Annotated in this window: 50 protein-coding genes and 1 riboswitch; of the genes, 20 read left to right on the top strand and 30 right to left on the bottom strand. The window is 73.5% G+C overall.

The features are described 5' to 3' along the window. Nucleotides 1-70 precede the first annotated feature (70 nt). Nucleotides 71-652, bottom strand: a complete 582-nt coding sequence (gene ftsL / locus TR49_RS26310; RefSeq protein ID WP_042386088.1) for a cell division protein FtsL — start codon at nt 650-652, stop codon at nt 71-73. Nucleotides 653-746: 94 nt separating this feature from the next. Beyond that, complete coding sequence (gene rsmH, locus TR49_RS26305; protein WP_042386087.1) at nt 747-1,718, bottom strand: 16S rRNA (cytosine(1402)-N(4))-methyltransferase RsmH; 972 nt, start codon at nt 1,716-1,718, stop codon at nt 747-749. Between the two features lie 759 nt (nt 1,719-2,477). Here rsmH and TR49_RS26300 point away from each other — a divergent pair. The 3 genes from TR49_RS26300 to TR49_RS26290 are packed head-to-tail and all read left to right on the top strand — an operon-like array spanning nt 2,478 to nt 7,317. Then, entirely contained in the window at nt 2,478-3,410 is a 933-nt protein-coding gene (locus TR49_RS26300) for an AAA family ATPase (protein ID WP_042386132.1), read from the top strand. 3 nt (nt 3,411-3,413) lie between these two features. Further along, nucleotides 3,414-4,946, top strand: a complete 1,533-nt coding sequence (locus TR49_RS26295) for a DUF58 domain-containing protein (protein ID WP_063770170.1) — start codon at nt 3,414-3,416, stop codon at nt 4,944-4,946. Nucleotide 4,947: 1 nt separating this feature from the next. Next, nucleotides 4,948-7,317, top strand: coding sequence for a transglutaminase TgpA family protein (locus TR49_RS26290; protein ID WP_042386084.1), 2,370 nt, complete (start codon nt 4,948-4,950; stop codon nt 7,315-7,317). A 27-nt stretch (nt 7,318-7,344) separates the two neighbouring features. On the opposite strand, the gene TR49_RS26285 is transcribed toward TR49_RS26290, so the two are convergent. From TR49_RS26285 to TR49_RS26255, 7 genes are all read right to left on the bottom strand, one after another. Next, nucleotides 7,345-9,021: an RICIN domain-containing protein gene (locus TR49_RS26285; protein ID WP_042386081.1), complete on the bottom strand. Its 1,677-nt coding sequence runs from the start codon at nt 9,019-9,021 to the stop codon at nt 7,345-7,347. Between the two features lie 191 nt (nt 9,022-9,212). Then, nucleotides 9,213-9,608: an SCO2097 family morphological protein gene (locus tag TR49_RS26280; RefSeq protein ID WP_042374847.1), complete on the bottom strand. Its 396-nt coding sequence runs from the start codon at nt 9,606-9,608 to the stop codon at nt 9,213-9,215. Between the two features lie 160 nt (nt 9,609-9,768). Further along, nucleotides 9,769-11,031, bottom strand: a complete 1,263-nt coding sequence (gene dinB / locus TR49_RS26275) for a DNA polymerase IV (RefSeq protein ID WP_063770169.1) — start codon at nt 11,029-11,031, stop codon at nt 9,769-9,771. A gap of 222 nt (nt 11,032-11,253) precedes the next feature. After that, nucleotides 11,254-11,991, bottom strand: coding sequence for a methyltransferase domain-containing protein (locus tag TR49_RS26270; RefSeq protein WP_042386080.1), 738 nt, complete (start codon nt 11,989-11,991; stop codon nt 11,254-11,256). A 115-nt stretch (nt 11,992-12,106) separates the two neighbouring features. Continuing rightward, the gene (locus TR49_RS26265; RefSeq protein ID WP_042386078.1) at nt 12,107-15,559 is read right to left on the bottom strand and encodes a DNA polymerase III subunit alpha; all 3,453 of its coding nucleotides are present in this window, start codon (nt 15,557-15,559) and stop codon (nt 12,107-12,109) included. Nucleotides 15,560-15,623: 64 nt separating this feature from the next. Beyond that, a complete protein-coding gene (locus TR49_RS26260) occupies nt 15,624-16,178 on the bottom strand; it encodes an SAV_6107 family HEPN domain-containing protein (RefSeq protein ID WP_439654128.1) in 555 nt (184 codons plus the stop codon). A gap of 48 nt (nt 16,179-16,226) precedes the next feature. Continuing rightward, complete coding sequence (locus TR49_RS26255) at nt 16,227-16,532, bottom strand: DUF6504 family protein (RefSeq protein ID WP_042386075.1); 306 nt, start codon at nt 16,530-16,532, stop codon at nt 16,227-16,229. Between the two features lie 186 nt (nt 16,533-16,718). Here TR49_RS26255 and TR49_RS40350 point away from each other — a divergent pair, with 186 nt between their 5' ends. Then, nucleotides 16,719-18,284, top strand: a complete 1,566-nt coding sequence (locus TR49_RS40350; RefSeq protein ID WP_052434643.1) for a hypothetical protein — start codon at nt 16,719-16,721, stop codon at nt 18,282-18,284. Between the two features lie 52 nt (nt 18,285-18,336). Here TR49_RS40350 and TR49_RS26245 read toward each other — a convergent pair whose 3' ends face one another. Further along, on the bottom strand, nt 18,337-19,029 hold the full coding sequence (locus tag TR49_RS26245) for a class I SAM-dependent methyltransferase (RefSeq protein ID WP_042386072.1): 693 nt from the start codon (nt 19,027-19,029) through the stop codon (nt 18,337-18,339). Continuing rightward, on the bottom strand, nt 18,932-19,606 hold the full coding sequence (gene yczE, locus TR49_RS26240) for a membrane protein YczE (protein ID WP_063770168.1): 675 nt from the start codon (nt 19,604-19,606) through the stop codon (nt 18,932-18,934). The genes TR49_RS26245 and yczE overlap by 98 nt, the downstream gene beginning before the upstream one ends. A gap of 134 nt (nt 19,607-19,740) precedes the next feature. Here yczE and yczR point away from each other — a divergent pair, with 134 nt between their 5' ends. Both yczR and TR49_RS26230 read left to right on the top strand, forming a co-directional pair. Then, a complete protein-coding gene (yczR, locus tag TR49_RS26235; protein ID WP_042386070.1) occupies nt 19,741-21,222 on the top strand; it encodes a MocR-like transcription factor YczR in 1,482 nt (493 codons plus the stop codon). A 418-nt stretch (nt 21,223-21,640) separates the two neighbouring features. Then, nucleotides 21,641-22,246 carry a DUF4126 domain-containing protein gene (locus TR49_RS26230; RefSeq protein ID WP_042386068.1) on the top strand — a complete coding sequence of 202 codons (606 nt, stop codon included), beginning with the start codon at nt 21,641-21,643 and terminating at the stop codon, nt 22,244-22,246. Nucleotides 22,247-22,270: 24 nt separating this feature from the next. Here TR49_RS26230 and TR49_RS26225 read toward each other — a convergent pair whose 3' ends face one another. Beyond that, the gene (locus TR49_RS26225) at nt 22,271-23,773 is read right to left on the bottom strand and encodes an MFS transporter (protein ID WP_084725426.1); all 1,503 of its coding nucleotides are present in this window, start codon (nt 23,771-23,773) and stop codon (nt 22,271-22,273) included. A gap of 125 nt (nt 23,774-23,898) precedes the next feature. On the opposite strand from TR49_RS26225, the gene TR49_RS26220 reads away from it, so the two are divergent. Further along, entirely contained in the window at nt 23,899-24,471 is a 573-nt protein-coding gene (locus TR49_RS26220) for a TetR/AcrR family transcriptional regulator (RefSeq protein ID WP_042386067.1), read from the top strand. On the opposite strand, the gene TR49_RS26215 is transcribed toward TR49_RS26220, so the two are convergent. Next, nucleotides 24,458-24,670 carry a hypothetical protein gene (locus TR49_RS26215; protein WP_042386065.1) on the bottom strand — a complete coding sequence of 71 codons (213 nt, stop codon included), beginning with the start codon at nt 24,668-24,670 and terminating at the stop codon, nt 24,458-24,460. The two genes, TR49_RS26220 and TR49_RS26215, sit on opposite strands and share 14 nt — an antisense overlap. A 56-nt stretch (nt 24,671-24,726) precedes the next feature. Between TR49_RS26215 and TR49_RS26210 the strand changes: the two genes are divergently transcribed. Then, a complete protein-coding gene (locus tag TR49_RS26210; RefSeq protein WP_042386063.1) occupies nt 24,727-26,166 on the top strand; it encodes a phytoene desaturase family protein in 1,440 nt (479 codons plus the stop codon). Between the two features lie 14 nt (nt 26,167-26,180). Here the strand turns inward: TR49_RS26210 and TR49_RS26205 are convergent, their stop codons facing one another. Both TR49_RS26205 and metF read right to left on the bottom strand, forming a co-directional pair. Further along, nucleotides 26,181-27,044: a hypothetical protein gene (locus TR49_RS26205; RefSeq protein ID WP_152627459.1), complete on the bottom strand. Its 864-nt coding sequence runs from the start codon at nt 27,042-27,044 to the stop codon at nt 26,181-26,183. Nucleotides 27,045-27,101: 57 nt separating this feature from the next. Then, nucleotides 27,102-28,019: a methylenetetrahydrofolate reductase [NAD(P)H] gene (gene metF / locus TR49_RS26200; protein ID WP_042386056.1), complete on the bottom strand. Its 918-nt coding sequence runs from the start codon at nt 28,017-28,019 to the stop codon at nt 27,102-27,104. 168 nt (nt 28,020-28,187) lie between these two features. Between metF and TR49_RS26195 the strand changes: the two genes are divergently transcribed. After that, nucleotides 28,188-29,321, top strand: a complete 1,134-nt coding sequence (locus tag TR49_RS26195) for a polyprenyl synthetase family protein (RefSeq protein WP_042386053.1) — start codon at nt 28,188-28,190, stop codon at nt 29,319-29,321. Nucleotides 29,322-29,581: 260 nt separating this feature from the next. Here TR49_RS26195 and thiE read toward each other — a convergent pair whose 3' ends face one another. The 5 genes from thiE to TR49_RS26170 form a co-directional block, all read right to left on the bottom strand. Next, nucleotides 29,582-30,229, bottom strand: a complete 648-nt coding sequence (gene thiE / locus TR49_RS26190) for a thiamine phosphate synthase (protein WP_042386051.1) — start codon at nt 30,227-30,229, stop codon at nt 29,582-29,584. After that, nucleotides 30,226-30,591: an Rv2175c family DNA-binding protein gene (locus TR49_RS26185; RefSeq protein WP_042386048.1), complete on the bottom strand. Its 366-nt coding sequence runs from the start codon at nt 30,589-30,591 to the stop codon at nt 30,226-30,228. The genes thiE and TR49_RS26185 overlap by 4 nt, the downstream gene beginning before the upstream one ends. A gap of 83 nt (nt 30,592-30,674) precedes the next feature. Next, nucleotides 30,675-31,073, bottom strand: a complete 399-nt coding sequence (locus TR49_RS26180; RefSeq protein WP_042386045.1) for a RidA family protein — start codon at nt 31,071-31,073, stop codon at nt 30,675-30,677. Continuing rightward, nucleotides 31,070-31,834: an SDR family NAD(P)-dependent oxidoreductase gene (locus TR49_RS26175; RefSeq protein WP_201776227.1), complete on the bottom strand. Its 765-nt coding sequence runs from the start codon at nt 31,832-31,834 to the stop codon at nt 31,070-31,072. The genes TR49_RS26180 and TR49_RS26175 overlap by 4 nt, the downstream gene beginning before the upstream one ends. Next, nucleotides 31,831-33,015: an acyl-CoA dehydrogenase family protein gene (locus TR49_RS26170; RefSeq protein ID WP_042386043.1), complete on the bottom strand. Its 1,185-nt coding sequence runs from the start codon at nt 33,013-33,015 to the stop codon at nt 31,831-31,833. The genes TR49_RS26175 and TR49_RS26170 overlap by 4 nt, the downstream gene beginning before the upstream one ends. A gap of 157 nt (nt 33,016-33,172) precedes the next feature. Here TR49_RS26170 and TR49_RS26165 point away from each other — a divergent pair, with 157 nt between their 5' ends. Both TR49_RS26165 and TR49_RS26160 read left to right on the top strand, forming a co-directional pair. Next, nucleotides 33,173-34,789 carry an AMP-binding protein gene (locus TR49_RS26165; RefSeq protein WP_042386041.1) on the top strand — a complete coding sequence of 539 codons (1,617 nt, stop codon included), beginning with the start codon at nt 33,173-33,175 and terminating at the stop codon, nt 34,787-34,789. A gap of 23 nt (nt 34,790-34,812) precedes the next feature. Then, nucleotides 34,813-35,667 carry a PaaX family transcriptional regulator gene (locus TR49_RS26160; protein ID WP_042386039.1) on the top strand — a complete coding sequence of 285 codons (855 nt, stop codon included), beginning with the start codon at nt 34,813-34,815 and terminating at the stop codon, nt 35,665-35,667. A 229-nt stretch (nt 35,668-35,896) separates the two neighbouring features. Here the strand turns inward: TR49_RS26160 and TR49_RS26155 are convergent, their stop codons facing one another. Together TR49_RS26155 and TR49_RS26150 are read right to left on the bottom strand one after the other, a co-directional pair. Then, nucleotides 35,897-38,149, bottom strand: coding sequence for a bifunctional salicylyl-CoA 5-hydroxylase/oxidoreductase (locus TR49_RS26155; protein ID WP_042386037.1), 2,253 nt, complete (start codon nt 38,147-38,149; stop codon nt 35,897-35,899). A gap of 71 nt (nt 38,150-38,220) precedes the next feature. Then, a complete protein-coding gene (locus TR49_RS26150) occupies nt 38,221-39,051 on the bottom strand; it encodes an enoyl-CoA hydratase family protein (protein ID WP_042386035.1) in 831 nt (276 codons plus the stop codon). 128 nt (nt 39,052-39,179) lie between these two features. On the opposite strand from TR49_RS26150, the gene TR49_RS26145 reads away from it, so the two are divergent. Beyond that, on the top strand, nt 39,180-39,365 hold the full coding sequence (locus TR49_RS26145; protein WP_152627458.1) for a hypothetical protein: 186 nt from the start codon (nt 39,180-39,182) through the stop codon (nt 39,363-39,365). A gap of 19 nt (nt 39,366-39,384) precedes the next feature. On the opposite strand, the gene TR49_RS26140 is transcribed toward TR49_RS26145, so the two are convergent. Beyond that, nucleotides 39,385-40,566, bottom strand: a complete 1,182-nt coding sequence (locus tag TR49_RS26140; protein WP_236653532.1) for an NAD(P)/FAD-dependent oxidoreductase — start codon at nt 40,564-40,566, stop codon at nt 39,385-39,387. 40 nt (nt 40,567-40,606) lie between these two features. Next, nucleotides 40,607-40,718, top strand: a riboswitch (TPP riboswitch). On the opposite strand from TR49_RS26140, the gene thiO reads away from it, so the two are divergent. The 5 genes from thiO (at nt 40,712) to TR49_RS26115 (ending at nt 45,671) form a co-directional block, all read left to right on the top strand. Then, the gene (gene thiO, locus TR49_RS26135) at nt 40,712-41,920 is read left to right on the top strand and encodes a glycine oxidase ThiO (protein WP_042386030.1); all 1,209 of its coding nucleotides are present in this window, start codon (nt 40,712-40,714) and stop codon (nt 41,918-41,920) included. Its footprint overlaps the riboswitch before it by 7 nt. Next, the gene (gene thiS / locus TR49_RS26130) at nt 41,917-42,135 is read left to right on the top strand and encodes a sulfur carrier protein ThiS (protein WP_042386028.1); all 219 of its coding nucleotides are present in this window, start codon (nt 41,917-41,919) and stop codon (nt 42,133-42,135) included. The genes thiO and thiS overlap by 4 nt, the downstream gene beginning before the upstream one ends. Before the next feature lie 5 nt (nt 42,136-42,140). Continuing rightward, nucleotides 42,141-42,935, top strand: a complete 795-nt coding sequence (locus tag TR49_RS26125; RefSeq protein ID WP_042386027.1) for a thiazole synthase — start codon at nt 42,141-42,143, stop codon at nt 42,933-42,935. Between the two features lie 139 nt (nt 42,936-43,074). Then, entirely contained in the window at nt 43,075-45,051 is a 1,977-nt protein-coding gene (pknB, locus tag TR49_RS26120) for a Stk1 family PASTA domain-containing Ser/Thr kinase (protein WP_042386024.1), read from the top strand. Then, entirely contained in the window at nt 45,051-45,671 is a 621-nt protein-coding gene (locus TR49_RS26115) for a GNAT family N-acetyltransferase (protein WP_042386022.1), read from the top strand. The genes pknB and TR49_RS26115 overlap by 1 nt, the downstream gene beginning before the upstream one ends. On the opposite strand, the gene TR49_RS26110 is transcribed toward TR49_RS26115, so the two are convergent. Next, a complete protein-coding gene (locus TR49_RS26110) occupies nt 45,641-46,192 on the bottom strand; it encodes a GNAT family N-acetyltransferase (RefSeq protein ID WP_042386019.1) in 552 nt (183 codons plus the stop codon). The genes TR49_RS26115 and TR49_RS26110 overlap by 31 nt on opposite strands. Nucleotides 46,193-46,263: 71 nt before the next feature. Next, nucleotides 46,264-46,899: a sulfite oxidase-like oxidoreductase gene (locus TR49_RS26105; RefSeq protein WP_042386017.1), complete on the bottom strand. Its 636-nt coding sequence runs from the start codon at nt 46,897-46,899 to the stop codon at nt 46,264-46,266. 133 nt (nt 46,900-47,032) lie between these two features. On the opposite strand from TR49_RS26105, the gene bfr reads away from it, so the two are divergent. Beyond that, a complete protein-coding gene (gene bfr, locus TR49_RS26100; protein WP_042386015.1) occupies nt 47,033-47,512 on the top strand; it encodes a bacterioferritin in 480 nt (159 codons plus the stop codon). A 20-nt stretch (nt 47,513-47,532) separates the two neighbouring features. Here bfr and TR49_RS26095 read toward each other — a convergent pair whose 3' ends face one another. Next, a complete protein-coding gene (locus TR49_RS26095; protein ID WP_042386014.1) occupies nt 47,533-47,760 on the bottom strand; it encodes a (2Fe-2S)-binding protein in 228 nt (75 codons plus the stop codon). 132 nt (nt 47,761-47,892) lie between these two features. Then, complete coding sequence (locus TR49_RS26090) at nt 47,893-49,236, bottom strand: class II 3-deoxy-7-phosphoheptulonate synthase (RefSeq protein ID WP_042386011.1); 1,344 nt, start codon at nt 49,234-49,236, stop codon at nt 47,893-47,895. A gap of 289 nt (nt 49,237-49,525) precedes the next feature. Between TR49_RS26090 and TR49_RS26085 the strand changes: the two genes are divergently transcribed. Next, nucleotides 49,526-51,478: an anthranilate synthase family protein gene (locus TR49_RS26085; RefSeq protein ID WP_042386009.1), complete on the top strand. Its 1,953-nt coding sequence runs from the start codon at nt 49,526-49,528 to the stop codon at nt 51,476-51,478. A gap of 12 nt (nt 51,479-51,490) precedes the next feature. Here the strand turns inward: TR49_RS26085 and TR49_RS26080 are convergent, their stop codons facing one another. Next, nucleotides 51,491-51,964 (bottom strand): MarR family winged helix-turn-helix transcriptional regulator, encoded by a 474-nt coding sequence (locus TR49_RS26080; protein ID WP_042386007.1) that lies wholly within the window; start codon nt 51,962-51,964, stop codon nt 51,491-51,493. Between the two features lie 111 nt (nt 51,965-52,075). Here TR49_RS26080 and TR49_RS26075 point away from each other — a divergent pair, with 111 nt between their 5' ends. Beyond that, nucleotides 52,076-52,588, top strand: coding sequence for a YceI family protein (locus tag TR49_RS26075; RefSeq protein ID WP_042386004.1), 513 nt, complete (start codon nt 52,076-52,078; stop codon nt 52,586-52,588). Here TR49_RS26075 and TR49_RS26070 read toward each other — a convergent pair. Next, entirely contained in the window at nt 52,585-53,259 is a 675-nt protein-coding gene (locus TR49_RS26070) for a response regulator (RefSeq protein WP_042386003.1), read from the bottom strand. The genes TR49_RS26075 and TR49_RS26070 overlap by 4 nt on opposite strands. A gap of 60 nt (nt 53,260-53,319) precedes the next feature. Then, nucleotides 53,320-54,215: MacS family sensor histidine kinase (gene macS / locus TR49_RS26065; RefSeq protein ID WP_236653531.1), on the bottom strand; the 896-nt coding region annotated here is incomplete at its 5' end.

Raw genomic sequence — 54,215 nt, 5'->3', positions numbered from 1 at the left:
GGGCCGGCGCGGGGTGGCGCCGTTCCGGTCGGGGTCGCGGGGAGGCTGGGGCATGGGTTCGGTCGCTCCGTCAGTGGCCGGACGGGGTCGGGTGGGACGGCCGGCTTCCGGCCGTGCGGGCGGCGACGTGCGCGGTCGGGCCGCCCGCCGGGCTGCCGGCCGTGTGCGGCACGACCGCGTGGCCCGAGGCGGACGGCGAGGCCGACGGCGACGCGGAGGGTGACACGCCCCCGGACGGCGACGCGGAGGCCGTGGCCGGGAGGGCGGGCGTCGGCACCGGGCTCGGCGCGGCCGGGAGGCGGCTCGGGCTGCCGAGGATCCTGCCGTTGTCGGTGACGAAGGCCGGGTTGCCCGCCGGGACCATGCCGAGCTGGCGGGCCCGCGCGGCCAGCGCGTCCGGCGCGGACCAGCCGTCGATCTGCTGCTGCAGCCCCTGCTGCTCGTTCGTCAGGTCCGTCGTCTGCCGCTGCAGCTTCTGCTCCGTGAAGGAACCCTGACTCAGCGCCGTGTTCAGCATCAGCAGCGCGACCATGCCGCCCGCCAGCAGCACCATCACCAGTGCCGCGAACGGCCCGCGGCCGGCCCGCCTGCCGCCGCCCGGTCCCGGGCGGGCCGGGCGGCCCGAACGGTTGAAGCCCCTCCCGACAGCCACCTCGCGCTCCCCTCGATGCTCTGTCTTCAGATCCCACAGCTTCAGATCCCGCAGCTTCGGTTCCCGCAGCTTCGGATCCCGCAGCTTTCGGACCTCAGCGACCGGCCTGCTCGCGGATCCGCTCCGCGGCCCGCATCCGGACCGGCTTCGCACGGCGGTTCTCCGCGACCTCCTCCTCCGTGGGCAGCTCCGCGCCGCGGGTCAGCAGCTTGAACCGCGGCTGGTGCTCCTCCGGCACGATCGGCAGGCCCGGCGGCGCGGTCGAGGCCGCGCCCTCCGCGAGGTAGCCCTTGACGAGCTTGTCCTCGAGCGAGTGGTAGGAGAGCACGACGATCCGGCCGCCGACCGCCAGAGCGGAGAGCGCCGCAGGGATGGCCCGTTCCAGCACCGACAGCTCCCCGTTGACCTCGATCCGCAGGGCCTGGAAGGTGCGCTTGGCGGGGTTGCCGCCGGTCCTGCGCGTCGCCGCGGGGATCGCGTTGCGCACCAAGTCCACAAGACGCGCGCTGGTGGTGAACGGTTCCTTCTCCCGCTCCCGCAGGATGACCGAGGCGATCTTCCCGGCGAACCGCTCCTCGCCGTAGACCTTGAGGATGCGGGCGAGCTCGCCGTGCGAGTAGGTGTTCAGCACCTCCGCCGCGCTGATGCCCACGCTCTGGTCCATCCGCATGTCCAGCGGCGCGTCCTGCGCGTAGGCGAAGCCCCGGTCGGCCTCGTCCAGCTGCATGCTGGAGACGCCGAGGTCGAAGAGGATGCCCTGCACCGCGGGGATGCCGAGGCGCTCCAGCACCTCGGGGAGTTCGTCGTAGACCGCGTGGACCAGCGTCGCGCGGTCGCCGAAGGGCGCGAGCCGCTCACCGGCCAGCCGCAGCGCGGCCGGGTCGCGGTCGATCGCGACGAGCCGGGCCTCGGGGAACGCGCGCAGCAGCGCCTCGCTGTGGCCGCCGAGGCCGAGCGTGGTGTCGACGACGACGGAGCCTGGCTCGGCCAGCGCCGGGGCGAGCACCTCCAGGGTGCGCCGGAGCATCACCGGGACGTGCTTCGCGTTGTCCGCGGCGGAGCTCATCGGGGGCCTCTCTAACCTGTGGCCCGCACCGACTGGTCCCCGCCCGCTCGCCCGGTGGGCCTCGGCCCTCTGGCGCCGGGGAAGGGGCGTCAGCGGGCGGCCTCGCGCGGGGCCGAGCGGGTGGAGGCCGGAAGGTACGGGCCCTCGATCGCGCTGTCTGCGCTGTTGGATCTGTGGTGCTTGCGTCGGTGGAGCGATGGGACGGGAACGGAGCGTCGCATCTGACACTCCCTCGACGTCGCGTCACTCTACTCCACGGCACCCCCCGGTCAATCGAACGCCACGGCCTGCACCACGTCAGGGCGACCGGGGAAACTGCTGGTCAGCGCCGACGGCACGACGGCCGGGGGCGCGGGCGGCCTCCGGGCGCGCCCCTCTTCTCGTCCCCCTCCTCTTGTCCCCCTCCTAGCCGTCGGGCTCGCTCTTCGCTCGCGCGGCGGCGAAACGAGCCGCCCTGCCCGCGATTCTCATGATCTTTACGGCAAATCGGCCCTAGTCAGCCAGTCGAGTGACGCAAACGCGGTGCACAGGGAACAATGCCTTTCGAGCGGGCCCGCCGACGGGACTTGGCAGGCCCGACCAACGGGGATCCCGCGGCCGCAGGCCGCCGGGTGGACAGACGGGCCGAGGAGCTGCCGGGTGACGACCTACGACAACCGCTTCGACGATCTCAGCAGAGTCGACCGGAACGCGCCGGACGGACAGAACCCGTCGCGGTCCGTCGCTCCGGGCGCGGGCCTCGCCGAGCTCGACGCGGTCGTGGGGCGCGTCCGCGCCTCCGTGGAGAGCGTGCTCGAAGGCAAGCCCGAGGCGGTCCGGCTGGCCCTGACGGTGCTGCTCGCCGAGGGTCACCTGCTGATCGAGGACGTGCCGGGCGTCGGCAAGACCATGCTGGCCAAGGCGCTGGCCCGGTCCATCGACTGCACCGTTCGGCGCATCCAGTTCACCCCGGACCTGCTGCCCTCCGACATCACCGGCTCCGGCGTCTTCGACCAGAACCGCCGCGAGTTCGAGTTCAAGCCGGGCGCGATCTTCGCGCAGATCGTGGTGGGCGACGAGATCAACCGCGCCTCGCCGAAGACCCAGTCCGCACTGCTGGAGTCGATGGAGGAACGCCAGGTCACCGTCGACGGCGTCAGCTACCAGCTCCCCGCGCCGTTCATGGTCGTGGCGACGCAGAATCCGATCGAGATGGAGGGGACCTACCCCCTCCCCGAGGCGCAGCGCGACCGCTTCATGGCGCGGATCTCCATCGGCTACCCGAGCCCCGACGCCGAGCTGCAGATGCTGGACGTGCACGGCGGCGCCGACCCCCTCGCGCAGCTGCAGCCGGTCGCGCACACCGACGACGTGCTGAAGCTGATCGAGGTGGTCCGCAAGGTCCACGTCGTCGACGACCTGCGCCGCTACGCCGTCGCCCTGGTCTCCGCCACCCGCAACAGCTCCGAGCTGCGGCTCGGGGCCTCGCCCCGGGCGACGCTGCATCTGCTGCGCGCCGCCCGCGCGGCGGCCGCGCTGGACGGGCGCGAGTACGTCATCCCCGACGACCTGCAGCGGCTCGCCGTGCCGGTGCTCGCGCACCGCGTGCTGCCGACCGCCGAGACCCAGCTCGGCCGCCGCACGGCCGAGGACGTCGTGCGCGACATCGTCCGAAGCGTGCCGATCCCCCAGCTCGCCGCGAGGGGGCGCTGAACCGTGCCGTCGAGGCCCGCACAGCCGTACGAGAGCCGGGAACCGGGCACCGTACGGCTGGCCCTGCACGGACTGACCACCCGCGGCCGCTGCTTCCTGGCGGCCGGACTGACCGCGGTGCTCTGCGCCTACCTGCTCGGGCAGTTCGCCCTGCTCCAGGTGGGGCTGCTGCTGGCGGCGCTGCCGGTGGGCAGCGTGGCCATGCTGGTGCGCACCCGCTACCGGGTCGCCAGCGGACGCTCGCTCTCGCCCGGGCGCACCCCGGCCGGACAGGAGGCGCGGGTCAGCCTGCGTGTCGACAACGTCTCCCGGGTCCGCACCGGCCTGCTGATGCTGGAGGACCGGGTGCCGTATGTGCTCGGCCCCCGGCCGCGCTTCGTACTGGACCGGATCGAGCCGCGCGGCTTCCGCGAGGTCTCCTACCGGGTCCGCTCCGACCTGCGCGGACGCTACCCGCTGGGCCCGCTGCAGCTGCGGCTCGGCGACCCGTTCGGCCTGTGCGAGCTGACCCGTTCGTTCACCGCCTCCGACCTGCTCACCGTCGTGCCGCAGGTGCAGTCGCTGCCGACGGTCAAGGTGCTCGGCGAGTGGTCCGGCTTCGGCGACAGCCACGCCCGCGCCGTCGCGCTGGCCGGCGAGGACGACGTGGTGCCGCGCGAGTACCGGCACGGGGACGACCTGCGCCGGGTGCACTGGCGCTCCACCGCCAAGTACGGCGAGCTGATGGTGCGCCGCGAGGAGCAGCCGCTGCGCCACCACGCCACGGTGCTGCTGGACACCCGCGACCGCGGTCACCGCGGCTCGGGCCCGGCCTCCTCCTTCGAGTGGGCGGTCAGCGCCGCGGCGTCCGTGGCGCTGCACCTGCTCGACCGCGGCTACGAGGTGCGGCTGCTGACCGACACCGGGGAGCAGAGCACCGCCTCCGGCTCCCCGGCCTCCGCCGGGGCGGGCTACGCCGGCGGCGGGGCGACCGAGGCGGCCGGGCTGATGCTGGACCGGCTCGCAATGGTCGACCTCTCCGCGGGCACCGGCCTGTCCCGGGCCGAGGACGTGCTGCGTCTCGGCGGTGAGGGCCTGCTGGTCGCGATCCTGGGCGCGCTCGACGACGAGCAGTTGGCGGAGCTCTCCCGGCTGCGCCGCCGCACCGGCTCCGCGGTCGCGCTGCTGCTCGACACCGACAGCTGGACCCTGGTGCGCGGCAACGGCGGTGCCACGAACGGCGCCGCGGCCAACGGCCGTGCGCCCGACGGCGACAGCGAGGGGAACGGCGCGGGGAACGGCGTCGCCAACGGCGCCGACGGCCACCCGGCCGCCGACGAGGCCACCGGCCGCGAGCGGCACGAGCGCCTGCTGCGGCAGGCCGGATGGCGCGTCCTGCCGGCCCGCAGCGGCGACGCACTGCCGGAGCTGTGGCGGCTGCTGGCCCACAGCGGCGCGGCGTCGGGGCGGCCGACGACGGCGCCCACCGCCGCTCCCGAGGCGCCCGCCGCCACGGCGGCGCCGGCGCCGACAGCCACGACGGACGGGGGTTCGTGACATGAACGGGCGCACCAGGATCGCGGTCTCCGCCGTGACCGCGACCGTGCTCACCGCGCTGTGCCTGTGGCCGCTGGTCCAGCCGAGCAGCTGGATCGTGGGGGCCGCGTTCCTGCTGGCGCTGGTCGCCGCCGCCGGGGCGGGCGCAGGGCGGCTCGCGCTGCCGCGCCCGCTGACGGTGCTGGTGCAGCTGTTCGTCGCGTTCCTGCTGGTCACCTTCTCCTTCGCGGGCGACCAGGCGTGGGCGCGGTTCATCCCAGGACCGCAGGCCGTGCGGCAGTTGGGCTCGGAACTGAGCTCGGGCATGGACGACATGTCCCACTTCTCCTCACCCGCGCCGGCGACGGTCGGCCTGCGGCTGCTGCTCACGCTGACCGTGCTCGGCATCGGCCTGCTGGTCGACGTCGTCGCGGTGACCTACCAGCGCGTCGCGCTCGCCGGACTGCCCCTGCTCGCCCTGTACGCGGTGGGCACCGGCATCCACCCGAGCGGGCCGGTCTGGCTCTTCTTCCTGCTCTCCGCCTTCGGCTACCTGGCCCTGCTCACCGCCGAGGGCCGCGACCGCCTCGCCCGCTGGGGTCGGGTCTTCCACGGCAATCCGGGCTCCTACGACGGCACCAACCCGCTGACCTCCTCCGCGGTGCGGATCGCCACGCTGGCCGCGATCGGCGGGCTGCTGCTGCCGGTGTTCCTGCCTTCCGTCGGTTCCGGCGTCGTCACCGGGCTCGGCCACGGCGTCGGCCCCGGCGACGGCGGCGGCGTCATCACCGCCGTCAACCCGCTGGCCTCGCTGGCCCAGAGCCTGCAGCAGACCACCCCGGTGCCGGTGCTCAGCTACAGCACCAACTCCCCCGACCCGGGCGACCAGTACCTGCGCATCACCGACCTGGACCAGTTCAACGGCGTCTCCTGGACCACCAGCACGCACCGGGCCGTCTCGCTGCCGAAGACTCTCGGCGCCCCCGGCGAACTGAAGTCCGGCGTGTCGTCGACCGGTGTGACCACCCGGATCGTCACCCAGAACGGCTACGAGCAGCAGTGGCTGCCGATGCCCTATCCGGCCGTCGGCCTGTCCGTGCCGGGCGACTGGCGCTGGGAGCCCGAGGGCCGGACCGTGATCGGCGCCAACGGCCAGACCGCCTCCGGCCTCGCGTACCAGGTGAACAGCCTCGCGCTGACCCCGTCGCCGGACGTGCTGCGCCAGGCCCCGCCCGCACCGGGCGACATACGCCGCGTCTACACGGCGCTCCCCAAGAACCTTCCGGCCGTGGTGGCCTCGACCGCCAGGTCGGTGACGGCCTCCGCCACCAACGACTTCGACCGGGCCGTACTGCTCCAGGACTGGTTCTCCATCAGGGGCGGGTTCAGCTACAACACCGACGTCCCGGTGAGCGACAGCCCGAACGCGCTGGCCCAGTTCCTCGCCCGCAAGCAGGGATTCTGTGTCCACTTCGCGTCGGCGATGGCGGCCATGGCCCGCTCGCTCGGCATCCCGGCCCGGGTCGTGGTCGGCTTCACCCCGGGCACCCAGGGCACCGACGGCTCCTGGCTGGTGACCACGCACGACGCGCACGCCTGGCCGGAGCTGTACTTCTCCGGCGTTGGCTGGCTGCGCTTCGAGCCGACGCCGCGGCAGGGCATCGTCACCCCCGGTTACAGCACGCAGGTCACCGCTCCCAGCAACGCCCCGGCCCCGACGGCGGGTGCCACCTCGGGCGCACAGCCGACCGGCGGCGCCAAGAACCAGCACGGCTGCACCCTGGTCGCCCGGCACATGGGCGACTGCGGTCCGGAGGCCGCGCTCGGCGCCACCCCGCCGCCGTCGGAGCTGTCGCCGACCGCGCCACTGCTGCTGGCGGTGTGGTCGCTGGCCGGACTGCTGGTCGCGGCGCTGCTGGCGCCGATGCTCTGGCGCGGCCGCACCCGACGGACCCGGTTGCGCCGCGGACCGTCGGGGCTGACCGACCAGCAGGTGCTGGCGGCGTGGCGGGAGATGGTGGACACCGCCTGGGACCACGGCATCCCGCCGAACGAGGCGGAGACGCCGCGCCGCACCGCGGCCCGGATCAGCGAGCTCGGCGGGCTGGGCCCCGGCCCGAGCGCGGCGGCCGGCCGTCTGGCGCTGGCCACCGAGCAGGTCCTGTACGCGCCGGTGGTCTCCACGCCGCTGTCGCTGCGGCAGGACGTGCGGGAGGTCCGTGAGGGCCTGTCCGCCGCCTCGGACCGCCGCACCCGGGTGCGCGCGGTGGTGCTGCCGCCGTCCTCGTCCAGCCTGCTGCGGGCCCTGCCGCGCCGCGTCAGGGCGGCCGTGACGGGCTGGACCCGCGACAGGGCCGCAGCGCTGCGGCGCAGGCTGCGGCCCCGGTCGTGACGACCGTTCATCCGTGCGGATCTGCCTTTATCCGTGCAGGTAGACGATGCCCAGCTTGGTCAGCTGCCACTGCTGGGCGGCGGAGCCGGTGTCGGCCTGCAGGGTGGTGACGGGGTTGCCGGAGGAGTCGGTCAGGGCACTGGTGCCGAGGGTGATCACCATGTTGGTGGCCGCCGAGTCGGCGATCTTGTAGTAGCCGTTGCCGGCCGGCTCGAACACCCAGTGCTGGTTGGCGCCGCCGTTGCAGCCCCACTGCTGCAGCTTGGTGCCCGCGGCGGTCGAGGCGCCGTTGGCGTCCAGGCACATGTTCCGGTTGCCGCTGAAGTCGAGCTCGTAGCTGCCGCCGGACTTGATCTCGAAGACGAAGGACTGGTTCAGCCCGCCGTTCACGCCGTAGGTGATCGCCGGACGGCCGTTGGTGCTGTCGCCGTAGCTGCCGCCGCCGGAGAAGTCGAGCACCTGGCCGCTGGCCTTGTTGGTCAGCTGGTACCAGGCACCGTCCTCGGGCACGTCGCCGAAGGAGGCCACCCCCGGGGTGAGCGGCATGATCGTCGTGCCGTCCTGCTGGTCCAGGGTGCAGTAGGCCTCCTGCTGGTTCGGGTCGTCGTAGAAGTCCCCGAGACAGGCGCCTTCCGCCTTGTAGCCGGCGACGCGCGGGTGGTACGACTGCCGGACCTCGTCCGTGCAGAGCCCGAGCACGCCGATCGACTGGTCGCAGCCGTTGCGGGTCAGCTCGCTGACGTCGATCACGTCGCCGTTGATGTACTCGTACGGCGAGCTGGTCATCTCCGCGCAGACCTCGTGGCCGTAGGAGACGCGGCGCTGGTCGAGGAAGCGCACGCCCGGCACCGCCTCGGCTGCGGCCCGCTCGGTGTCGTCGAGCGTCGGGACCACCCAGTTGTGCGCCCAGGCGGCGTCCTCGGGGAAGCCGGGGCAACCCTGGGCGACCTTGTCCGCGTAGAGGTTGCTGCGGATGTCGGGGGTGATCGGGGTGAAGTACGAGTTCAGCACCAGCTGGTAGTCGGAGTCCGCGTAGCCGGCGGTCCGCATGGTCTGGCGGATGTCGGTGAGCGCCGCCTCGATCTTCGGCAGTACCGCCTTGGCGCGGGCGGAGACCGCCGCGCTGCCGATGGTGTCGCGGCAGCCCTGGGACTGCGGGATGGGGAAGTAGGCCGTCAGGCAGCTGACGACGATCCCGGTGAAGTCGAAGTCGTCGTTGGCGCCGATGGTCACCACGACCATCTTGACGTCGTAGTTGGCCGCGGTCTGCGCCAGCTGGACGTCCTGCTTGGCCTCGCCGTAGTCGCCGCTGCCGCCGCCGGTGACCTTGGCGAGGTTCGGGTCGGACGTCAGGTCGCCGGTCTGCGCGCCGGAACAGGCCAGGTCGATGGGGGTGACACCGCTGACCCCGGTGTCGAAGATGACCGACTCGCTGTGCCGGTGACAGAAGTTCTTGGGCCCGTCGGTGCCCGCCATGTAGGCGTCGCCCGTGTCGGTGCCCGCGCCTTCGCCGGAGATGGCGCTGTCGCCGAGGGAGACGATCGCGGCCGGCCGGGCGTCGAGCGGACCGGCCGCTGACGAGCCGGCCGCGGTCTGCGCGGTGGCCGCGGCCGCCGGCTGGACCGCGGTGGTGCCGAGGGCGCCCACGAGGGCGGAGACGGCGAGGGCTGCGAAGGCGGCCCTGGCCCGTACTGATCTGGTCACACAATGCTCCTGAGGGTGGACGGGGAGTGCCCGGATCGCCCATCAGGGTAGGTACTGACCGGTAAGTAAACAAGAGCCTTGCTCATGTTTTCTGGAGAGCCAACGCTGGGGACAGCAACGAGGGCGGGTCCCGGAAATCCGGGGCCCGCCCTCGCGAAGTCTCTGTCGGTTCGGAGTCTGTTCGGAAGTCTCTAGAAACCGCCGCGCTGCTGCTCCTGCCGGTGCTGCCAGCGCTGCTCCATCCGGTCCACCAGGCTGCCGCCGCGCTTTCGCCGCCGGACCGGAGCGCCCGTGCGCGGATCGACCACGGCCAGTCGCGGAATCCGGCGCCAGGCCGTGATCCCGAAGACGGCACCCGCCAGCATCAGCACGAAGCCACCGACGCTCACCCACTGCTGATGCAGGAAGAGGCCACCCATCAACAGGCCCACACCCACCACGAAGCCCGCTGCGGACGCGTAGACGGCCCGCCGTGTGCGCGTGCGCAGGCCACTGCCCTCGAGAGCCGAAGCGAACTTCGGATCTTCGGCGTACAGCGCTCGCTCCATCTGCTCAAGCAGACGCTGCTCGTGGTCCGAGAGCGGCACGTCGTCCTCCTCCTCTGGCCGCCTGAGGGCGGGGAGCCACCCTCGGGGCGCCCAACCCCGCCGCACTGCCTGTCCTACTGGATCTTTCAATGGCCAGTGATGCGTGTATGCCCCGGGCGCCCGGCCGTCATGCTTGTTGCCTTTACCCGAATCATACGGTTCACCCGGGGTTTTTGGACTGCCGAGGAGCATGTGCGGTAGCTCTCCCCGGACGACCCTGAACCCGTCGTTCCGACCGGTCAACGACGCCCGGGCCGGAGAAGTTTCCCGGCTCGACGGATTTGCCGATCAAGCTCGCCGGACGGACCGCCGCGGGCCCGAACTTCGCCTGCACCCGGTCCATCGTGCGCTCCAGCTCCGACCACCCCACCTCGCGCTCGCCCAGCGCCAACTGGGTCGGCCGCACGCCCCCGGCAAGGCCCTCGACCCGCAGCCCCACCAGCCGGATCCGCGCCCGCACCGGCACGAGCCCCGCGAACAGCGGGAGCGCGGCCGAGAAGATGTCGTGGGCCAGGTCCACCGGCTCCGGCAGCTTGCGCGAACGGGTGACGGTCCGCAGATCCGCGAAGCGGACCTTGACGGTGACGGTCCGCCCCGCGAGGCCCGCGGCGCGCAGCCGCGCGGCGTTCTGCTGGGCGAGCCCCAGCAGCGTCGTCCGGATCACCTCGTGCTCCGCGGAGACGTCCGCCGGAAAGGTCCGCTCCCCGCCGATGCTCTTCTCGACGTTCTGCGGCACCACCGGCCTGGCGTCCTCGCCGCGCGCGTAGTGCGCCAGCATGTCGCCCGCGGCGGCGCCGACGATGCGCCGCAGCGTGTCGCGGGGGGTGTCGGCGAGATCGCCGACGGTGAGCAGCCCGAAACGCGTGAGCGCGTCGGTCGTCTTCGGCCCGACCCCCGGGATCCGGCTCGCCGGAAGCGGCCGCAGGAACGCCTCGACCTCGCCCGGCGCCACGACCAGCAGCCCGTCCGGCTTCGCCGCGACGGACGCGAGCTTGGCGACCAGCTTGGTCGGCGCGACGCCGACGGACAGCGCGAGGTCCTGCTCCTCCCGCACCCGCCTCCGCAGCAGCTCCCCGAGCGCGCGGGGGCGCATGCCGACCCCGGCGAGGTCGAGGTACGCCTCGTCCATCGACACCGGCTCGACCCGCCGTGCGAAGGAGTGCAGCACGGCCATGACGTTCGCCGAGACGACGGCGTACTCGTCCATGTCCGGCGGCACCATCACCAACTCGGGACAGAGCCGCCGGGCCCGCACCGTGGGCATCCCACCGCTGACGCCGTGGGCACGGGCCTCGTAGCTCGCCGACATCACGACCCCCCGTGGCCCGGCTCCCCCGACCGCGACGGGCCTCCCCCGCAACTCCGGCCTGCGGCGCTGCTCGACGGCCGCGTAGAAGGCGTCCAGATCCGCGTGCACGATCACGGCAGGGCACCACCCAGGGGCGCGGGGCTGTACCGATCAGCGGCTCCGCCGCCCGGGCGCGACAAGCCCAGCCGCTTGCTCCCGCGGGCGGTTGCACCTCTCAGGGGCGCGGGGAACCGCCCGACAGGCCACCCACCCACGTGACAGGCCGAACGCGCAGGGCCATCCGCACGTCGGTGGTTGCTCGCGCAGTTCCCCGCACCCCTGGGTGGTGCGACTACCTCATGCCAGCTCGGCGAGCACGTGCAGCTGAGTCGCGACCGCGTGGAAGGACGGGTCCGCGGACGCGGCCTGCTCCAGGGCCAGGAGGGACTCCAGCGCGCCCGGCTCCGTGTCCACCAGGACGCCGGGGACCAGGTCGGCGAAGATGCGGACGCCGTGCACGGACAGGACCCGCAGGCCCGCGCCGTCGGCGAGGTCCTGGAGCTCCGCTCCGGTGAAGCGGCGCGGAGCGTCGGCCTTCTGGATGCCGGAGAGGGCTGCGCGGGCCTCCGCGAAGTGGCCGGAGAGGGCGCGGGCCAGGACCGCGCCGTTGCGGTTGGCGGCAAGGAGGCTGACCAGGCCGCCCGGTCGCAGCACGGCCGTGAGCTCGCGCAGCGACTCCGCGGGGTCGTCGACGAACTCCAGCACGCCGTGGCAGAGCACCGCATCCATGCTTCCCGCGTCGACCTGCTGCGCGAGGGTGTCGGTGTCGCCCTGCAGCGCGCGCACCTGGCCGGTGACGCCGGCCTCCGCCGCGCGCCGTTCCAGGGCGAACAGCGCGTCGGGGCTGGGGTCGACGACGGTGACCCGGTGACCGAGGCCCGCGACGGGGACGGCGAAGTTGCCGGTGCCGCCGCCCGTGTCGAGGACGTCGAGGACGTCACGGCCGAGCGCCTCGGCCTGCCGGTCCAGCGCCGCGCGCAGCACCTCCCACACCACGGCGGTCCGGAGGGCGCTGCGGGGACGGGTCGGGTACACGGGACGGCTCCTCGGGTCGACGGATCTGCCTGGCTGTCCGCCTGGTCGGGCCGACAGCCACACCTTATTGCCTCCCACCTCCGCACGGGCTCATCTGCCGGTCGCTCGCCTCCCCTCATCCCGGGCTCCCGGGGCTGGTGTGCCACAGCTTGCGGGGGGCGTCGGCCGCCGGGACGCCGGGCGGCTTGAGGTCGGCGTAGGGGGACATCCGGAACCCGCTCGGGTGGACCATCACGCGTCGCGCCGGGGCCTCCTCCGGTTCCGGCACGACGGCGAGCACCGCTCGCACCGCGTCGACGCCGTCCGTCCGCCACAGTTCGTGCAACGCCGTCAGCTCCCATGCGGCCGTCGCCGTCAGCGAGACGCCGCGCGGGCCGGTGCGGCGGACGACGCCGCGGACCAGCAGCAGCCAGGAGTGGAAGACCGTGGCGGCGTAGTGCGCCTGCGCGTCCTCGAACATGGCGAAGTCCAGCGGCCCGGTCGCGTCGTCCAGGGTCGCGAAGACGACGCGGACGCCGGTGCGCACCGGCGGGGTCTGCGTGGCGACCTTGACCCCGGCGATCAGGATCTCGCTGCGGTTGCGCTGCCGCAGCAGCTCGTTCGACCGCACGACGCCGAGCTCGTCGAGGAACGGCAGGTAGGGGCTGAGCAGGTGCGCGCTGTGGTCCAGCCCCAGCGCCTCGATCTCGCCGCGGATCAGGTCCGTGTCCGTCGGGACGGGCAACGACGTGGGCCCGGTCTCCCGCTCCTCTCCCGCCGCGTCCGCCAGCTCCAGCTGGGACGGCAGGGGCCGGCGCGGGCCCTTGGGCTTGGGGTCGGTGGCGGCGTGCAGCAGCAGGTCCCGTCGCGTCAGCAGGGGGTGCAGCGCGTCCAGCGCGCCCGCCAGCACCAGGTTCTCCAGCGTCGGCTGGTCGGGCTCCGCACGGCGGCGGAAGTCGGGCAGGCTCGTGTACGGCGCGCCCTCGCGCTCGCGCACGATGCGGTCGATCTCCGCCTCGCTGATGCCCTTGACGTCCGCGAGCCCGATCCGCAGCGCGTCCCGCCCGTCGGCCGTCCGCTCCAGCGTGTAGTCGGCGATCGAGTCGTTGACGCTGGGCGGCAGCACGGGGACGCCGAACTGACGGGCGTCGTCGAGGATCAGCCGCTTCGGGTACATGCCCGGGTCGTGGGTGAGCAGCCCGGCGTAGAAGGCGGCGGGGTGATGGGTCTTCAGCCACGCCGACTGGTAGGTGGGCAGCGCGAAGGCGCCCGCGTGGGCCTTGCAGAAGCCGAAGGAGGCGAACGCCTTCAGGATCTCCCAGACCCGTTCGACCACCGGCCGCGGATAGCCGCGCCGGTCGGCGGCGAGGCAGAACCAGTCGCCGATCTCCTGCTGGCCCTTGATGCTGCCGAGCACGCGCCGCGCCTGGTCGGCGCGGGCGAAGCCGCAGCCGGTCATCTGCGCGACGATCCGGATGACCTGCTCGTGGAAGACGACGACGCCCTCGGTCTCGGCGAGGATCTCCCGCAGGTCCTCGTGGACGAAGACCGGATCGGCCCAGCCGTGGCGGGCGTTGAGGAAGGGGGTGACCATGTCGCTCTTGACCGGGCCGGGCCGGAACAGCGAGATGTCGATGATCAGGTCGCCGAAGGTCTGCGGCGCGAACTTGCCGATCAGCTCCCGCTGGCCGGGCGACTCGATCTGGAAGCAGCCCAGCGTCCGGGTGGAGCGGATCAGCTCGAAGGTCTCCTCGTCGTCCAGCGGCACCGCGTCGAGGTCGATCCGCTCGCCGGCGACCCGCGCCGTCTCGCTGATGGCGTGCGCCATCGCGGACTGCATCCGCACGCCCAGCACGTCCAGTTTGAGCAGGCCGATGGCCTCGACGTCGTCCTTGTCGAACTGGCTCATCGGGTAGCCCTGGGCGCTGGTCTCGACCGGCGTGCGGTCACGCAGGCGGCGGTCGGAGAGCAGCACGCCGCTGGGGTGCAGGGCGATGTGGCGGGGCAGGCCGTCCAGCTTCTCGACGATGTCGAACAGGGCGGTGAAGACGCCCTCCTCCAGCCGGGAGTGCCGCAGTTCGGGCAGGTCCCGCATCGCGGCCCGCGCGTCGCGGGCGCGGATGTGCGGGAACGCCTTGGCGACGGCGTCGATCTCGGCGGGCGGCAGGCCGAGCGCCGCGCCCGCGTCGCGGACGGCGTGACGGACCCGGTAGGTCTCCAGCATCGCCACGCACAGCGTCCGGTCGGAGCCGAAGCGGTCCAGGATCAGGTCGTAGACCTCGGTGCGGCGGGCGGACTCGACGTCGACGTCGATGTCGGGCAGCGAGAGGCGCTTCTCGGACAGGAAACGCTCCATCAGCAGGCCGTGTTCGAGCGGCTCGACGCCGGAGATGCCGAGCAGGTGGTTGACCAGGCTGCCCGCGCCGGAGCCGCGCGCGGCGCAGCGGATGCCGGCGGCGCGGGTGAGGTCGACGACCTCGGCGACGGTGAGGAAGTAGGGCTGGTAGCCGAGGCGGTCGATCAGCGCGAGCTCCTCCTCCAGCCGTGTGGTGACCTCCCTGCTGGGCCGCCCGTAGCGCCAGGTGATGCCCGCCTCGCAGCGGGCGCGCAGCTCGCGGATGGCGCCGGCGCGGGTGGTGCCGAGCACGCTGGGCTCGGGCATGTGCATGGAACCGAGGCCGATGTCGTGGCCGAGGTCGTCGAGCAGGCAGCGCTCGGCGATCCGGCGGGTCTGCGCGAGCAGCTCGCGCGCCTCGGCGGCGGTGTCGCACAGGTCGTGGGCGAGGGCGGCCATCTCCGGACCGGACTTCAGGTGGCCCTCGGCGTTGACCCGGTCACGGGAGCTCAGCTCCAGCGGGACCAGGCGGCGGGCGGCGTCCAGCACGTCGGCGACGGGCGCGTCCTCGGGCGCGAGGTAGCGCACGGCGTTGGTCAGCACGGCCGGGACGCCCGTCTCGCGCGCCAGGCGCAGCAGCCGCTGGGCGACGCCGCGGGAGGCGGGGTGGCCGGGCGGGGCGAGGTGGTGCACCACCTCGATCACCACGGCCTCCCCGCACAGGGTGCGCCAGCGCAGCAGCTCCGCCTTCGCCTCGGCCATCCGCCCGGCGGCGGCCGCGCGCCCGACGGCGGAGCCGGGCCCGAGCAGCACGTAGAGCCGGTCGGCGGCGGCCGCGACCTGCTGCGCGGCCAGCACCGGGCGGGCCCGCCGCTCGACGTCCTCTCCGTGCGCGGCGCTGACCAGGCGGCACAGCGCCGCGTAACCGGCCCGCCCGCCCCGGGCCAGCACGACCGCGCGCGGCGGCCGCGCGGCATCGGCGGCGGCCCGGTCCAGGGTCCGGCCGGCGGATCCTGAGCCGTCCGCGCCGTGTTCGCAGGCGAGGTCTGCCCCGAGGACCGGCTGGATGCCGGCCGCGACACAGGCCTGCACGAAACGGACGGCGCCGTAGAGGCCGTCACGGTCGGTCAGGGCGAGCGCCGGCATGCCGAGAGAGGCGGCGTGCCCGGCGAGTGCCGCGGGCGTCGCGGTGCCGTAACGCAGCGAGTAGCTGGAGGCCGTGTGCAGGTGCACGAAGGAGTCCGTGGGGCTCATCTCGTGTGACTCCTCAAGGCGTTGTGGGCCCCTCCCGATCCCGCCGGCTACGTGTTCTGCCTGCTCACCCCGTGCGGGGCATCCCCTCCTCCCCGCTGCGCGCCTGCGGCACGGCCGCGCCGCGGGCGACCAGCCGCTGCACGATCCGCAGGAACAGCGCGGTGTTGCGGATCAGGTCGTCCGCGTCGCGGACGGTGGCGGCGGAGGCGATCCCCGCCTCGGCCGCGGCCCGCTTGGGTGCGCCGGCCGCGTAGTAGACCGCCCACTCCGCGAGCTCCGGCGCGACCTCGGGCAGGACCTCCCAGGCGCTGCGGATCCGCTTGCGCTTGCGCGCGTTCTCCTCCGGCCGCCCGCGCAGCGCGAGCACCGCGGCGGAGGCGCGCAGCGCCGCCAGATGAGCGGCCGCGTACCGCTCCAGCGGGCCCTCCAGCTCGCGCGCCTCGGCCAACCCGCGCTGCGCCTGCGCCAGCAGGTCCACGGCGGCGGGCGGCGCCCCGGCCCGCCGCAGCACCGGATGGATGTCCCCCGCCGGGCGGTAGGGCATGCCCGATCCGCCCACGGCACTCGGCAGCGGCAACTGCAGCACCTGGGCCTGCGGCTTGTCCGTGGTCTCCCTCATGACGTACGCCCTCCCGTTCCCGGTCACCGATCAGTGAGGTCAGTCCGTTCAGTCAGTCGTGCTCGTGAGGGTCCAGCGGTCGGCGCCGCGGTCGAAGGTGAGGTCGTAGACGCCGGGGGCGAAGCAGCGGCCGGGGCTGGCCTCGACCCGCCACACCTCCCGTTCCGTCCGGTCCAGCGCCTGCCCGGCGATCCGCGTCGCATGGGCCGAGCGGACCTCCTCCCACCAGGCGCCGCTCTCCTTCCAGTGCCCGAGCACCTCGCGCACCGCGTACACCTTGTCGTGCCAGAGGAAGTGCGTGGGCAAGCCCGTACCGCCGCGCACCTCGATCAGGTCCGCACGCCTCCTGCTCATCGCGTCCTCCTCCTCGCACCTTGTTCGAACTCTCGTTCGAACATCTCCAGAGTAACCCGACCGGCCCCTCGTTCGCCATGCTCCTCGGCACCACTGACAATCGGCCCCGTCGCGGGCTTCGGCGCCTGCTAGGATCGGCCGCCCTCAGAACGGAGGGCGTGTCGAACCAGGGGGGTCGAACACTCCGTGCGCCGTCTCAGCAGAACCCTCGTCGCCGCGGCCGTCGTCGCGCCGCTCACCGCCACCGCGCTGAGCAGCCCCGCGTCCGCCGCCGGCAGTTCCCTCACCGTGACCACCATCGGGCGCGAGGGCGCCAAGGTGGCCGCCACCGGCCAGCTGGAGAACCTGTCCACCTGGCAGACGTTCACCTTCACCAGCGGCCGGGCCGTGTCCCTGCCCGCCGGCCGCTATGCCGTGGTCGTCGACATCTGGAACCAGCAGGACCAGACCGACACCCTCGGCGCCCGGATCGTCACCGTCTCCGGCGCGGCGAGCACGGTGATCGACGCGCGCGCCGGCCACCCGCTCGCCGTCTCCCTCGACCACCCGCCCGCCGGCTCCTGGCACCGCGACGACGCCCGTCTCTGCGTGGCCGACTCGCCGGCGACCGCCGAGGCGGTGAACGACGCGGGCAGGATCTACGTGATCCCCACCGCCTCGTCCTCGCTGCAGTTCGCCTACGACTCGCAGTGGAGCCCGCAGCAGATGGGGCCGGGCGAGACGGCGACCGGTGACGTCTACGCCGTCAGCGGCATGACGACCGGGGTCCCGGCCGGCCCGACCTACCGCTACCAGCGCTCGACGCTGGCGAACGTCGCCGTCCAGGGCCGGAAGGGCCCGAACGGCTCCGACACCGCGATGTTCATGCTCCAGCCCCAGAGCACCACCACCGACTGCCAGACCGACCTGGCCGGCCCGACCGTCTACGAGACCACCCCGTACTCGATCACCGCGCATGTCAACGCCGGGAACTGGGGCGTGCGTTCGGACGAGTCCGCGGCCGCGGGGGACATCGGCTCCTTCGAGAGCAAGCGGCGGCTGGCCGCGGGCGGCTCCTACGTGCAGATCTTCGACCGGGCCACCTGGGGTCCGATCGGCAGCCAGCCCTCGACCTGGTACGGCCGGCTCGACTTCGGGCCGCAGATGTTCGCCGACCCGTCCACCCAGGGCGAGGAGGCCGCCGCCAAGTACAGCGGCTCCCTGTACAAGGGCGGCACGCTGGTCTCAGCCCACAGCTGGACCGACATGGGCCCGAACCCGGGCAGCTGGCAGCCGCACGTCGGCTCGGCGGGCTGGTACACGCTGAACCTCACCGCCCAGCGCTACTACCCCGGTTACACCTTCCCGGCCGGCATGCTCTCCACCGCGTCCACGGTGAGCGAGCACTACTACATCAACCCGGCCGCCAACGCCTACGCCCCGGCGTACCTGACGACCTTCGTCCCGGCCGGTCTGAACATGCGCGACCAGGCGGCACCGAGGAGCAGCACGGACGTCGCCCTCTGGCTCGACCACCAGGGCGGCGACCAGAGCATCGCCGACCACCGCGGCACCGTCCGCTCGGTCCAGGCGTGGGCCTCCTCCGACGGCGGGGTCACCTGGCACGCCGTCCAGGTCCGGCATGTCGGCGGCAACTGGACCGCCGTCGTGCCCGACCCCGCCTCCGGCGCGGTCTCGCTGCGCTCCACGGTGACCGACACCGACGGCAGCAGCGCGACCACCACGGTCTACCGCGCCTACGGGATCAGCTGACCTGTTCCCGCCGCCCGGGGAGGGCCGCCCTCACGGCCCTCCCCGCAGCGCGTCACGACGGCAGCGCCCTCGCCCAGACGTGGTCCGGGGTGAGGTAGGCGTCGAGCTCCAGGCCGGCCTCCGCGAGAGCGTGTTCGAACGCGGCGTCCGGGAGATGCCGGGTGCGGAAGAACTGGGTCCAGTGGGCGTCAGGGAAGACGTAGTCGACCTGGTTGGCGCGCAGACCCGGCTCGATCTCCTCGGAGGAGGTGATCGCCATCCGGCCGACGCCGTCGCGCATCACCTGCTCGCGCGGGATCACGTCGTAGAAGCCCTCCCCCTCGCGCTGGACCAGGACGACCCCGTCCGCGGCGACGTGCCGCAGGCAGGTGGCCAGCAGTGCGGCGCGGACGCCCAGGTCACCGGTGTTGACCAGGAAGGAGGCGAGCAGCACCACGTCGAAGCGCTCGCCGAGCGCCAGGTCCTCGATCGAGGAGAGCACGGTCCGCGCGCCGCGCACACGCTCCAGCATCTCCGGCGACTCGTCGACCGCGGTGACGACGAAGCCGCGCTCCACCAACGGGTGCGTCACCCGGCCCACGCCGCAGCCCAGTTCGAGGATGCTCGCGCCCGGCCGCGGCGCCGCCCGGGCGACGACGTCCGGCTCGTCACCCGCCGGCAGTCTCGTGTACAGCTCCACCGCGCACCCGTCCGGCGTGATCGCGCCCGGACCCGTCCCGCTGTGCCCCACTCGCGTCGTTCGCATGAGGAACAGTCAACATCGGCAGGAAGAACTGCACCAGGGGACCGATCGCCAGCGCGTACGCGACCGTCCCGACGCCGACCTGACCGCCCATCAGCCAGCCGACCACCAGCACGGTGAGCTCGATCATCGTGCGGATCAGGCGCAGCGAGCCGCCGGTGCGGCGGGCGAAGCCGGTCATCAGCCCGTCGCGCGGGCCGGGGCCGAAGCGGGCGCCGATGTAGAGGCCGCCCGCGAGGCCGTTGAGCACGACGCCGCCGGCCAGCATCGCGGCCCGCACGGGCAGGCCGTGCAGGGTGGGCAGCAGCGACAGGCCCGCGTCGACCGTGAGGCCGATGACGAAGACGTTGCTGATCGTGCCGAGCCCCGGCTTCTGCCGCAGCGGGATCCACAGCAGCAGCACCGCCGCGCCGATGATCATCGAGACGGTGCCGTAGGAGAGCGGCAGGTGCCGGTCGAGGCCCTGGTTGAGCACGTCCCACGGGGCGAGCCCGAGCGAGGCCCGGAGCATCATCGCCATGCTGAGGCCGTAGAGCGCGAGGCCCAGATAGAGCTGGACGAGACGGCGTGCGAGGACCACGGTGGCCCCTCCCTCCTCGGTGGTTCAAGCCGGTGACTTCGGTGGCTCTTGCCTTTCGGCGAGCGTTGGCCTCACTCTGGAGGAGATTGGACTGCTCTTCCATAGCCAATTCGCGAGAAGTGGACTGACCGAGGATGCCACCCTCCTCCCGTGCCGCCGTCGGCGCCACCCAGCTCGACCGCGCCCTCGGCGACTGGCAGCGCCCTGGCGCCGGTCCCGCCTACCGCACCCTCGCCGGCGGGCTGCGCACCCTCGTGCTGGACGGCCGGGTGCCGGTGGAGACCCGGCTGCCCGCCGAGCGCGAGCTGTCCGCGGCCCTCGGCGTGAGCCGGACCACCGTGGCCGCCGCCTACGAGCTGCTGCGCACCGAGGGCTTCCTGTCCAGCCGTCGCGGCGCGGGCAGTTGGACGGCGCTGCCGATCGGGCGGGCGATGCCCGTGGCCGGGATCTCGCCGCATGCGGCAGGCTCCGGCGACGTCATCGACCTCGGCATCGCAGCGATGGCGGCCCCCGAGCCGTGGCTGAGCCGGGCCATGGCCGCCGCCGTCGCCGAACTGCCCGCCTGGACCTCCACCCACGGCGACTTCCCCGCCGGGCTCACCGTCCTGCGGCAGGCCGTCGCGGACCGCTACACCGCCCGCGGCCTGCCGACCGGCCCCGAACAGATCATGATCACGACCGGCGCCTCCGGCGCGTTCTCGCTGCTGATGCGTCAGGTCCTGAACCCCGCGGAGCGGGCGGCCGTCGAGTCCCCGAGCTTCGCCAACGCGCTGCAGGCCCTGCGCTACGCGGGCGGCCGGGCCGTGCCGGTGCCGCTGCTGGACGACGGCTGGGACCTGGAGGCCTGGGCCCGGACCCTGCGCGACGCCGCGCCGCGCCTGGCCTATCTGATCCCCGACTTCCACAACCCCACCGGCCTGCTGATGTCCGAGGACGAGCGCCGGGCCCTGGTCGCCGCGGCCCGCTCCACGGGCACGCTGCTGGTCAGCGACGAGACCACTGTCGACCTCTGTCTGGACCCCGAACTGGCCGCGCGCATGCCCCGCCCGCTCGCCGCGTTCGACCACGGCGGCACCGTGGTGACGCTGGGCTCGGCGGGCAAGACCTTCTGGGGCGGCCTGCGGATCGGCTGGATCCGGGCCACGCCGGAGCTGATCCGCCGCCTGGCCGGGGACCGCGCCAGCCTCGACGTCTCCTCTCCGGTGGTCGAGCAGCTGGCGGTCCGTCACCTGCTCGCCCCCGACATGCTGCCGGAGGTCCTCGCCCACCAGCGCGACCGCGTCCGCACCCAGCGCGACGCGCTGGTCGAGGCCGTCCAGGAGTTCCTGCCCGGGTGGACCTTCCGGATCCCGCAGGGCGGTCTGTCGCTGTGGGTGCGCACGGCCGCCGGCGTGTCCGGCAGCGCGCTGGCCACCACCGCGGAGCGCCACGGCGTCTGGGTCGGCTCCGGCCCGCGCTTCGGCGTCGACGGGGTGCTGGAACGCTTCGTCCGGCTCCCCTACGCGTTGCCGCCGGAGGTCACCCGCGAGGCGGTGCGCCGCCTGGCCGCCGCAGCGGCGTCACTGACCGGCGCTCCCCCGGTCCCGACCCCGGCCCCCGAGGTCACCCTGCTCTGAGGAGCGAGCCTCCGGAAGGCGCCCTGCTCCGAAAAGCGGAACGGCGTCCGCCCGTGGCGAGCCCCCACTCGCCGCGCGCGAACGCCGTTCCCTCCCCCGTACCCTCCCCTTGCTTCCCCCGGGCCCCGTACTCCCCCGTACGTGCTCCCACCGGACCGGCACCTGCTCCGCCGCCCCGTGTCGGCGGTGCAGTGCCGGGCCCCGGGTGGTCCGGCGCCTTGCCGCCCCGTCCCTCCCGGTGCCCACTACTTTGCCGTCGTCGCAGGTCGGGAACCATCCGCCGGGGTACTCAACCCGTTCGGATCAGCACCTGAGTACGAGTACCTAGGGATCTTGGGACAATCCCCCGCGGCCCGCCGCGCCGTCCCGCGTACGCTGTGGTCCGCTCGACGACACGACCACACCTGGGGGAATCCACGTGAGCCTGCTTCCGCTCGTCTTCACCAGCGGCTGGGCCAGCGGCGTCAACGCCTACGCGGTCGTCCTGCTGATGGGACTGCTGGGCCGCTACGACGGCGTCGCCGCCGTGCCGCCGGCGCTGGAGCGGACCGACGTGCTGATCGCCGCCGGGGTGCTGTTCGTGATCGAGGCCGTCGCCGACAAGATCCCCTACGTCGACTCGCTGTGGGACCTCGTCCACACCGTGATCCGCCCGATCGCGGGCGGGGTCGTCGCCGCGCTGCTGGCCGGCCACGCCCACGGCTCGCTGCCCACGCTGGCCGCTGCCGCGGTCGGCGGCGGCACCGCGCTGGTCAGCCATCTGATCAAGGCGGGCCTGCGGATGGGCGTGAACACCTCCCCCGAGCCGTTCAGCAACATCGTGGTGAGCCTGGCCGAGGACCTCGGCGTCGCGGGCCTGGTGACGCTGGCCCTGTTCCACCCCGTGCCGGCCGCGGTCATCGCCGGGTGCCTGCTGGCGGGCGGCGTGGCGCTGGTGCTGTTCACGCTCTCCCGCATCCGCCGCTTCTGGCAGCGTCGCAAGGAGCGCCGCGCCGCCCGCGTCCTTCGGGCCGCTCAGGCCTGAGGGCCGCTCAGGCCTGAGGGCCGCTCAGGCCTGAGCGCGGGCCACCGAACGCTCGGGGCGCGGCGGCCGGACGAACAGGGCGAGCACCAGGAAGGCCCCGGCCGCGAGCGCCAGCGAGCACGTCATCGCCAGCGAGACGCCGTGCGCGAGGGTCGCGTGCAGGCCCGCCGCGCCGGGGAGCGTGGAGGGGTGGCTGGTGGCGTGCGTGAACGCGGTGATCCCGACGGCCGTTCCGAGCGAGCCGCCCGCCTGCTGCATGGTCTGCAGCGTGCCGGAGGCGGCGCCGGACTCCTCCGGCCGGACGGAGCTGAGGATCGTCAGGCTGAGCGGCACCATGGTGAAGCCCGCCCCGAGCCCGAAGAGCAGCAGTGAGGGCATCACGCCGCTCAGGTACGCGGTGTGCGGGTTCACCTGCGTCAGCAGCGCCATCCCGCTGATCAGCAGCACCGGCGCGGCCAGCAGGAACGGCCGGGTCCCCCACCTGGGCACCAGCCGCGGAGCCAGCCGGGCGCCGGCGAAGATCGGCACGGCCAGCGGCAGGAAGCCGAAGCCCGCCTTCATCGGCGACATGCCGAGCCCGGTCTGCAGGTACTGGGTGACGAAGAAGAACATCCCGAACATCGCGGCGGCGAGCAGCGCCATGGCCGCGTAGCCTCCGGCACGGACCTTGTCCGTCAGCAGCGACAGCGGCAGCAGCGGCTGCGCGACACGCCGCTCGACCAGCACGAACACCGTCAGCAGCACCGCGGCGGCGGCGAAGCAGAGCAGCGTCGGCGTGTCGGACCAGCCGACCGTCGCGGCCCGGATGAATCCGTAGACGAGTGAGACCATGCCGCCCGTCGCGGTCGCCGCACCGGCCAGGTCCAGCCGCCCGGGACGCCGCTCGGGCTCCTCGACGACGCGTGGCGCGAGCACGGTGACGAGCACGCCGAACGGCACGTTGATGAACATGACCCAGCGCCAGGAGAGCCAGGAGGTCAGCAGTCCGCCGACGATGAGGCCGACGGTCGCGCCGCTGGCCGACATCGCGGAGAAGAGCCCGATCGCGCGGGCCCGCTCGACGGGGTCGCGGAAGGTGCTGACGATCAGCGCGAGGGTGCTGGGCGCGGCAACGGCCGCGCCGACGCCCTGCGCGACCCGGGCGACCAGCAGTTCGGTGGGGCTCGTCGCCAGGCCCCCGGCCAGCGAGGCGAGGGTGAACAGCGCGATGCCCCAGGCCAGCAGGCGACGCCGGCCGAAGATGTCGCCGGCCCGGCCGCCGAGCAGCAGCAGGCCGCCGAAGGTCAGCGAGTAGATGTTCATGACCCAGCTCAGCCCGGCCGAGGAGAAGCCGAGCGCGTGCTGTATGCCCGGCAGCGCGATGGTGACGACGGTCGCGTCGAGGATCACCATCAGCTGGCAGGCCAGGATCACCGCGAGCGCGAGCTGGCGGCGTCGGTTGTTCGGTGGTGGAGCGCCACCTGGTGCTTGGGACACCGGTGTCTCGAGCCGGTTTGGAGCAGAGGAGGTGAGGGTGTTCTCGGACATGGCTCCGCCCTGGAGTGCATGGAGAATGGATGAGAAGATAGGCAGGGAACGCAAACGGAGGTATCCTCCGGTTCCAGGAACAACAATACGGAGACTGTCTCCGCTTAGCAAGGGGATATGGCGTCATGACGGCCGAGACGCAAGGACGGCCCATGCGGGCCGACGCGCGCCGCAACTACGAGAAGCTCGTCGCCGTCGCGACCGAGTCCTTCCTCGCCAACGGCCCGGACGCCTCACTGGACGACATCGCCAAGCGCGCGGGCGTCGGCCCCGGCACCCTCTACCGGCACTTCCCCAACCGGGAGGCCCTGCTCGACGCGGTCTGCGTGCGCTGGGCCGACTCCGTCGCCGCCGACGCGGCCCCGCTGCTGGAGGCGGCGGACCCGACCGAGGCGCTGAACGACTGGCTGGTACGTCTCGTCGACCACGTCAGCGCATTCAAGGGCCTCGCCTCGGCCCTGCTGCTCAGCACGGACCGCAAGCACGACACCGCCTGGGTGCTGCACCACACCTCGGAGGAGCTGGTCGAGCGCGCCAAGGCGGTCGGCGGCATCCGCGCCGACGTCACCACCTCCGAGCTGATGCAGCTGACCAGCGGCATCAGCTACGCCTGCGGCCACTCCAAGCAGGCGGGCAAGCCCACCAGCACGCCGGAGCGGCTGATCGGGCTGATCATGGACGGCGTCAGGACCCGCTGACGTCCTGGTCGGCGGGCATGCCCGGCGTGGCCGACGTGCCCGGCCGGCGCGACAGCGCGGCGACGGCGGCGGCCAGCGCGAGCGTCGCCTCCACCTGGGCGACCTGGACGTGGTACTCACGGTTGCCGCTCAGGCTGGAGGTCCGCGACTCCGCCAGGGCCCGGAACGCCAACTGCTCGTGGTACTCGAAGTCCGCCATGCGCCGATCATAAGGCCGCGCGGAGAGCGCCCCACCAGCGCCTACGATGGGTGCCCATGGCAAGGATCGTGGTCATCGGCGCAGGAATGGGCGGGCTCGCCGCCGCGGCACGGCTGGCGACGGTCGGCCACAAGGTGACCCTCTGCGAGGCCAAGCCGACCCACGGCGGGATGCTCGGGCGGTTCGAGCGCGACGGCTTCCGTTTCGACACCGGCCCGACCCTGCTCACCCTCCCCGCCGTCTACCGCGACCTGATGCTGAAGACCGGCCGCACCCGGCTGGAGGACGAGGTGGAGCTGCGCCCGGTCGACCCGGGCAGCGAGCACCTGCTGCCGGACGGCACCCGGGTCGCCCTCGCCAACGCCTCTCTCTCCCGTGTGGCGGCCGCCCTGGACGCCGCCCTCGGCGCGGGCGCGGGCGGGCGCTGGGGGGCGATGCTGGAGCGCGGCCGCGGCGTCTGGGAGACCACCCGCCGCCCGCTCCTGGAAGAGCCGCTCCCCGACGATCCGTCAGCCCTGCACCGCGACCCTTACGTTCCCGCCCGGCGCGGGCTCCTCGCCCGCCCGCCGCGCACCCTTGCCGACGTCGCCCGACGCGAACTGCGCGACGCGCGCCTGACATCCCTGCTGGACGAGTACGCGCTGCGCTTCGGCCTCGACCCCGAACGCGCGCCCGCCTCGCTGACCTCGCTGCCGTACATGGAGCAGAGCTTCGGCGTCTGGTACGTCACCGGCGGCCTGCGCGCCCTCGCCGACGCGGTGCTGCGGCGCTGCGAGGCCCGCCGCGTCGACCTCCGCTTCGGGACGCGGGTGGAGAAGGTCCTGGGCGAGGACCGGGTGACCGGCGTGCTGCTCGCGGACGGGAGCGTCCTCGACGCGGACGTCGTGGTCGACGACCGCGCCCCCGCCCCGACCGGCCCGGCCTCGGCCCCAGGCGCGCCTGGACGGTTCACCCTCCTGCTCGCGCTGCGCGGAGCCCGCCCGGAGGGCGTCGCGCACCGGACCGTCGTGCACGCGCCCGACCGCGCCGACGAGCTCGACGCGCTCTTCGGCCCCGCCCCACGCCTGTGCGAGCACCCCACGCTGCAACTGCTGCGTCCCGACGACGCCACACTGGCCCCGGCCGGGCACGAGGCGGCGGTCGTCACCGTCACCGTGCCGCCGCAGGGTCCGGTCGACTGGACCGACCCCGCCGGGGTGGCCGCCCACACCGACGCCGTGCTGGCCCACGTCGCCAAGGCCGCACCGGAGTTGGGCGAACGACTGCTGTGGACGCAGGCCCGCACCCCCGCCGACACCGCCGCCGAGACGGGCGCGCCCGGCGGCTCGGTCCCGCCGCCGTCCCTCGCGGGCGCGGGCGGCGCGTTCCTCGCCCCACCCAACGCGGGCGCGCCGGCCGGCCTCTACCGCGTCGGCGGCGGCGCCCACCCCGGCGGCGGGCTGGCCCGCGTCGGCATGTCGGCCGCAGTCACCGCCCAGCTGGTCGGCACGCCGTAGGCCCTGTCCGGCGGTCAGCCCTGCGGGGCGTGGTACTGCGGTTCCTGCGTGTAGTACGGCGTCTGGCCGTAGTCGTAGCCCTCGTAGCCCGGCTGGGGCTGCGGCTGCGGCTGCGGCTGCGGCTGCGGCTGGGCCGGAACGCCCGTGCCCGCGTCGTAGCTCCCGTACTGGGCGTACTCCGAGCCGTACGGCTGCTGCTCGTAGGACTCGTAGGCGGCGTACTGCTGCTGGTACTGCGGGTACTCCTGGTACTGCTGCGCATACGGGTCCGCGTAGGGCTCCTGCGTATAGGACTCCTGCGCGAAGGACTCCTGGTAGGGCTGCTCGGCGGTGTAGCCGTAGTACGCCGCCTCCTGCTGCTGCCCGTCCGTCGACAGGTAGTAGACGCTCTCGGTCTCGGCGGCGTAGTCGTCGGCCTGGAAGACCGCCGTCGCCTCCATCGCCTCGGCCTGCGGATCGAGCTGCGGGTCGAGCTGCGGGTCGAACTGCGCATCGGGCAGGGCCGCCGTCGGCTCCACCGGCTCGGGCTCCGTCGCCGGTCCCGTCCTGGCCCTGCGCGAGCGCCCCTTGGGCTCGGGGGCGGACGTCTCGCCGCCGAAGAGGCGACCGACCACCGGCACGCTCTCCGGTGCCATCAGCGACCAGTGCGTCGCGCCGTCGGCGTGCTTGACCGCCCGGGTGGCCAGCAGCTGGCCCGCGCCGAAGGCGACCACGCCCACGCCGATCAGCGGCAGCGACCGCTGCACCACTCCGGCGACCAGTACCAGGAACCCCACCAGCGCCAGCGCACGCCAGTGCAGCGGCGCGCGGCGCTGCAACAGCAACTCACCGAGCAGCCACAGGGCGACCACCGCGAACGCGGCGTACAGAAGCGTCACCTCGGGCACCACCTCTCGAACGGTGGAGCACACCGTACCGGGTGGAAGTGTCCGCTTTCAGCTCTGCGGGGTAAGACCGAGGTTCTGGTAGATCTCCGTCGTCACCGTGGAGAAGTTCATCGTCATGAAGTGCAGGCCCGGCGTGCCCTCGTCGAGCAGGCGGCGGCACATCCCGGTCGCGTACTCGATGCCGATCGCCCGCACCGCCGCCGGGTCGTCCTGGTGGGCGAGCATCCGGTCGCGCAGCTCCGGCGGGAACCAAGCCGTGGACAGCGTCGGAATGCGGTCGAGCGAGCGGATGCTGGTCACCGGCATGATCTCCGGGATGATCGGCACCTCGCACCCGGCGGCCGCGACGCGGTCGCGGAAGCGCAGGTAGAAGTCGACGTCGAAGAACATCTGGGTGATCGCGTAGTCCGCGCCCGCCCGGATCTTGTGCACGAAGTGCCGGATGTCCTCGTCCCAGTCCGTGGACCGCGGATGCCGCTCCGGGAAGGCCGCGACGCCGACGCAGAAGTCCCCGGACTCCTTGATCAGCTCGACCAGCTCCGAGGCGTAGTTCACGCCGTGCTCGTGCTGCACCCACTCGCCCAGCGGGTCGCCCGGCGGGTCGCCGCGCAGCGCCAGCACGTTGCGCACGCCCTGGTCGGCGTAGCAGCCGAGGATGTTGCGCAGCTCGGCCACGGTGTGGTCGACCGCCGTCAGGTGCGCGACGGGCGTGAGGGTCGTCTCGCCGGCGATCCGGCCGGTGATGTTGATCGTGCGGCCGCGGGTCGAGCCGCCCGCGCCGTAGGTGACGCAGACGAACGTCGGCGCGAGCGCCTCCAGCCGCCGGATCGCCTTCCACAGCCCCGCCTCCGCCTCGGGCGTGCGCGGGGGCATGAACTCGAAGGAGTACGACTTGGCCCCGGACGCCAGGAGGTCACGGATCGAGACGGCACGGTCCGGGCGGGTGCTGGGAGTTCCGAGAGCCATAGCCGAAGGTTATCCGCGATCCGGACGCTCGCTGAAACACCTGTCCGCCCTTTGGGACACGCGGCTGAGACCGGCCGGGTCACGGCGCGACCTCGCCGGGCCGCCCCGTCCTCGGGCGTCCCACCCGTCGCGTTACGCTGTTGGTCCCCGTACCAGTCGGAGTCCCCGGTGTCGCTCGCTCAGTCCGCCCCCGCGCCCGTCGTCGGCAACCCCGTCGACGCGGAGTGGTTGCGCCAGCGGGTCGACGCCGCCCTCGGCACCTTTCTGACCGGCCAGGAGCGGACCCTGCTGGCGATCTCGCCGCAGCTCGCCCCCTTGTGCGGCACCGTACGGGACTTCCTGCTCGACGAGCGGCCAACAGGCGGCAAGCGGCTGCGGGCCGCGTTCTGCTACTGGGGCTGGCGCGGGGCGGGCGGGGCGGCCGACGAGCCCGGCGCGGTGGCCGCGGCTGCAGCCCTGGAACTGCTCCAGGCGAGCGCGCTGGTCCACGACGACCTGATGGACCGCAGCGACACCCGACGCGGCCTGCCCTCCGTCCACCGCCGTTTCGAGACGCTGCACCGCGGCGCGGGCTGGCGCGGCGACGCCGAGCAGTTCGGCGGCGCGAGCGCGGTCCTGGTCGGCGACCTGCTGCTGGTCTGGTGCGACTCGCTCTTCGCCGAATCCGGTCTGCCGCGTGACGCGGTCCGCCGCGCCAAGCCGCTGCTGGACCTGATGCGCACCGAGGTGATGGCGGGTCAGTACCTCGACATGCTGGAGCCCGCGGCGAACTGGCCCGGTGGCGACGCCGGCGCGGTCGACCGGGCCCGGACGGTGATCGAGTACAAGTCCGCGAAGTACACGGTGCAGCGCCCGCTCCAGCTCGGTGGCCTGCTCGCGGACGCCTCCGCGGACCTGACCGAGGCCTACGGGGCCTTCGGCCTGCCGCTCGGGGAGGCCTTCCAGCTCCGCGACGACCTGCTCGGCGTCTACGGCGACCCCGCCGTCACGGGCAAGCCCGCCGGGGACGACCTGCGGGAGGGCAAGCGGACCCTGCTGGTCGCCGAGACCCTCGCCTCCTGCGGGGCCGCCGACGCGCGCCTCCTCAGCGACCTGCTCGGCTCGCCCGAGCTCGACGCGGACGGCGTCGAACGGCTCCGCGACGTGATCACCCGCAGCGGCGCGCCCCGGCGTATCGAGGAGCGCATCGCCGCGCTGCGGGAGGAGGCCCTCGCCGTCCTCGACGCGGCCCCGATCCGCGAGCCGATGGCACGCGGGATCCTCACCCGCCTCGCCGCCGCGGCGACCACCCGCCGCCACTGAGGCCACCGGCCAGGGTGCCCTCGGCGCCGCCGACGTTCCCTGCGGGCGGCACGCGCACGACCGGGCCGGGGCGTGCGGCCGGACGCTTCGCCGGGCAGCCGGGCCCCCGGCCACCGACCCGGCAGCGCAGGGCGATCACCCGGGGGCAGGCTCCGGCTCAACGACGGGGTTACCGGTCGCGCACGCCCGCGGCTGAGCCACCCGCCCGGGCGGCCAAGGCCCCCCGGGCGACCGCCTCGGCCGGGGGGCCTCCGCGCCGCTCAGCTCCGTTCGCGGATCCTGCGCGCCAGCGACTGCGCCGCCGCGTGCGGGTCCTTCGCCTGCGTCAGGGCGCGGACCACGACGATGCGCCGCGCGCCGGCGTCGAGCACCGTGTCCAGGTTCGACTCGTCGATGCCGCCGATCGCGAACCACGGCCGGTCCGTGGCCTGCTTCGCGGCGTACTCCACCAGCCCCAGCCCTGGGGCGTGACGTCCCGGCTTCGTCGGGGTGGGCCAGACCGGGCCGGTGCAGAAGTAGTCGACGCCCGGCTCGGTGAGGGCGACGTCCACCTCCGCCTCGGCGTGGCAGCTGCGGCCGATGACCACCTCGTCGCCGAGGATCGCGCGGGCGACCGGCACGGGCAGGTCGTCCTGGCCGAGGTGGAGGACGTCGGGGCGGGCACCGTAGGCGACATCCGCGCGGTCGTTGACCGACAGCAGGCGGCCGTGGCGGCGGCAGGCGTCGGCGAAGACCTCGAGCGCGGCGAGTTCCTGCTTCGCCTCCAGGCCCTTGTCACGGAGCTGGACGATGTCGACGCCGCCCGCCAGGACCGCGTCGAGGAACTCGGCGAGGTCACCCTGCTCGCGGCGGGCGTCGGTGCAGAGGTAGAGCCTGGCCTCCGCGAGCGCGCTGCGCGCGCCGCTCACAGGGCCATCGCCTGGGCGCGGCGCTTGACCTCCGTGCCGCGGTTCTCGTTCAGCGCCTGCGCGGGGGTGCCGGGCAGGCTCGGGTCATCGGTGAAGAGCCACGCCAGGGCCTCCTCCTTGCTGAACCCGGAGTCCTTGAGGACGGTCAGGGTGCCGACGACGCCCTTGACGGGCCCGTCCGGGCCGACGAAGGCGGTGGGGACCATCAGGACCTTGTTCTCGCCGCGGCGCACGGCCAGCAGCGGACCGTCGGTGACCATGTTGCGGACCTTGGTGACCTCGACACCCCACTTCTCGGCGATGTCGGGGAGGTACATCCAGTCCGGAACCAGGGCGTCGATCTTGGGATCAATCTCACTCACGTCAACAGACTGCCACTTCCGACGGTCAACGCGCACACCGTGCCACCGCTCCGACCCGCGCACCGCCGCGACCCGCGCGCCGCTCAGTCGAGCACGGCGATGCCCTCCAGCTCGACCAGTGCCGGCTCGTCCCAGAGCCGGACCACCCCGATCAGCGCCATCGCCGGGTAGTCGCGCCCCGCACGCGCCCGCCAGACGCGGCCGATGTCGGCGGCGTGGGCGCGGTAGTCCTCCGGGTCGGTGGCGTAGACGGTGAGCCGCGCGAGCTGCGCGGGCGTGCCGCCCGCCGCCGCCAGGGCCTCCAGCAGGTTGCCCAGCGCCCGGTCGAACTGCTCGACGACGTCCGCGCCGACGATCACGCCCTTCTCGTCGAGCGCGGTCTGCCCGGCCAGGAACACCAGCGTGCCGCCGGTCGCGGTGACGGCGTGGCTGAAGCCCTTCGGCTCGGCCAGCCCCGGCGGGTTGATCCGACGCAGCGTCATGACTGGACTCCTCCTCCGTCGACGGTGATCCCCTGACCGTTCAGGGCCTCGTTCTCCAGCAGCAGCCGCACCACGGCCGCCACCTCCTGCGGGCGGATCAGCCGCCCGATCGGCTGCATCCGCGCGAGCGCCTCGCGCGCCTGCTCCTCGCCGCGCCCGGTCCGCGCGGCGATCGCGGCCACCGTCGCGTCCGTCATCGGCGTGTCCACGTACCCGGGGCAGACGGCGTTCACCGTCACCCCGGTGCCCGCCAGCTCGGCGGCGGCCGAACGGACCAGGCCGAGCACGCCGTGCTTGGCCGCGGTGTACGCGGCGACGTAGGGCGCGCCCGTCTTCGCCGCGACCGAGGCGACCACGACGATCCGCCCCCATCCGGCCGCCCGCATCGGCGGCAGGGCGCGCCGGACGCAGCGGAACGGCGCGGTGAGGTTCAGCGCCAGCTGCGCCTCCCACAGCTCGTCGCTCGTCTCGGTCAGCTTCGCGGACGCGCCCGCCCCGGCGGCCGCGACCAGCACCTCGGCCGGACCCCACGCCGCCTCGACGCGCCCGAACAGCTCCTCCGCCGCGCCGGGGGCAGTGAGGTCGACGGGGACGGTCAGCGTCTCGCCAGGCAGGGTTTTCGCCGTGTGCTCCAGCGCCTCCGCGTCGCGGGCGGCGAGCACGACCCGGTGTCCGGCCGCGGACAGGTCGGCGGCCACGGCCTTGCCGATCCCCCGGCTGCCGCCGGTCACCACGCAGACGCGGCTCACCTCGCGGCTCACCGGTACAGCTCCCGGGCGATGATGCTCAGCTGCACCTCGGAGGCGCCCTCGTAGATGCGCGGCGCCCGCACCTCCCGGTAGAGCCGCTCCAGCAGATGCCCTCGCTGGAGCGCCCGCGCGCCGTGGAGCTGGACGGCGGAGTCGACGACGTACTGGGCCGCCTCCGTCGCGAACAGCTTCGCCATGGCCGCGCGGCCGGTCGGGCCGTGCAGGCCTGCCTCGCCCGTCCCCCCGTTCGCGTCGTAGGCGGCGGCCGCGGCGTAGACGAGCAGGCGGGCGGCCTCGGTCCGGGTGGCCATCTCGGCCAGTCGATGGCCGACGGACTGGAGCTCGCGCAGCGGCCCGCCGAACGCCTCACGGGCGGCCGCGTGCGCGACGGCGGCGTCCAGGGCGGCCTGGGCCATGCCGACCGCGAACGCGCCGACGCTGGGCCGGAACAGGTCCAGAGTGCGCATCGCCACCCGGAACCCGCCGCCGATCTCGCCGAGCACGTCCTGCGGGCCGACCGGGACGCCGTCAAAGCGCAGCCGCCCGATCGGGTGCGGGGAGATCATGTCGAGCGGCTCACCGGTCAGGCCGGGCCGGTCCGCGGGCACGAGGAAGGCGGTGACGCCGCGCGCGCCCCCGTCCGGCCCGGTGCGGGCGAAGACGGTGTACAGGTCGGCCTCGGGAGCGTTGGAGATCCAGCACTTCTCGCCGCTGAGCCGCCAGCCGCCGCTCCCGGCCGACCCGTCCGCCTCCGGATCCGGCTTCGCCTCCAGCGCCAGCGCCGCCGCGTCCGAGCCCGCGCCGGGCTCGGAGAGCGCGAAGGCCGCCACGGCCCGCCCCGAGGCCACCTCCGGCAGCCAGCGTGCGAGCTGCGCCTCACTGCCGCTCTGGACCACGGGGTAGAAGCCGAGCCCCTGGAGCGCCAGCGCCGTCTCCGCCTCCGTGCTGACCCGGGCCAGCGACTCGCGCAGCAGGCACAGGTCCAGCGCGGCGGCCGAGCGGCCGCCCCCCGGGAAGAGCCGCGCGAGCAGCCCGAGCTGGCCCATCTCCTCCAGCAGCGGCCGGTTGACCCGCTCCCCGAGGGCCGGATCGTCCTGGTGCGCCAGCGGCAGCAGCCGCTCCACCGCCTGCTCGCGGACCCGGGCGCAGAACCGTTGCTGCTCCTCGTCCAGCGCGAACGCCGTCGTCGCCATCGCGCGCTCCCTCCTCACCGCTTCTCCATGTCCCGGCTTCTCCATGTCCGGCCCCCCATTCATATCGCGGATGGTTGACTGTCGTCACCAACGCGCTAGCCTGCTCTACGGATCCACCGGTCCCTGCCCAGGTCGAGGTGAGGGGGTACCACCCGCCATGCACCTGCTCCCCTCCGCCCATGTCGACAGCTTCGCGCGCGACCATCTGCCGCCCGCGCCGACGTGGCCGGAACTCCGCTTCGACCTGCCCGAGCTCCGCTATCCGGACCGGCTCAACTGCGGCGCGGAACTCCTCGACGCGACCATCGCGCGCCTCGACGGCGACCGCCCGTGCCTGCGGCTGGAGGACGGCTCCGTCTGGTCCTACGAGCAGTTGCGCGCCCAGACCGACCGGATAGCCCGGGTCCTGGTCGAGGACCTCGGCGTCGTCCCCGGCAACCGGGTGCTGCTGCGCGGGACGACCACACCGTGGCTGGTCGCCTGCTGGCTGGCCGTCATGAAGGCGGGCGCGGTGGCCGTCACCGTGCTGGCCGCCCAGCGGCGCACCGAGCTGGCCACCATGGTCGGGATCGCCCAGGTCGGCCACGCCCTCTGCGACGCGCGGGCGCTCGAGGAGCTGGAGGCCGTCGAGGCACCCGGGCTCCGCATCACCCCGTACGGCGGCCGCAGCGACGCCGACCTGCTCGCCCTCGCGGCCGGCAAGTCCGACGCGCCCTTCCCCGCCGTCGACACCTCCGCCGACGACGTCGCCCTGATCGCCTTCACCTCGGGCACCACCGGCCGGCCCAAGGGCTGTATGCACTTCCACCGCGACGTGCTGGCCATCGCCGACACCTTCTCCGCCCACGTGCTGCGGCCCACCCCCGACGACGTCTTCACCGGCACCCCGCCGCTGGGCTTCACCTTCGGGCTCGGTGGCCTGGTGGTCTTCCCGCTGCGCGTCGGAGCCTCGGCGCTGCTGCTGGAGCAGCCCTCGCCCGCCTCGCTCCCGGCCGCGATCGAGCGCCACCGCGTCAGCGTGCTGTTCACCGCGCCCACGGCGTACCGGGTGCTGCTGGACCAGGCCGAAGAGGCCGACCTCTCCTCGCTGCGCCGCTGCGTCTCCGCCGGGGAGAACCTGCCCGCCGCCACCTGGGAGGCCTTCCACGCGCGCACCGGCCTGCCGCTGATCAACGGGATCGGCTCGACGGAGCTGCTGCACATCTTCGTCTCCGCCGCCGACGCCGACGCCCGCCCCGGCGTCACCGGCTTCCCCGTCCCCGGCTTCCGCGCCCGCGTCGTCGACCCGGCCACCGGTGCGGACGCCCCCGACGGCACGCCCGGCCTGCTCGCCGTCCAGGGCCCGACCGGCTGCCGCTACCTGGACGACCCGCGCCAGGCCGACTACGTCCACGACGGCTGGAACCTCACCGGCGACACCTACGTCCGCGACCCCGACGGGTGCTTCCGCTACCAGGCCCGCGCCGACGACATGATCATCTCCGCCGGTTACAACATCGCCGGCCCCGAGGTCGAGGAGGCGCTGCTGCGCCACCCCGAGGTCCGCGAGGCCGCGGTCATCGGCGTCCCGGACGAGACCCGTGGCCAGGTGGTCAAGGCCTTCGTGGTGCTGGCCGAGGGCGTTCCGGCGGACGAGGGCACGGCGAAGGCGCTCCAGGACTTCGTGAAGTCGACCATCAGCGCCTACAAGTACCCCCGGCAGGTGGAGTTCCGCGAGTCGCTGCCGCGCACGCCCACCGGCAAGCTCCAGCGGTTCCGGCTGCGCCACGAGTAGGCGGCGATCTTTAGAGTGACCGTATGACCACCGAGGCCCTCGAAGAAGACCAGTCCGCACGCGAGCACACCCCGGGTTCGCTGCTCGTCACCTTCTTCGGCGCGCACGGCCGCGACCTCGGCGGCTGGATCGCCGTCGGCGACCTGATCCGCCTGCTGGCCGCGGTCGGCGTGGAGGCCCAGCCCGTACGGTCGGCCGTCTCCCGGCTGAAACGACGCGGGTTCCTCGTCCCCGAGGCGCTCGGCGGCGTCGCCGGCTACACGCTCTCCGAGCCGGCGCGCGAACTCCTCACGGACGGCGACCGCCGCATCTACGCCCACCGGGCGCCCCGGCTGGCCGACGGCTGGGTGCTGGCCCTGTTCTCCGTCCCGGAGAGCGAACGCCACAAGCGCCACGTGCTGCGCAGCAGGCTGGCACGCCTGGGCTTCGGCACGGCCGCCCCCGGCGTCTGGATCGCCCCCGCGCACCTCTACGAGGAGACGCGCCACGTCCTGACCCGCCTCGAACTCACCGCGTACACGGACCTCTTCCGCGCGGAGCACCTCGCCTTCGACGCCACGGCGGAGTCCGTCCGGCGCTGGTGGGACCTCCCCGCGCTGGCCCGCTGCCACGAGGAGTTCCTGGAGGTCCACGAGCCCGTCCTGACGCGGTGGAACCGCGCGCGGGGCGCGGTCTCCCTCCCGGACGCCTTCGCCGACCACCTCCGCGCGGTCGACAGCTGGCGACGCCTCCCCTACCTCGACCCGGGCCTGCCCCCGGAGCTCCTCCCGGCCTCCTGGCCGGGCGGCCGTGCCGCGCGGGTCTTCCAGGAGCTGGACGCCCGCCTGGGCGCCGCCGCACGGGAGTTCGTTCGTACGACCGTCGGTGGCACCGCCTAGGGGCGCGGGGCCCCGTCGACGTGCGGCTCCGCCGCTTGGGCGCGAGCGGCTGGTTGTGCTCCCGCAGGAGATTGCACCACCCAGGGGCGCGGGGAACTGCGCGACAGGCCACCCGTGAGCGGATGGTCCGGGGCGCGCAGGGCCATCTGCACAGGGGGGGTTTCTCGCGCCCGCGCGGCGGCGCCGCAGATCGGCACGAGCCCCGCGCCCCTGGACCGTGCAAGCGGCCCTACTGCCTCCGGCCGGTCTGCGGGCGCCTGCTGCCCGCCCGGTACTGGACCGGCCACTCCACCCCCGGCCCCGACCAGGACTGCTCCGCTGCCGCGTGCAGCGTCCAGGCCGGGTCGTAGAGGTGCGGCCGGCCGAGGGCGACCAGGTCCGCGCGGCCGGCGAGCAGCAGGGAGTTGACGTCGTCCCAGGAGGAGACCGCGCCGACGGCGATGACCGGCACGCGCACGCGGTTGCGGATCGCGTCCGCGTACGGCGTCTGGTAGGAGCGGCCGAAGGCGGGCTGCTCGTAGGCGACGACCTGGCCCGTGGAGACGTCGATCGCGTCCGCGCCGTGGGCGGCGAACGCGGCGGCGATGACGACGGCCTCCTCCGTGTCGTTGCCGCCCTCCGCCCAGTCCGTCGCGGAGACGCGGACCGTCATCGGCCGGTCCTCCGGCCAGACCTCGCGCATCGCGTCGAAGACCTCCAGCGGCCAGCGCAGCCGCGCCTCCAGCGGACCGCCGTACTCGTCCTCGCGACGGTTCGTCAGCGGGGAGAGGAACGAGGAGAGCAGGTAGCCGTGGGCGCAGTGCAGCTCCAGCAGGTCGAAGCCGGCCTCCGCGCCCCGCCGGGCCGAGTCCGCGAACTGCCGCTTCAGCTCGGCCAGCTGCTCGTGCGTCAGCTCGGCCGGGACCTGGCCCACGCCCGGCCGGTACGCCAGCGGGGAGGGCCCCACCAGCGGCCACGCCTGCTCCGGCGCGAGGGGGTCGTCCATGCCCTCCCACATCAGCTTCGTCGCGCCCTTGCGCCCGGAGTGGCCCAGCTGGAGGCCGATCGCCGCGCCGCTGCGCCGGTGCACGAAGTCGGTGATCCGCGCCCACGCGTCCTGCTGCTCGTCGTTCCACAGGCCGGTGCAGCCGAGCGTGATGCGGCCCTCGGAGGCGACGCACACCATCTCCGTCATCACCAGACCCGCGCCGCCCAGCGCGCGCGAGCCGAGGTGCACCAGGTGGAAGTCGTCCGGCAGGCCGTCCTGTGCGGAGTACATGTCCATCGGGGAGACCACGACGCGGTTGCGCAGCGTCAGCCCGCGCAGCCGGAACGACGTGAACATCGGCGGCGTGCCCGCCCCGGCGACGGCATCGTTGAAGCGCGCCTCGGCGTCCGCGACGTAACCCGGGTCGCGCAGCCGCAGGTTGTCGTGGGTGATCCGGCGGCTGCGGGTGAGCAGGTTGAAGGCCAGCTGCCAGCCGGGCTGGTCCAGGTACTGCTCCAGGTTCTCGAACCACTCCAGGCTCGCCTGGGCCGCTCGCTGGGTCGAGGCGACGACAGGACGCCGCTCCTCCTCGTACGCGGCCAGGGCCTCGGGCACCGACGGCGCCCCGCGCAGCGCGCCGGCAAGAGCGACCGCGTCCTCCATCGCGAGCTTGGTGCCGGAGCCGATGGAGAAGTGCGCGGTGTGGGCCGCGTCGCCGAGCAGCACCGTGTTGCCGTCGGACCAGGTGGCGTTGCGGACGGTGGTGAAGGCGATCCAGCGTGAGTCGTTGCCCCGCAGCGCGTGGCCGCGCAGCGCGTCGGCGAAGAGCTTCTCGCAGGCGGCGACGGACTCGTGCTCGTCCATCCGGTCGAGCCCGGCGCGACGCCAGACGTCCTCGCGCATCTCGACGATGACGGTGCTGCCCGCGTCCGAGTACGGGTAGCCGTGCAGCTGCATGACGCCGTGCTCGGTGCGCAGCACGTGGAACTGGAAGGCGTCGAAGACCAGGTCGGTGCCGAGCCAGATGTAGCGGCAGCGGCGCTCGTCCAACTGGGGGCGGTAGACCTCGGCCGCGGCGGCGCGGGTGCGCGAACGGACACCGTCGGCGGCGACGACCAGGTCGTGCGTGCGGGCCAGCTCCGCGGCGGGCGGGGCCTCGGTGCGGAACCGCAGATCGACGCCGACGGACCGGCACCGCTCCTGGAGCAGCCCGAGCAGGCGCTGCCTGCTGGTCGCGGCGAAGCCGTGCCCGCCGGAGGTGAACACCTGGCCGCTGGGCAGGTGCACATCGATGTCGTCCCAGCGCGCGAAGCCTCCCGCGAGCTCGGTGTAGAGCTCCGGATCGGCCTCCTCGATCCCGCCGAGGGTCTCGTCGGAGAGCACGACCCCGAAGCCGAAGGTGTCCCCGGGCGCGTTGCGCTCCCAGACGGTGACCTCGTGCGCCGGCTGTTGCCGCTTGACCAGCGCCGCGAAGTACAGCCCGCCCGGCCCGCCGCCGATGACCGCGATCCGCACGACCGCCTCCCTCCTCGACCGACCGGCTTATACCGTGTCTCTCGCCATCGTAACGATCGCGCTATGCCGTGTCACCGGCCCTGCCACTTGGGCGGGCGCTTGCCGGTGAACGCGGCGTGGAACTCGGCGTAGTCCGCGCTCTTCATCAGCAGCGCCTGCGTCATCGCCTCCAGCTCGACCGAGGCGGCCAGGCTCATGTCCAGCTCCTGCGTCAGCAGCGCCTTGGTCTGCGCGAGCGCGAAGGCCGGCCCCTCGGCGAGCCGCTGCGCGAGGGCGCCGGCCTTCGCGTCCAGCTCCTCGTCCTCCACCAGCTCGCTGACCAGGCCGTACCGGTCGGCCGTGGCGGCGTCGAGGGTGTCGCCCAGCATCAACAGCTTGGTGGCGTGCCCCAGCCCGACGATGCGCGGCAGCAGGTACGCGGCGCCCATGTCGGCCCCCGCCAGTCCGACCTTGGTGAACAGGAACGCGAAGCGCGCGGAACGGGCCACCACCCGGAAGTCCGCAGCCAGCGCGAGCACGGACCCCGCTCCCGCGGCGATGCCGTGGATCGCGGCGACGATCGGGATCGGGCACTCCCGCATCGCCCGGACGACCTGCCCCGTCATCCGCGTGAAGTCGAGCAGCTGGTCCGGCCGCATCTCGAGGGTCGCGCCGATGATCTCGTTGACGTCCCCGCCGGAGCAGAAACCGCGGCCCTCGCCGCGCAGCAGCACCGCCCGGGTGTCCCCGCGCTGCGGCAGCTCAGCGAGGAGATCGCGCAGGTCGGCGTAGGACTCGAAGGTGAGGGCGTTCAGCTTGTCCGGCCGGTCGAGCGTGACCGTCAGCACGCCCGCGTCGTCACGGGTCAGCCGGAAGTGCCGCCACTCCTCGGTGAACGGCACGGATCCACGGAACGGACTCATTGCGGCGGCCTCCCCTGTTCGCGATCAGCGTCACGAACACGATATGCGCATCCCATGACACCTGGGAACGGGCCCCGCGCGGAGGTGTTGCATACTGCAGGGTGAAGTCGGACACGAAGGAGCTGGGCATGCGTTACGCGCTGATCGCCGTGGTCGTCGCCGCGACCTGCGTGCTGGAGTGGGTCGCGTCGCCCACGGTCATCGCCGCGCTGGCGGTCGTCATCCCGACGCTGCTGCTCGCGCCGGTGGCGGTCCTGGCGGCACGCCCCCTGGGCGACGAGGACGAGGCGCCAGGCAACCGACGGGTGGCATAACCCTTCGGAGCTCCGCGCCCTAGACGGTTGCCGCCTTGAGCGCCGTCGTCGGGTCCGCCGCCTTTGCGGGGTCGATCTGCTTCCCGGCTTCGATCAGCTTCCGCCCCTGCGCCAGATCGCGGGGCTTGTCCACGGTCAGGACCGCCTCAAGGCGGTCCTCCCGGACCCACAGCACCGTGTCGTCGCCGCGCGCGACCTGGCGGGCGGACGGGTCGATGATGCCGGCGACCTGCACCATGTGTCCGAACTGCTCCGACCAGAAGTACGGCACCGGGTCGTAGACCACCTCGCCGCCCAGGATGTCCGCCGCCACGACCCGCGCGCCCTGCAGCGCGTTGTCCCAGTGGTGCACGGTCAGGCGGCGGCCGTACCGCGCCGAAGGGAAGGACGCGCAGTCCCCCACCGCGTGGACCTCCGCGCTGCCAGCGCGGAGGCGGGCGTCCGCGGCGACCGCGCCGCGGTCGTCCAGGGGGATGCCGGAGCCCGCGAGCCAGGCATTGTCGGGGCGGGCGCCGATGCCGACGACGACGGCGTCCGCGGCGAGCTCGCGGCCGTCCGTCAGATGCACCGCGTGCGCGCCGATCTCGCTGACGGCCGACGCGGTGAGCAGCTCCACGCCCGCCTGCGCGTACCACGCGCGCGTGCGCTCGCCGAACTCCGCAGGCAGAGCGCCCGCCAGGGGCGAGGCCGCGGCCTCCACCACGGTGACCTCGCAGCCCAGCTGCCGGGCCACCGTCGCCGCCTCCGCGCCGATCCAGCCCGCGCCGACCACCACGACCCGGATGCCGGGCCGCAGCGCCGCCCGCAGGGCCAGGGCGTCGTCCTGGGTGCGCAGCAGGAACGCGGAGTCGGGCTGGCCGGGCAGGGAGACCGGGGCGGCGCCGGTGGCGAGGACCAGCTGCGTGTAGGGCAGGTCGCCGCCGTCCGTCTTCACCGTCCGGGCGTCGGCGTCGAGCGAGAGGGCCCGGCGGCCGAGCGCCAGCTCGATGCCGAGCTCGTCGAAGTCGATCTCGAAGCGGGAGTGCTCCGCGCGCCCCAGCAGCACGTCCTTGGAGAGCGGCGGGCGGTCGTAGGGCGGGTGCGCCTCGGCGCCCAGCAGCACCAGGGAACCGTCGTAGCCCTGCTGCCGCAGCGCCACCGCCGTCTGCACCCCCGCCGTCCCGGCGCCGACGACCACGACCCGGACCATCTCAACAGCCATCCGGCCACTGTATAGAGTGGGTCGAGAAGTAGCTCGAGCTACTTGCTCACGCGGGAGCCCGGAGCACCGGGCTGAGAGGGAGGCTGGGGCGCCTCCGACCGTCCGAACCTGATCCGGGTCATTCCGGCGAAGGGAGTGCAGAACCATGGCGTCCACCGATGCCCACGGACCGAAGGCCGCAGACCCCGTCCTCGTGCCCGACGTCCTGGTCGTGGGCGGCGGGATCATCGGCCTGGCGGTGGCCTGGCGGGCCGCGCAGCGCGGGCTGCGGGTGACCGTGCTGGACCCGGACCCGGGGCGCGGCGCGAACCACGTCGCCGCCGGGATGCTCGCGCCCGTGACGGAGCTGCAGTACGGCGAGGAGCCGCTGCTGCGCCTCGGGATCGCGTCGAACGAGCGCTACGCCGACTTCGCCGCCGAGCTGACCGAGGCGAGCGGCCAGGACGTCGGCTACCGCCGCTGCGGCACCCTCGCCGTCGCGCTCGACGCCGACGACCGGGCCGAGCTGCGCGAGGTGCACGCGTTCCAGCGCCGCCTGGGCCTTCAGACCGAGTGGCTGAACGGCCGGGAGTGCCGTCGGCTGGAGCCGATGCTGGCGCCGGACGTGCGCGGCGGGACGCTGGTCGGCGGCGACCACCAGGTCGACCCCCGTCGCCTGGGCACCGCCCTCGTCGAGGCCTGCCGCCGCAGCGGCGTGACGCTGCACCGCTCCCGCGCCGCCCGGCTGCTGACCGAGAACGGCCGTGCCGTCGGCGTCCGCGCCGAGGACGGCGTGACGCTGCGCGCGGGCGCGACGGTGGTCGCCGCCGGCAGCTGGAGCGGCGACCTGCCGGGGCTGCCGCCCGAGGCGCGACCGCCCGTCCGGCCGGTCAAGGGACAGGTGCTGCGGCTGCGGATGGAGACCGTGCAGGGCCCCCTGCCGACGCCGTTCCTCTCCCGCAACCTGCGCGCGGTGGTGCGCGGCTGCCACATCTACCTGGTCCCGCGCGAGAACGGCGAGCTGGTGGTCGGCGCGACCATGGAGGAGCAGGGCTTCGACACCACGGTGACCGCGGGCGGACTCTACGAGCTGCTGCGCGACGCCCGCGAGCTGCTGCCGGGCATCACCGAGCTGCCGCTGATCGAGACGAACGCGGGCCTGCGCCCCGGCACGCCGGACAACGCGCCGCTGCTCGGGCCGACCGCCCTGCCCGGCCTGGTCGCCGCGACCGGCCACCACCGCAACGGCGTGCTGCTGACGCCGGTGACCGGCGACGCGATCGCCGCCTTCCTGACCACCGGCCAGCTGCCGCCCGAGGCCGCGCCGTTCACCCCCGCACGATTCGCCCCCCAGCTCCCGGAGTTCACCCGATGACCGCCGCCGCCACGATCCGACTCACCGTCAACGGCGAGGCCCGCTCGCTGCCCGGCGGGGTGACCCTCACCGAGGTGGTCACCGAGCTGTCGGCCGCGCCGAGCGGCGTCGCGGCCGCCGTGAACGAGGCCGTGGTCCCGCGCAGCCAGTGGGACGCGACCGTGCTCTCCGACGCCGACCGCGTCGAGATCCTCACCGCCGTGCAGGGAGGCTGACCGCCATGGCTGACGACCTGCTCACCATCGCCGACCGCACCTTCTCCTCCCGGCTGATCATGGGGACCGGCGGCGCGCCCAGCCTGGAGGTGCTGGAACAGGCGCTGCGGACTTCCGGCACGGAGCTGACCACCGTCGCCATGCGCCGGATCAACCCGGCCGCGCGCGGCTCGGTGCTGGAGGTGCTGCAGCGCTGCGGCATCGGCGTGCTGCCCAACACCGCCGGCTGCTTCACCGCCGGGGAGGCCGTGCTGACGGCCCGGCTGAGCCGGGAGGCGCTCGGCACGAACTGGGTGAAGCTGGAGGTCATCGCCGACGAGCGCACCCTGCTGCCCGACCCGATCGAGCTGCTGGACGCCGCCGAGACCCTCGTCGACGACGGCTTCGTCGTGCTGCCCTACACCAACGACGACCCGGTGCTCGCGCGCAAGCTGGAGGACGTGGGCTGCGCCGCCGTCATGCCGCTGGGCTCGCCGATCGGCTCGGGGCTCGGCATCCGCAACCCGCACAACTTCCAGCTGATCGTCGAGCAGGCGAACGTCCCGGTGATCCTCGACGCCGGCGCGGGCACCGCCTCGGACGTGGCACTGGCCATGGAGCTGGGCTGTGCCGCAGTGATGCTCGCCACGGCGGTCACCCGGGCGCAGGAGCCGGCGCTGATGGCGGAGGCGATGCGCAAGGCCGTCGAGGCCGGGCGCCTCGCCCACCGGGCGGGCCGCATCCCCAAGCGCTTCCACGCCGAGGCGTCCTCCCCGATGGAGGGCCGCGCCTCGTTCGACCCGGAGGCGCCCGCGTTCTGACCTGCGGTCCGGCCATCGGTCCGGCCATCGGTCCGGCCGGTGTTCCGAAAGCCCGTGGTCTTTCCGCAAGTCGTTACACTTCTGCGACGGATGGCGCCACGGCGCAGGCGGACGTTCCGCCTCCCCCTAGACTCCTCACGTGGACGTCACGCTGCAGGACCCCCTCATCGGGCGCGTGCTCGACGGCCGGTACCGGGTCGAGCAGCGCGTCGCCGTGGGCGGCATGGCCACGGTCTACCGGGGCGTGGACACCCGGCTGGACCGGGTCGTCGCCCTCAAGGTGATGCACCCCGGATTCGCCGCGGACCCGGAGTTCGTCGAGCGTTTCATCCGTGAGGCCAAGGCCGTCGCCAAGCTCTCGCACCCGAACGTGGTGGGCGTCTTCGACCAGGGCGAGGACCACACGGGCATGCCGCCCGCGGTCTTCCTGGCCATGGAGTACGTGCCCGGCTGGACCCTGCGCGACCTGCTGCGCGACCGTGGCGCGCTGAGCCCGCGCACGACGCTGGACATCCTGGAGCCGGTGCTGGCCGCGCTCGGCGCCGCGCACCGGGCCGGGCTGGTCCACCGGGACGTGAAGCCGGAGAACGTGCTGCTGACCGGGGACGGCCGGGTCAAGGTCGCCGACTTCGGCCTGGTCCGGGCCGTCGACGGCCAGACAGCGGCCACCACCCAGCAGGTGCTGGGCACGGTCTCCTACCTCGCGCCGGAGCAGATCGAGCGCGGCGCGGCCGATCCGCGCACCGACGTGTACGCCTGCGGCGTGCTGCTGTACGAGATGCTGACCGGCGCGAAGCCGCACACCGGCGAGAGCCCGATGCAGGTCATCTACCAGCACCTGAGCACGGACGTGCCGCCGCCCTCGCAGCTCGCGCCCGACCTGCCGCAACAGCTGGACGCGATAACGCTGGCCGCGACCGCGCGCGACGCCGCGCGACGCCCCGCCGACGCCGTGGACCTGCTGGCGCGGCTGCAGCGAATCCGGCGCGAGTTGACCCCGGCGCAGCTGGACGCGGAGCCCCCCGCGGCGTCCCGCCCGTCCGCCGGCTCGCCCACGACGCTGCTCCCGCCGTTCGTCGGCCCCGTCGGTCCCGTCGGTCCCGTTGATCCTGCGGCGCCGGTCGAACGGACCTCGATCATGGATCCGGCGCTGCTGCGCGAGCTGCCCGCCGACTTCGTCATGCCGCGCCACGAGGCGCCGGAGCCGCCGCCCGTCGCACGGCGACGCCGCCGCGACCGCCCGCGCTGGGTGCTGCCCACCGGGCTGGTCCTGGTCGTAGCGCTGCTGGTCGCCGGGCTGACCTGGGCGCTCAACGGCGGTCTCTACACAAGTGTCCCTGCCGTGCTGGGCGAGCCGCAGCAGACGGCGGTGGCGACGCTCTCCCGCGCGGGCTTCGTGGTCAAGGTCAAGCAGGACTTCTCACCGAACGTGCCCAAGGGCTCGGTCATCGGCACCGACCCGTCGCCCGGCGCGCACGTCCGCAAGGACACGACGGTGACCGTCGACGTGTCGAAGGGCGCGCAGCGCCCGACGGTGCCGACGGTGACCGGCAAGTCGGTCGACGACGCGATCAGCGCGCTCCAGCAGGCGGGTCTCGGCATCGGCGCGCAGCGGCAGCAGGGCGACCCGACCGTCCCGGCAGGCGCGGTCATCGGCACCGACCCGGCCGCCGGCACCCAGGTGGCGGCGAACACGCCCGTCGCACTGGTCGTCAGTTCCGGCCCGCAGCCCGTCGACCTGCCCGACGTCACCGGTGAGAGCGTCGACGAGGCCACCTCCGACCTGCAGTCGGCGGGGTTCCAGGTGAAGGTCGACCCGAACCAGGTCTTCTCCGACCAGGACCCGGGTACCGTCGCCGCGACGAACCCGCCCGCGGGCGCGTCACAGCAGGGCGTCACGGTGACGCTGACCATTTCCAAGGGCCAGCAGCAGGTGACCGTCCCGGACGTGACCGGGCTCAAGGAGAAGGACGCCCAGAAGACGCTGAAGCAGGCCGGGTTCAAGGTCCGCACCCTGGGCTTCTCGCTGTTCGGCACCCCGACGGTGCACAGCCAGACCCCGAGCGGCAACGGGCAGGCCGCGCTCGGCAGCACGGTCACCATCTGGGTCTACTGATGTCGCCCGACTCGCTCCCCTCGCTCACCACCGTCACCGTCTGGCATCTGGAGCAGGGGGCCTTGTCCGCGCTCCCCGCCGAGCCCGTCCCGGCTCCGGCGGGGCGGGGCCTCGCCGTCGTCCGCGCCGAGCTGATCGGCCCGGAGTTCGCCCGGTTCCTCTACACCGCCGTGGGCGGCGTCTGGCACTGGACCGACCGGCTGGAGTGGACCCACGCCGACTGGGAGAAGTGGCTCGCCGTCCCGGGCACCGAGACCTGGGTGGCCTGGGTCTCCGGCACCCCGGCCGGCTACGTCCAGCTCGCCCCGCGCGAGGAAGGCGTGGTCGAGGTGGTCTACTTCGGCCTCCTCCCCGCCTTCATCGGCCGCGGCCTCGGCGGCCACCTCCTCGACCTGGGCCTGCGCCGCGCCTGGGACCTGGCGGACCGTCACCCCTCCCTGCCCACGACCCGCAAGGTCGTCGTGGAGACCTGCTCCCTGGACGGCCCCGCCGCCCTCCACAACTACCGCTCCCGCGGCTTCACCCTCGCCCGCACCGAGACGGTGGAGAAGCCCGTCGGCGAACCACCCGGCCCCTGGCCCGGCTCGGGCTACGGCCACACCGCTCCGACGACGGCCTGACGGTCGATCTGCCAGACCACCGTCTCGCGCTCCGGGCCCGGTCGGTGCTCCGCCTCGGTGAAGCCGAGGCGCTTGGGGACGGCGCCGCTGGCGTGGTTGCGGGCGTCGTGGTGGATCTCCACGTGGGTGGCGCCCGGCAGGGCGAACGCCTGGCGGGTCAGCGCGGCGGCGGCCATGGTGACCAGGCCGCGGCCGCCGCCGTCGGCGTGGATCCAGTAGCCGATCTCCCAGCCGCCCTGACCGATGCGGGCCATCATCGAGCAGGAGCCGAGCACCGGGGCGTCGGCGGAGCCCTCGCGGATGGCGTAGTTGTAGGCGGCGCCGGAGGCCCAGTCCGCGTCCGCCCGCCCGAGATAGTCGGCGATGGCCTCCCGCGAGTGGGTGTGCGCCCACGGCATCCACGGCTTCAGCCGTGCCAGGGAGCCGTCGACGAGCGCCGTCAGCTCGTCGAGCTGGTCGGCGCGCCAGCGGGTCAGGACGACGCGGTCATGGCGCAGGGTCTCTTCGGCGGTGTGTTCCATGTCGGGATACTTCCGGACCCGTCGCCGCTCGGCAATCGGATATCGGACATCACCGGCAGAAGTCGCCGCGGTCAGGCCTCGGGGCCGTCGCCCGGGGCCTCCTGGTAGGTGTAGCGCTGCTCGCGCCAGGGGTCGCCGAGGTTGTGGTAGCCGCGCTCCTCCCAGAAGCCGCGGCGGTCGGCGGTCATGTACTCGACGGCGCGGACCCACTTGGGGCCCTTCCAGGCGTAGAGGTGGGGGACGACGAGGCGGACGGGGAAGCCGTGCTCGACGGTGAGCGGGTCGTCGTCGCGGTGGGTCGCGAGGATCGTGGTGGGGGCGGCGAAGTCGGCGAGGCGGAGGTTGGAGCTGAAGCCGTACTCGGCCCAGACCATGACGTGGGTGACGTCGGGCGCGGGCGGGACCAGGTCCAGGACGGTGGCCGTGGAGACTCCGCCCCAGCGGTTGCCGAGCATGCTGAAGCGGGTCACGCAGTGGAGGTCCCCGGTGACCTCGGTGCGCGGCAGGGCGGTGAACTCCTCGAAGGTCCAGCTGTGCTTGTCACCGTCGGCGGTGGCGCCGAAGACCTGCAGCTCCCAGGTGGCCGGCTTGAACCGGGGGATCGGTCCGTAGTGCAGAACCGGCCAGCCGCGCTGGAGGCGCTGACCGGGGGGCAGTGACGGCTGGGTCTCCGAAGCCGCCGCCTGCTGGTTTTCGGACTGACCCATGGCTCAATGGTGACAGATGCCGGGGGCCGTGAACGCCACGGGTCACGTGAGTGTGCCCTTGCTGGATTCGGGGCGTCCGGAATGGAACGATGCCTCGAAAGCGGATGAACCGGCAGAGAAAGGGCGCGGTCCCATGCAGGGCGACCCCGAGGTCATCGAGTTCCTGAACGAGCAGCTGACGGCCGAGCTGACCGCCATCAACCAGTACTTCCTGCACGCCAAGATGCAGGAGAACTTCGGCTGGACGAAGCTCGCGAAGTTCACCCGCGCGGAGTCGTTCGACGAGATGAAGCACGCCGAGGTGCTCACCGACCGGATCCTCTTCCTGGAGGGTCTGCCGAACTACCAGCGCCTGTTCCACCTGCGCATCGGGCAGTCGGTCAAGGAGATGTTCGAGGCGGACCGCCAGATCGAGGTGGAGGCCATCGACCGGCTGCGGCGCGGGATCGTGGTCATGCGCGCCAAGGGGGACGTCACCTCGGCCAACATCTTCGAGTCGATCCTCGCCGACGAGGAGCACCACATCGACTACCTCGACACCCAGCTCGAACTGCTGGAGAAGCTGGGCGAGCCGCTCTACCTGGCGCAGCTGATCGAGCAGCCGGAGAGCTGAGCGACCAGGGCCCTACGGTCTCAGGCGGCCTGTGCGCTCGCGGGCAGGCCGAGCTTGGCCGCGAGCCGGGATGTCGGGCACGGACGCGCACCCTCGTGCCCGAGCAGGGCCTGGATCCGGCGGACACAGGAGCCGCAGTCGGTGCCGGCCTTGCAGCCCTTGGCGACCTGGCGGGGGGTCTTCGCGCCCTCGCTGATCTCCTGACGGACCCGCTCCTCGGTGACCGCGTGGCACACGCACACGTACATCGGGGTCCTCCAAGTCGGGCAGGCAGCTGAGCTAAGGCTTACCTTACTCAATGACTCCCGGAAGCGGGAAGGCCCCTCCGGTCGAAACCGGAGGGGCCTTCGTCACACCTGGCCTTCGTCACACGCGACGGGTCAGCGCAGCATCTCCGCGACGAGGAACGCCAGGTCGAGGGACTGGCTGCGGTTGAGGCGCGGGTCGCAGGCCGTCTCGTAGCGCTGGTGCAGGTCGTCGACGAAGACCTCGTCGCCGCCCCCCACGCACTCGGTCACGTCGTCGCCGGTGAGCTCGACGTGGATGCCGCCGGGGTGGGTGCCCAGCGCCCGGTGCACCTCGAAGAAGCCCTTGACCTCGTCGAGCACGTCGTCGAAGTTGCGGGTCTTGTGGCCGCTGGAGGCCTCGAAGGTGTTGCCGTGCATCGGGTCGCAGATCCAGGCGACCTGCGCGCCGGACGCGGTGACCTTCTCGACCAGGTTGGGCAGCAGATCGCGGACCTTGCCCGCGCCCATCCGGGTGATGAAGGACAGCCGGCCGGGCTCGCGGTCCGGGTCGAGCCGGTCGATCAGCTCCAGCGCGTCGTCGACCGAGGTGGTCGGGCCGAGCTTCACGCCGAGCGGGTTGCGGATCTTCGACGCGAACTCGATGTGCGCGTGGTCCAGCTGCCGGGTGCGCTCGCCGATCCACACCATGTGGCCGGAGACGTCGTACAGCTCGCCGGTGCGCGAGTCGGTGCGGGTCAGCGCCGTCTCGTAGTCCAGCACCAGCGCCTCGTGCGAGGAGAAGAACTCGACCGTCTTGAACTCCTCCGGGTCCACCCCGCAGGCGTTCATGAAGGCCAGCGCGTTGTCGATCTCCTTGGCCAGGCGCTCGTAGCGCTGGCCGGACGGCGAGTTGCGCACGAAGTCCTGGTTCCACGCGTGCACCTGGCGCAGGTCCGCGTAACCACCGGTGGTGAACGCGCGGACCAGGTTCAGCGTGGAGGAGGACGCGTGGTACATCCGCTTGAGGCGCTCCGGGTCGGGGATGCGCGACTCGGGCGTGAAGTCGAAGCCGTTGACGGAGTCGCCACGGTAGACCGGCAGGGTCACCCCGTCGCGGGTCTCGGTCGACTTCGAGCGCGGCTTGGAGTACTGCCCGGCGATCCGGCCGACCTTGACCACCGGCACGGAGGCGGCGTAGGTCAGCACGACGGCCATCTGGAGCAGCGTCTTCAGCTTGTTGCGGATGTGGTCCGCGGAGACGGCGTCGAAGGCCTCGGCGCAGTCTCCGCCCTGCAGCAGGAACGCCTCACCGCGCGCGACCGCCCCCAGGCGGGCGCGCAGCTGGTCGCACTCGCCGGCGAAGACGAGCGGCGGATACGAGGCGAGCTCCGCAAGCACCTTGCGCAGAGCCTCGGAATCCGGCCATTCAGGCTGCTGCGCCGCGGGAAGGGACAGCCAGGAGAAGTCCTGGGCGGTGGTGTCAGCGTTCACGGTCACGCTGCAAGGCTACGTGGTCACGGAAACGAATTGGGCACCACGCCCGATTGGTGAGACACGTGGTGGACGCACCCCCTCCGGCGTCGGCTTACGCTACGCTCGTGTCCGTGAACGCGCAGTACACCTACTCCTGGTGGTGGACCGTCCCCGAGGCGGCCCACTAGCTCGCGTACCCACGCAGACCTCAGCGGCCGCCCCTCGGGGCGGCCGTTTCGCGTCTCACGCGGCCTCCCCGAGGAGCGGTCCCGGTCCCCCGACCCGACCCCCGATCCCGCCAGGAAGGCCCACCGTGAACGACGCGCCCGACGTGCCCGCCCTCATCGCCCGGCTCACCGAGGCCGACCCGCACGCGTTCCAGCCCTTCGCCCTGCTGCACCGCCGCACCCCGCGCCTGGCCCCCGACACCGTGGAGCTGCTGATCGGCGAGGTCGGCGACTACGCGACGCTCGCGGAACTGCCCCTCCCGCAGGGCGCACCGGCCTCCGGCAGGCCCGAGCACGACCTGCTGGCCCTGGTCCCCTACCGGCAGATCCGCGAGCGCGGCTTCGAGGCCCGCGACGACGGCACCCCCCTGCGCGCCCTGCGCGTCCGCGAGTCGCACCGGCTGCCGCTGGCCGAGCTGCGCGCCGCGCTGCCGCAGCGGCCGGTCGCGCTGCGCGACGGCTCCTTCGACGTCGACGACGCCGCCTACGCCGAGATCGTGGGCCGCGTCATCACGGACGAGATCGGACGCGGCGAGGGCGCCAACTTCGTGATCCGCCGGGACTTCACCGCGACCCTGGAGGACTTCTCACCCGCGCTGGCGCTCACCCTCTTCCGCCGCCTGCTGGAGCAGGAGCGCGGCGCCTACTGGACCTTCCTGGTGCACACCGGCGATCGGGTCCTGGTCGGGGCCAGCCCCGAGGTCCACGTGCGGCAGACGGGCGGGACGGTGGTGATGAACCCGATCTCCGGCACCTACCGCTATCCGGCCGGGGGACCGACGCTCGACTCGCTGCTCGCCTTCCTGCACGACCCGAAGGAGCTGGAGGAGCTCACCATGGTCGTGGACGAGGAGCTGAAGATGATGTGCCAGGTCGGCGACCTGGGCGGCCAGGTCCTCGGCCCGCGCCTGAAGGAGATGGCGCACCTCGCCCACACCGAGTACGAGCTGCGCGGGCGCACCTCGCTGGACGTGCGTGAGGTGCTGCGCGAGACCATGTTCGCGGCGACCGTCACCGGCAGCCCCGTCGAGAACGCGACCCGGGTCATCTCCCGCTACGAGCCCACCGGGCGCGGCTACTACTCCGGCGCGCTGGCCCTGGTCGGCCGCACCGCGGGCGGCGCGCAGACGCTCGACTCCCCCATCCTGATCCGCACCGCCGACATCGACCCGGCGACGGGCCGCCTCGCCGTCCGGGTCGGCGCGACGCTGGTGCGCCACTCCGACCCGGCCTCCGAGGTCGCCGAGACCCACGCCAAGGCCGCCGGTGTGCTCGCGGCGATCGGCGCGGTCCCGCCGCGGCCGGTGCGCGGCGGCGCGACGCCCGTGCTCGCGGAGAACCACCGGGTGCAGGCGGCGCTGGACTCCCGGCGCAGGAACCTCTCCCCGTTCTGGCTGCGGATGCAGACCCCGACTCCGGCAGAGGCGGTCGGCGAGGGGCTCCACTGCCTGGTGGTCGACTGCGAGGACACCTTCACCTCGATGCTCGCCCACCTGCTGCGCTCCCTCGGTCACCGGGTGACCGTGCGGCGCTGGGACGTGCCGGGCCTGGCGGAGGCCGTCGCCGCGCACGAGGGCCCGCTGGTGCTCGGCCCCGGCCCCGGCGACCCGGCGGCGGACGACCCGAAGATGAACACGATGCGCGCACTGGTCGCTACGCTGCTGGCCTCCGGCCGCCCCGCGGGCTTCCTGGCGGTCTGCCTCAGTCACCAACTGCTCTGCCAGGCGCTGGGGCTGTCGCTGCATCGCAAGGCCACCCCGTTCCAGGGCGCGCAGGAGCGGATCGCCGTGTTCGGGCGGGAGCGGACCGTCGGCTTCTACAACACGTTCACGGCGCGGGCGGAGGACGCCGCGTCCGAGCGGCTCGCCCAGCGCGGCGTCGAGGTCAGCCGCGACGCGCTGACGGGCGACGTCCACGCGCTGCGCGGACCGGGGTTCGCGGGGCTCCAGTTCCACCCGGAGTCGGTGCTGACGCTCAACGGACTCGCGATCGTGCGCGAGGCGCTGGCCGAACTGGTGCCGCAGGCGCAGACCGCGTAGGCGCACACCCGCTCAAGGACGGCAGAGCCGCTCGGGGTTCGGGTCCAGTTCGCGCATGCACCCTGCCGTCCGGGAGAAGGCGTCCGCGCCGACCCGCTCGACGACCCGCTCGCGCAGCGCGCCCGCGAGGGCGAGCGCCGCGTCCATGGCGACGCGCCGGCCCTGGTCCGTGAGCGAGGCGAGCACCACGCGGCGGTCGGCCGGGCTCGGCTGACGGAGGATCAACCCCGCCTCCGTCAGCCGGTCGGCGACCTTGGTGGTGCCGGCCGTGGTGAAGTTCAGCGTCGCGGCGAGCTGGTTCATCGGCGCGGCCTGTTCCGGCGCGGTCAGCAGGAACCACAGCACCTGGAACTCCGACGGCGCGATACCCGCCTTCGCGTCCACGTCGGCCAGCAGTTGGTCGGTGAGGCGACGGAAGCCCGCCTGCAGCGCGTTCCACTGCTCCAGCAGCTCAAGGTCCGCCGCGTCCGGACAGTTCTCGGCCATCCCCCGACCTCTCGTACGAATCGACCCGCTCTTGCCCAGGGTAGCAATGCGGGTTAACGTCTAACTAGCTACTTAATATCCAGCTAGCTATCCAGTGAGAGGTCATCCACCATGTCCACTTCCCTGCCCGCCGGGCGCTACCGGCTCGACCCCGACGCCACCGACGTACGCATCCAGCACAGGACCATGTGGGGTCTGGTCACCGTGAAGGGCCGCTTCACCGAGGTGAACGGCGCCGGGGAGGTCCCCGCCGACGGCGGCCCCGCGACGGGGTCGCTCACGCTGGCCGCCGCCTCCCTGGACACCGGGCACACCAAGCGCGACATCCACCTGCGCTCCGCGGACTTCTTCGACACCGAGCGCTTCCCCGAGCTGGTCTTCACCGCGACCGGGGCCGAGCCCCAGGGTGACGGCACCGTCGCGCTCACCGGCGAACTGACCGTCCGCGGGGTCACCGAGCCGCTGACGCTCACCGGGACGGTGACCGGACGCACCGCCGAGACCGTCACCGTCGCCGTGGACACCACCATCGACCGCGACCGCTTCGGCCTGGGCTGGAACAAGCTGGGCATGATGAAGGGCCTGACCCAGGTCGCCGTCAGCGCCACCTTCACGCGCGACTAGGCCTGCTCCTCCTCGTCGAGGCCGGCGGCGATGGCGTAGCGGACCAGCTCCACCCGATTGTGGAGCTGGAGCTTGCCGAGGGTGTTCTGCACGTGGTTCTGCACCGTGCGCGGGGAGAGCACCAGCCGGTCGGCGATCGCCTTGTACGGCAGACCCTTGGCCACCAGGCGCAGCACCTCCGTCTCCCGGTCCGTCAGCTTGGGCGCGTCGCTGCGGTCCTGGCCCGCCGGTGCGGGCTCGGCCGCGAGGCGGCGGAACTCGCCCAGGACCAGCCCGGCCAGGCCCGGGGTGAACACGGCGTCACCCGCGGCCGTGCGGCGCACCGCGTCGATCAGCTCCTCGCGGCTGGCGGACTTGACCAGGTAGCCGGTGGCGCCGGACTTGACCGCCTCCAGCACGTCGCCGTGCTCGCCGCTGGCGGAGAGCACGAGCACGCGCGGTGCCGCCTCACCCGTCATCAGCTGGCGGCACACCTCGACACCCGGCTTGTCCGGCAGGTTGAGGTCCAGCACGACCACGCCCGGCGAGACCGCCCGGCCGCGCTGCACGGCCTCCCGGGCGTCGCCCGCGGTCGCCACGACGTCGAAGCCGGCGTCCGCCAGGTCCCGTGCCACGGCCTCACGCCACATCGGGTGGTCGTCGACCACCATCACCCGTATCGCCTCGCCCATCGCTTCCCCTCCCGCTGACGCCTGCCGACGCCCTGCCGACAGCCCTACCGACGGCCCGCCCTACGGACGGCTCTGCTGACGCTGCTTGGGCACCCGCAGCTCCACCTCGGTGCCCTGTCCGGCCGCCGAGAAGATCTCCGCGCTGCCGCCGAGATCGCGCAGCCTGCCGCGGATCGACTGCGAGACGCCGAGCCGACCCTCGCGCTCCGCCTCGGCCAGGCGCGCCGGATCGAAGCCGGGGCCCTCGTCGCGCACGCTCACGATCACGGCGTCGGGCTCGTCCTCGACGAGGATCCACGCCTGGGCCTGCTCGCCCACGTGCCGCCGGACGTTGTCCAACGCGGCGCCGACCGCGGCCGCCAGCTCCGTCGCCGCCTGCGCGGGCAGCAGCACCGCCGTCCCGGGCTGGGCCAGGCTGACCCGCGGATCCGAGAGCGGCGCCAGCAGGCTGCGAAGGTCCTGCGGCGCGCCCGGGTCGACCGCCGCCTCGACGGGGCGGGCGACACGGGCGGGGGCGGTCGGCGCGGTCGGGCCGAGGCCGCTGGTGATCAGGCGGCGCAGTGCCACCTCCTGCTCGCCGGCCAGGGCCGCGATCTCCGCAGCCTCGCCGCCCAGCTCCGTGCCGCGCCGCTTCACCAGCGACAGGACCTGCAGCACGCCGTCGTGGATGTCCCTGGCCAGCCGCTCGCGCTCGCGCGTCGCGGCCTGGATCTCCAGCGCGCGGGCGAGCGTCTCCTCACTCTTGCGCGCCAGGTCGATGACGAAGCCGATGGCCACCCCGGCGAGCAGCAGCAGCACGATGTTGTGCAGGTTGGACGAGTCGAGCTTGCCCACCTGGCCCCGCTTGCCCGCCTCGATCACGTTCGCGACGCCGACCACGACGCCCGCGACCGCGGCCGGCAGCCAGCCGCCGTAGGCGGCGAAGCCGAGCACGGAGCTCGCCGCGCGGATCGTCG

Source organism: Streptacidiphilus melanogenes (genome assembly GCF_000787835.1).
Taxonomy (GTDB): Bacteria; Actinomycetota; Actinomycetes; order Streptomycetales; family Streptomycetaceae; genus Streptacidiphilus; species Streptacidiphilus melanogenes.
This window is presented reverse-complemented; position numbering and strand designations above follow the sequence as displayed.

Excerpts from the sequence above, each read along its gene's own strand:
- TR49_RS26145 (WP_152627458.1), top strand. The coding sequence starts at position 39,180 with ATGCGTTACGCGCTGATCGCCGTGGTCGTCGCCGCGACCTGCGTGCTG.
- metF (WP_042386056.1), bottom strand. The coding sequence starts at position 28,019 with ATGGCTCTCGGAACTCCCAGCACCCGCCCGGACCGTGCCGTCTCGATC.
- TR49_RS26150 (WP_042386035.1), bottom strand. The coding sequence starts at position 39,051 with ATGAGTCCGTTCCGTGGATCCGTGCCGTTCACCGAGGAGTGGCGGCAC.
- TR49_RS26260 (WP_439654128.1), bottom strand. The coding sequence starts at position 16,178 with ATGAGGGAGACCACGGACAAGCCGCAGGCCCAGGTGCTGCAGTTGCCG.
- TR49_RS26165 (WP_042386041.1), top strand. The coding sequence starts at position 33,173 with ATGCACCTGCTCCCCTCCGCCCATGTCGACAGCTTCGCGCGCGACCAT.
- TR49_RS26215 (WP_042386065.1), bottom strand. The coding sequence starts at position 24,670 with ATGGCGGACTTCGAGTACCACGAGCAGTTGGCGTTCCGGGCCCTGGCG.
- TR49_RS26290 (WP_042386084.1), top strand. The coding sequence starts at position 4,948 with ATGAACGGGCGCACCAGGATCGCGGTCTCCGCCGTGACCGCGACCGTG.
- TR49_RS26170 (WP_042386043.1), bottom strand. The coding sequence starts at position 33,015 with ATGGCGACGACGGCGTTCGCGCTGGACGAGGAGCAGCAACGGTTCTGC.
- TR49_RS26070 (WP_042386003.1), bottom strand. The coding sequence starts at position 53,259 with ATGGGCGAGGCGATACGGGTGATGGTGGTCGACGACCACCCGATGTGG.
- TR49_RS26225 (WP_084725426.1), bottom strand. The coding sequence starts at position 23,773 with ATGTCCGAGAACACCCTCACCTCCTCTGCTCCAAACCGGCTCGAGACA.
- TR49_RS26115 (WP_042386022.1), top strand. The coding sequence starts at position 45,051 with ATGTCGCCCGACTCGCTCCCCTCGCTCACCACCGTCACCGTCTGGCAT.
- TR49_RS26210 (WP_042386063.1), top strand. The coding sequence starts at position 24,727 with ATGGCAAGGATCGTGGTCATCGGCGCAGGAATGGGCGGGCTCGCCGCC.
- TR49_RS26075 (WP_042386004.1), top strand. The coding sequence starts at position 52,076 with ATGTCCACTTCCCTGCCCGCCGGGCGCTACCGGCTCGACCCCGACGCC.
- TR49_RS26125 (WP_042386027.1), top strand. The coding sequence starts at position 42,141 with ATGGCTGACGACCTGCTCACCATCGCCGACCGCACCTTCTCCTCCCGG.
- bfr (WP_042386015.1), top strand. The coding sequence starts at position 47,033 with ATGCAGGGCGACCCCGAGGTCATCGAGTTCCTGAACGAGCAGCTGACG.
- TR49_RS26110 (WP_042386019.1), bottom strand. The coding sequence starts at position 46,192 with ATGGAACACACCGCCGAAGAGACCCTGCGCCATGACCGCGTCGTCCTG.
- TR49_RS26160 (WP_042386039.1), top strand. The coding sequence starts at position 34,813 with ATGACCACCGAGGCCCTCGAAGAAGACCAGTCCGCACGCGAGCACACC.
- TR49_RS26255 (WP_042386075.1), bottom strand. The coding sequence starts at position 16,532 with ATGAGCAGGAGGCGTGCGGACCTGATCGAGGTGCGCGGCGGTACGGGC.
- TR49_RS26265 (WP_042386078.1), bottom strand. The coding sequence starts at position 15,559 with ATGAGCCCCACGGACTCCTTCGTGCACCTGCACACGGCCTCCAGCTAC.
- TR49_RS26245 (WP_042386072.1), bottom strand. The coding sequence starts at position 19,029 with ATGCGAACGACGCGAGTGGGGCACAGCGGGACGGGTCCGGGCGCGATC.
- TR49_RS26180 (WP_042386045.1), bottom strand. The coding sequence starts at position 31,073 with ATGACGCTGCGTCGGATCAACCCGCCGGGGCTGGCCGAGCCGAAGGGC.
- thiO (WP_042386030.1), top strand. The coding sequence starts at position 40,712 with ATGGCGTCCACCGATGCCCACGGACCGAAGGCCGCAGACCCCGTCCTC.
- TR49_RS26095 (WP_042386014.1), bottom strand. The coding sequence starts at position 47,760 with ATGTACGTGTGCGTGTGCCACGCGGTCACCGAGGAGCGGGTCCGTCAG.
- TR49_RS26080 (WP_042386007.1), bottom strand. The coding sequence starts at position 51,964 with ATGGCCGAGAACTGTCCGGACGCGGCGGACCTTGAGCTGCTGGAGCAG.
- TR49_RS26105 (WP_042386017.1), bottom strand. The coding sequence starts at position 46,899 with ATGGGTCAGTCCGAAAACCAGCAGGCGGCGGCTTCGGAGACCCAGCCG.
- rsmH (WP_042386087.1), bottom strand. The coding sequence starts at position 1,718 with ATGAGCTCCGCCGCGGACAACGCGAAGCACGTCCCGGTGATGCTCCGG.
- yczR (WP_042386070.1), top strand. The coding sequence starts at position 19,741 with ATGCCACCCTCCTCCCGTGCCGCCGTCGGCGCCACCCAGCTCGACCGC.
- TR49_RS26220 (WP_042386067.1), top strand. The coding sequence starts at position 23,899 with ATGACGGCCGAGACGCAAGGACGGCCCATGCGGGCCGACGCGCGCCGC.
- thiS (WP_042386028.1), top strand. The coding sequence starts at position 41,917 with ATGACCGCCGCCGCCACGATCCGACTCACCGTCAACGGCGAGGCCCGC.
- TR49_RS26140 (WP_236653532.1), bottom strand. The coding sequence starts at position 40,566 with ATGGCTGTTGAGATGGTCCGGGTCGTGGTCGTCGGCGCCGGGACGGCG.